This is a genomic window from Streptomyces sp. NPDC052020 (assembly GCF_040680575.1).
In the GTDB taxonomy this organism is placed as follows: Bacteria; Actinomycetota; Actinomycetes; order Streptomycetales; family Streptomycetaceae; genus Streptomyces.
Genome location: NZ_JBFAWY010000018.1, coordinates 57,672 through 113,271, shown reverse-complemented (window position 1 = coordinate 113,271; position 55,600 = coordinate 57,672). Strand labels below are relative to the sequence as shown.

Genomic DNA, 55,600 nt, shown 5'->3' with positions numbered 1-55,600 from the left:
CACGTACCCCGGCGGCGCCTTCTGGGCCGCCGACCTCGCCGAGCGCACGCGGAAGGAGCAGGCCGTATGAACGACTTCGAGGGGCTGAAGGCCCTGGTGACGGGCGGCGCCTCCGGCATCGGCCGGGCCACCGCCGAGCTGCTGGCCGAGCGCGGTGCCCGGGTCGCCGTACTCGACCTGGACCCCACCACGGTCGGGGAGCCGCTGCTCGCCTACCGCGCCGACGTCACCGACGACCCCTCCGTACGCCGGGCCGTGGCGGCCGCCGCGGACGACCTCGGCGGGCTGGACGTCCTGGTCAACAACGCGGGCATCGGCGCCCAGGGCACCGTCGAGGACAACGACGACGCCGAGTGGCACCGCGTCCTGGACGTCAACGTCCTCGGCATGGTCCGCACCGCCCGCGCCGCCCTGCCGCGGCTGCGCCGCTCGGCGCACGCCGCGATCGTCAACACCTGCTCCATCGCGGCCACCGCCGGCCTGCCGCGGCGCGCCCTCTACAGCGCGACCAAGGGCGCGGTGTACTCCCTGACTCTCGCCATGGCCGCCGATCACGTCCGCGAGGGCATCCGCGTGAACTGCGTCAACCCCGGGACGGCCGACACCCCGTGGGTCGGCCGTCTCCTCGACGCCGCCGACGACCCGGCCGCCGAGCGGGCCGCCCTGGAGGCCCGCCAGCCCACCGGTCGTCTGGTGACCGCCGCCGAAGTGGCGGGCGCCATCGCCTACTTGGCCAGCCCCCTGTCGGGCGCCACCACCGGCACCGCGCTCGCCGTCGACGGCGGCATGCAGGGGCTGCGCCCGCGCCCGGCGGCCCGGTGACCGCCCTCGCCTTCGGCGCCGCCGGCATCGGCAACCTCTACACCGAGGTGTCCGACGAGCAGGCGCACGCCGCCGTCACCGCCGCCTGGCGCCAGGGCATCCGCGCCTTCGACACCGCGCCGCACTACGGCCTCGGCCTGTCCGAGCGCCGCCTCGGCGCCGCCCTGCGCGAGCACCCGCGCGACACGTACACCGTCTCCACCAAGGTGGGCCGCCGCCTGGAGCCCGCCGACGGCACCGGTGACGACCTCGCGCACGGCTTCGCGGTCCAGGCCACCCACCGCCGCGTGTGGGACTTCACCGCCGACGGCATCCGCCGCACCCTCGACGCCAGCCTCGGCCGGCTCGGTCTCGACCGGGTCGACACCGTCTACCTCCACGACCCCGACGACCACGCCGGACAGGCCTTCCGCGAGGGCTACCCGGCGCTGGAGCGGCTGCGCGCGGAAGGCGTGGTCGGGCGGATCGGCGCGGGCATGAACCAGACCGCCCTGCTCACCCGGTTCGTCCGCGACACCGACGTGGACGTGGTGCTGTGCGCGGGCCGCTACACCCTGCTCGACCAGAGCGCCCTCACCGATCTCCTGCCCGCCGCCCGGGAACGCGGCACGAAGGTCGTCCTCGGCGGCGCCTTCAACTCCGGCCTGCTCGCCGACCCGCGACCGGCGGCCAGGTACGACTACCGGCGGGCACCGCGGGAGCTGGTCGGCCGCGCCCTGCGACTGAAGGCGGTCGCCGAACGCCACGGCACCACCCTGCGCGCCGCCGCCCTCGCCTTCTGCGCCGCGCACCCGGCCGTCACCGAAGTCCTCGTCGGGGCGCGCTCGGCGGCCGAGGTCGACGACTGCGCCGCACAGTTCCGCACCCCCGTACCGGAGGCGTTCTGGCGGGAGCTGCGGGAGACCGGCCTGCTGCCCGCCGGCGCCCCCCTGCCCGGCGAGGACCGGTCGTGATCGTCGACGCCCACCACCATGTCTGGGACCTGTCCGTACGCGACCAGGACTGGATCACCGGCCCCCACCTGGCGCCGCTGCGCCGCGACTTCACCCTCGGCGACCTGCGCCCCGAGGCCCGCGCCGCCGGAGTCGGCCGCACGGTGCTCGTCCAGACGGTCACCGTGCCCGAGGAGACCCCCGAGTTCCTGGCCCTCGCCGACCGTCACGAGCTGATCGGGGGCGTCGTCGGCTGGACCGACCTCACCCGGCCGGACGTCGCCGGTGAACTCGCCCGGCTGCGCGCCCTCCCCGGCGGCCGGCACCTCAAGGGCGTCCGCCACCAGGTGCAGGACGAACCCGACCCGGAGTGGCTGCTGCGTCCGGACGTACGGCGCGGTCTCGCCGCCGTCGCGGAGGCCGGGCTCGTCTACGACCTCGTGGTACGGCCCCGCCACCTGCCCGCCTGCGTCCGGGCCGCCGCGGAGCACCCGGGGCTCACCTTCGTCCTGGACCACCTCGGCAAACCGCCCGTCGCCTCCGGCGCGACCGAGCCGTGGGCGGGCGCCGTCCGCGCGCTCGCCGCGCTGCCCAACACGGTCTGCAAGCTGTCCGGGCTGGTCACCGAGGCCGACCCCGCCTCCTGGACGGTGCGCGACCTGCGGCCGTACGCCGACGTGGTCCTCGACGCGTTCGGGCCGCACCGGCTGATGTTCGGCTCCGACTGGCCGGTGTGCACCCTCGCGGCGCCCTACGGCGAGGTGGTGGCCGTGGCCGCCGAGCTGACCGCCGGCCTGAGCGAGTCCGAGCGCGCCGAGGTCTTCCGCGCGACCGCCACCCGCGTCTACGGCCTCTGACGGCTCGGGGCGGGTTTCCCCGGGCTGCCTCGCCGATCATGGTTGATAGCCTCCCGTGATGACCGCGACATTCGACGAAGCCGTCCGTGCCCGGCTGCGGGCCCCCAACATCTGGTACGTCGGCACCGTGTTCGCCGACGGAGCACCGCAGGTCAGCCCGATGTGGGTGGATCTGGAGGGGGAGGGAGAGCTGACGTTCAACACCTCGGTGGGCCGGGTGAAGGAGGAGAACCTGCGCCGCGATCCCCGCGTCTACCTCTCGCACGCGGACACCACCGACCCCTTCGACCGCGTGCAGATCAGCGGTGTGGTGGCCCGCTTCATCGAGGGCGAGGAGGCACACGAGCGGATGGACCGGCTGGCCCGCAAGTACCTGGGCAGCGAGCGCTTCGAGTGGCTCATGCCCGGGGAGCGGCGGGTCGCGGTGATCGTGCGCCCGGTCAAGGTGCGGCACATCGTCGGGGTGGAGCGGTTCCGTCCCGGCGGCCCGGTCCCGGCTGCCTGACCGGCACGCCCGCCACCGCGGGCCGCGCGGTGGCGGGCGCAAGCGATGGGCGATCCGTCGCCGTCGCGCGTCCGATCCGCGCACCGGCGCGGCTCCGCCCGGCGGTGCCGGCCGGCACCGCCGGGGGCGACGTGTTCCGGTCTCGCGGTCGCCAGGGACGCCGTGCGCGGACTGGTCGACCTGTACACCGGGCGGCCGCCCGGACCGTACGAAGGGGGGACGTCCGGCGGCGCCGTCCGCTGGGCCCGGCGCAACGTGGACCGGAAGACCGCGGCGCGCGACTGGTACGACAAGGAGTTGCGGTCCCCCCCGGGAACGCCTGGACCGGCTGAACGCCCTCCTGCGGTCCCCCGCGCTGACCGGGCAGGCCCCGGCGGAGACGGCCGGGCTGATCCTCGGCATGGTGGACGCCCTCGGCTTCACCGTCGTCGCAAGCACCCGGCGCCGCTTCACCCACCGCGACGTCCTCGGCCTCTACGCCTACAACACCCACTACACCAGGCTCGCCGGCGACCTGACCGCCTACCTGTCGGGCAACGAGGGGGAGATCCTCCTGCTCGAAGGAGAGGAGAACCTCAGCAGTCTCCACATCCTGAAGGAGGTGGTGCGCCGTGTCGTCCGCTACCCCACCACGCACTACGACGCGCTGGAGAACCTCCTGCACGTCTCCGACCCGGGGGCGACGGACTGGACGTACTTCGAAGGGACGCTGACGACGGCCGGGATCAGCGCGTCGCCCCCCGGCGGCGGTCACTCGGCGCGCTAGGACCCGTCGTCCCGCCGCGCAACGCGGCACCGGGACCGCGCCCGTGGCGGCGGGTCCGGCGCTCCCTCCCGCCGCCGCACGCGGCCTCCTCCCGCCGCGCCGAGAGAACCATCGACAGCAGGTCGGCCACCCCCTCCTCCTCGTTGCTGGGCAGGATCAGGTCGGCGCACCGGCGCACGGACGCGTGGGCGTTGGCGACGGCGGCGGCGAGACCGGCCGCGCTCAGCATCGGCAGGTCGTTGGGCATGTCGCCGACGGCGGCCACGGCGGTGACCCGCACCGCGTGATGGCCGGCCAGCCAGCGCAGGGCCGCGCCCTTGTCCACACCGGTCGGCGCGATTTCGAGGAAGTACGGGGTGGAGCGGGTCGCCCGGACTCCGTCGCCGGGGCGGACCAGCGCACGCGCGAGCGCCCGTACCGGCCGGTCCGGATGCACGGCCAGGATCTTGACCACGCCGTCGCCCGGGAGCAACGCCTCGGTGGCGTCCCGGACGCACACGTGCTGCCAGCAGTCCGGCACCAGCTCCTCGAACCCGCGTTCCAGGAACAGTCCGCGCAAGGTGTCCACGCCGAGCACCACCCCGGGCAGCCGAGCGCGCAGCCGGGCGAGGACCGCCGCGGTCCGGCCGCGGGAGAAGCCCCGGCACCGCAGCGCCTGCCCGGTCCCGACCTCCGCCACGACGGCCCCGTTGCTGCAGACCATCAGACCGTCCATACCGATGTCACGGCAGACGGACAGCGCGTCACGCAACGGGCGGCCGGTCACGCCCACCACGGGGACACCGCCGCGCGCCGCTTCGGTGAGCGCGGCGCGGGTCAGCGGCCCGATCTCACCACGTTCGTCGAGCAGGGTGCCGTCGAGGTCCGTGCAGACCAGACGGATGCGGTCGGGAGCGCTCACAGCGTGAACCGCCGGGCCGAGGCGGGTGGTCCGGCAACCGGTGCCCGTACCTTGAGCCGCACCGGCCGGTCCTGGTGCAGCCACACCTCGATCCAGCCGTGGCGAACGAGACGCTGCCTCGCGGGCACCGCCATCAGCTCGATCCACACCCAGTTGCTGTCCGTGTCGAGCAACCAGGGGATCGTGCCCGGCGGCGCGGCGCACGCGGCGTCCTCGCCGCGCCGGGTCGGCGGGATCACGCCCAGCAGTACCGCGGGGATGTCGAAGACGTCCAAGGCCACGGGGCGTCCGCTGGTGTCCAGGGAGATCCACAGGCGGGAGGCGAAGCCGATGTGCACCCCGCCGCCCCCCGAGGACGTCGCGTCGGGCGTGTCGCCGACGGCGGTGACCAGGCCCACTCCCAGGTCCCAGCTCACGTCGACGGTGGGCGCGGTGGTGACCGCGTCGGGCTCTTTCGTCTGCTCGGTCATGCCTCTTCTTCACCTTCCCGGTGTGCGGCGTCCTCGACGGGCGGTCCGTGCGCCTCGTGTCGGGTGCGGCTTCGTGAGGTGCTGCGCTGTGCGGTGCGGCGGGGTGAGGTGCGCCGTCAGACGGACTGGAGCCGATCCAGACCCGACACCGCGGGGCGGGCGGTGAGACGGGCGGGCCGGATCTCGAGCTCACCGACGACGGTGTCCTCCGGCGCCTCCAGCGTCCAGCGCACGGCCCGCGCCACCGAGGAGGTGGCCATCTTCATCGGCGAGTCGTCGCCGGGCAGATTGGCGATGGCCCCGGGGCTGAGCAGGGTGGTGCGGACCCCGTGCACTCGTTCCTCCAGCAGCAGGATCTCGGCGAGCGCCTTCAGGGACGCCTTGGTCATGCAGTAGGCGGCCCCGCCCTCGAAGAAGCGGCTGCCCGCATGGCTGCCCATCAGGACGATGCGGCCCCCGCGGCGGCGCAGGTGGGGCAGTGCCGACTGCACCAGTGCCAGTACGGAGGTGAGATTGACCTCGACCGCCTCCCGCCAGTCGTCGAGCGGGAGCGAGGCGACGTCGCCGAAGGCGCGTACGACTCCGCCGGTCACCACCGCGTCCAGGCCCCCGGCGGCCGCGGCGATCCGTTCGATCGCGGGACCGACCTGCTCGGGGTGGCGCAGGTCGCAGGGGACCTCGTGCAGCCACGGCAGTCGTGCCGGGGTCCGGGAGAGGGCGTGGACCCGCCAGCCGGCGGCGTGCAACTCCTCGGCCACCGCCCGGCCGGTGCCGCGGTTGGCCCCGGTCAGCACCACGACGGGGCCGTCGCCGGGGTGCGCGGAGGCGGCGCCGGGGGGCGGCGGGGCATCGCGGTGCGGCGGCGGGGCATCGCGGTGCGGCGGCGGGCCGTCGCTTCCCGTCGCGCCGGCGCCGGCCGCGGCCGCGCTCATCCCCGCACCCTTCGCACCAGGTCCGTCCAGGCGCGCACCACGGTGGCCTCGTCGGCTCCCCGCCGGAACAGGTCCTTGTCCAGGGGGTTGCCGGCCTCGTCGCGCAACCGCATGCAGTCCGGTGACACCTCGGAATTGATGACGGGCTCGCCGTCCGCGCCCACCCCCACGACCAGGCAGAAGTCCCACAGGTCCAGGGGCGCGAGCCAGGACCGCAGCGCGTCGTTGCACTGGAGCGCGCAGTCGCGGAAGGAGGTGACGTCCACGCCCGCCGCGCGAAGGTAGTCCTCGCCGATCGGCTGGTCCTCGGGATCGATCCGGTAGTCGAACTTCACCACCGGGGGATGGAACCGATGGCCCTCGGGGAAGAGTCCCGGGTACTTGCGCACGGTGGACCCGGTGGCGACGTTCTTCACGATCACCTCGAACGGCGGCGCCGGCACGAAGTCCGCCCGGTACGAGACGGCGTCGAGCCGTTCCCTGAAGACCGTGCGCACCCCCTTGCCGGCGAGGCGCTCGGCCGCCGCCTCGTAGAAGTCGAGCCGGAGCGCCGCGGTCTGCGGCATCAGGGCATCCCGGTCGTAAGTGAAGCTGCGCAGGCTCGGTATCAGTTCGATATCGCAGGTTCCGTCGTCGTTCATCCAGAGTTTCTTGCTCCTGCCCTCCACATCGGGTTTCCGGGTGCGCCTCGCCATCTCCGCATCTCCTTTCCGGGGAGTCTGCCGACTTTGGAATGCCCGGTCGAATCTACCTCACCGAGCTTCCCCGACCTCAGGATCTCCGCGCAAATGTACACGCTTTATACGTGGTTTATACATGGACTGGGCAATATGTCGGAGGCACATCACCCGGACGCCGTCTCCCAGGAGGGAAAGCCGAAATGACGCAAGGCGGCAGCGCACCGTCCAGCAGCGCGGAAATACCTGACGAGCTAAGGGGTAAGACGCCCGGCCGGCATTACGGCACGGCCGGGACGAAACTTCTCTTCGAAGACGAGAGCACCCGGGTCTGGCTGCTGGAACTCCAGCCGGGCGAGGCCAGCGAATGGCACGAGCATCCCTGGGATTACGTATTCGTGGTGGACCACCCCGGTCAGGTGCGACTGGAATACGAAGACGGAGAAATCGAGGACCAGGACGACTTCATCGGCCAGGTGGTGCACCGCCGGCGCGGAAAGCCGCACCGCCTGGTGAACCGGAGCGACCATTTCTACCGGAACGTGGTCATCGAGTTCCTCGGCCAGGCTCCGCCGAAGACATGGCCGCCCGCCGACAAGAAGTGACCGTGCCGCCGGCCGGCGCGTTCCCCGCCGGCCGCAGGAGCCAGCCACAAGAACCGACAGCGGAATCGATCTCAAGCGGGAGGCCAGCATGACCAGCATCGCCCAGTGGCTCGAAGAGAACGTGACGACGGACAAGCGGGCTCTGGACTGGTTCCAGGAGGAGGAGTGTGAGCCCCGCATCGTCCGCGCCTACCGCCAGCTGCTCAGCGGCTACGACATCGACACCTCGAAGATCCTCAAGACCACCGTCGAGGTCGACGGCGACCACGCCGGCGTGGTCCGGGTGCACGACATCAACTACTTCTCCATCTGCGCCCACCACTTCCTGCCGTTCTTCGGGAAGATCGCCATCTCGTACGTCCCCGGCGACCGCATCCTCGGCCTCGGCAAGTTCCCGCGCCTGGTGCAGGCGTACAGCAGGCGGTTCCAGATCCAGGAACACCTGGTGAAGGAGATCGCCGAGGAGATCATGAGCTCCGGGGGCGCCCGCGCCGCGCGGGTCGTCTCCAACGGGCGGCACATGTGCATGTGCAGCCGCGGCCCGTCCGACCAGACCGCGGTCACCGACACGTCCTACGTCACCGGTGAGACGGAACTGTTCTCCCGCTACGGCCTGGACGTCTGACGGCCCGTCCCCGGCATGGACGCCGCGCGGCCAGGTGTGACGCGGGCGTCCCGTTCCTACCGGCTACTGCGTCGGGAGAGGTTATGCGGCTCGATTTCGTCCCCCCTCGGGATCTGACCGACGGGGCCGTGCACCAGTACTGCCTCAGGTGCCGCGAGGACGCGGTGGAGTGGCGCACCGAGGGAGACCGGAGGCACTGCGTCTGCGGTGCCTGCGGAGCGGTGCGGGACCGGGCGCTGGTGCTCGATCCCGCGGTCACGTGGTGGACGGACGAGGACGGCGAGTACTGGCACGAGACGGCGGGCGTCTTCGTGCGGGACGCTCACGGACGCTTCCTCTTCTTCGACCGGACCGCGTTCCCCTTCGGTCTGACGGTCCCGGCCGGACACGTGGAACGGGACGAGGCACCGCACCTGGCCGCGGCGCGCGAACTGGAGGAGGAGACCCAACTGGCCCCGCGCGGCCTGACGTTCGTGGGCCGGACCCCCGTCCCGGGAGACGGGTGCCGCCGGGGCGCCGACGCCCATGTATGGCATGTCTACCGCTGCGAGGCGGGCGACGGCGGCGAGAGGGAGGTGCGCCTGGGCCCGGAGGGCGTCACCGCCGTCTGGCTCACCCCGGAGGAAGCGCTGCAGCGCCCACTCACTCACGCTGTGCAGGCCCTTCTGCGCACACACAGTCAGGAATTCGCCAATTACTGACGAGTCCGACCGGCGTCGGCCCCGCGACCTCGGACTTCCGCCGTGAGGGGTGCCGAACAGTGGCCGATCTTCCTCGGGTCCGGATGCACCGAACGGTTCGACGTGCCTAGGATCCCGGGAGCCAGAACAGGCCCGTGGCGTGCTGCGATGTCCGCGTGAGCGAGGAAAGGCTTCTTCCGTGCTTGTCGATCAACAGGTCCGAGCGGGCCGGCGGGAGTGGACGGGACTGGCCGTCCTGGCGCTGCCGACCATCCTGATCGGTCTCGACATGACCGTGCTGCACCTGGCCGCCCCTGAGCTCAGCGAGGGGCTGAACCCGAGTGCCGCGCAGTTGCTCTGGATCGTTGACATCTACGGGTTCCTGGTCGCGTCCTTCCTCGTCACCATGGGAACCCTCGGGGACCGTATCGGCCGGCGGAAGCTGCTCCTGATCGGCGCCGCCGCGTTCGCCGTCGCGTCGCTGCTGGCCGCCTACGCGACCGGGGTGGCGATGCTCATCGCGGCGCGCGCCCTGCTGGGCATCGCCGGCGCGACCCTCATGCCGTCCACCCTGTCGCTGATCAGCAACATGTTCCACGACCCGAACCAGCGCCGGTTCGCGATCGCGGTGTGGATGACCAACTTCAGCGTGGGCGGGATGATCGGCCCGCTGGTCGGCGGCGTGCTGCTGCAACACTTCTGGCCCGGTTCGGTGTTCCTGGTCGGCGTGCCGGTGGGAGTGGTCCTGCTGATTGTCGGCCCGCTGGTGCTGCCCGAGTGCCGCGACCCCCGGCCGGGCCGGCTGGACCCGCTCAGCGTCGTGCTGTCCATCGTCACGGTGCTGCCGGTGGTCTACGGCTTCAAACAGGTGGCGCAGGACGGCGTCCACCTGACGCCGCTGCTGGCCGTCGCCCTCGGGCTGGGCTTCGGGGTCGCCTTCGTACGCCGCCAGTTCCGGCTCACCGCCCCCATGCTCGACCTGCGGCTCTTCAGCCGTCCCGGGTTCTCGGTGGCACTGGGCGGCCAGACGATGGGACTCTTCGTCGTGACCGGGACGCAGTTCCTGGTCCTTCAGTACCTCCAGCTCGTCCTGGGACTCTCCCCGCTCACCGCCGGTCTGTGGGTGCTGCCCGCGATGGTGGCGGGAGTCGTCGGCACCCTCCTCGCACCGGCCGCCGCCGCCAGGCTTCATCCCGGCCGCGTCATGGCGGGCGGCTTCGCACTCGCCGTACCGGGACTCGTGCTGATCAGCCTGGCGGACTCCGCCTCCGGCCTCACGCTCATCACCACCGGCTTCGCCGTCCTTTCCTTCGGGGTCCAGGCCTCGCTCGCCCTCACCAACGACGTGATCATCACCAGCGCGCCGCCGGAGCGCGCGGGCAGCGCCTCGGGCGTCGGGGAGACCGGGGCCGAACTCGGCAACGCACTGGGGGTGGCGGCCTTCGGGTCGGTGGCGACGGCTTTCTACGGAGCCCGGATGGCCGGCGATGCCCTGCCCGAGGGCGTCCGGCCGGAGCTCGCGGATGCCGCCCGGTCCACACTCGCGGGCGCCGCCGACGCCGCCGGCCGCCTGCCCGGCACGGCCGGAGACGAGTTGCTCGCCGCCGCCCGTGCCGCCTTCACCGGCGGCATGCACGCCGCGGCTCTGTGCGGCGCCGGCATCCTGGTGCTGCTGACGCTGGCCAGCCTGCGCCTGGCGCGCCGGTCCCCCGATGATGCCGCGGGAAAGACGGAGAACGCCTCGGCGCCGGGGCGGGCGGGGACGGCGGAGCGGGACGGAGTGGAAATCGGCCCGGCGGCGGAGGGATGAGCGGCCGACGGCCCCCTTCGGCCGCCCCTCCCCCGGCCGGCCGTCGAACCGCGGCACGACCGTCGGTGCCCCGGCCGCCCGGCCACGCCGCCCCTCACTGCCGCGGCGTGACGTGAGGGGATCGCGCGATCCCCTCCCAGGGAGCTACTCGAAGAATCCTTCCCCTGCCAGACAGCCCCGGAATGACGGATGCTCTTTCCACCGTCTCTCGGCGCGAGATCGTGATCGTTCAAGCAGAGAGAACACAGCCGGCAGTCCCAGTGCCGCGGTAAAGGCGGCATGTCCTACAGAGGTTCATGAGGGAGACGGTGATGAGGTTCAGCATTCTCGGCCCCTTGGAAGTGTCTTCGGACTGCGGAACCGCTGTAAGACTCGGCGGTCCACGACAGCGCGTCGTACTTGCCACGCTCTTGATCCATGCGAACCGTATGGTGACGGTGCCTCACCTGCTGGAAGCCGTGTGGTGCGAGGAGCCTCCGCCCTCGGCGGCCGTCAATGTCCGAGGATATATCAGCGCGTTGCGCCGAACACTGGGCAAGGGCGAGAGCGACCGGAGCGATATACCGCCCGACGAACGGCTGACCACGCTCACCGGCGGATACCTCTTGCGCGTGGGCACGTCCGAACTTGATTTCGCCGTCTTCATGGAAAAACTACGGAAGGGCGAACAGGAGACGGCGGCAGGGCAGATCGAGCAGGCGGCCGGGAGCCTCCAGTCCGCCCTCGCCCTCTGGCGCGGCACCCCCCTCGACGGCCTCCCCGTCTCGATGCCCATCCGTGCCGAACTGGAACGCATGCAGGAACTGCGGCTGCTCGCCGTGGAACGCGCCGCCCAGGCACGGCTGGATTTGGGGCAGGCAGACGCCCTCATACCGGAGCTCGCCACTCTCACCAGGCAGCACCCGTTCCGCGAACGGCTGTGGGAGCTGCTGATAGTCGCCCTGCACCGGACGGGGCGCCAGGCGGACGCCCTCGCCACCTACGCGCGGGTGCGGCGGATGCTCGTCGAGGAGCTGGGGATCGACCCCACCGACCGGCTGCAACGGCTGGAGTGGCAGATACTGCGCGGCAATCCCACACTGGACAGCCGCGCGACGTCGGCCGCGCAACCCGGACCGCCTCATCTCGACGCCCGCCTCCGCGCGGTCCGCCGTGTCAAGGTGGCGTCCGGGGTCCCCACCGGCTCCGGATGAACGGACGGAGCGTCATCTGGGCGTCACCGTCTCCCGGAAGCCCCCGCCCGCGGGCACACCGCATCGCTTCCCGCGATGGAGAGCCCCAGGTCGAAGCCGGACCTGGGAGCTCGGTGGCACCCGCCGCGGAAGCGGGAGGAACCCCGGCCGCTGCACGGTCGGGGTTCCTCGAAGCGGTGTGCGCCGGTCAGCGGGTGGTGGCGCCCACGCCGTGAATCGTTCGCCTCCACGCCCGCGGACCGCGCCACATCACGGTCACCGCGAACCGGGAAGGTCAGCGCCGCAGGGTGAGGACACCCGGCCGCCACGGCAGCTGGTCGTAGGGGCCGCCCGCGGTGGGGGACTTGCCCTGGTAGAGGAACTGCAGGTTGCAGGGATCGATGGTCATCGTCTGGTCGGGATTGCTGCGGACCAGGTCACCGTGGCTGATGTCGTTGGTCCAGGTGGCACCGCTGTTGGCCTTGCCGGCGAAGGGGTTGCTCTCACTGGCGGCCTGCGGGGTCCACGAGCCGCTCAGGCTGGATGCCGTGAAGGAGCGGAAGTAGCGCCCGTTCGCGCCCATCGCCTCGACGATCATGAGGTACTGGTTCTGGCCCTGGACCTTGTAGACCTGCACCCCCTCGAAGAGGTTGGCCTTCGTGTCGCTCATGATCGTCGTGTACGACGAGCCGAAGTTGCCCGGGAAGTTCCCGATCGGCATGCTCGCCCGGTAGATCTTGCCGTTGTCACCGGCGAAGAACAGGTACATGTTCTGGCCGTCGGCGATCAGGGTCTGGTCGATCGGGCCGGTGTCGGAGCCGGAGATGCTCCCGGTGAACAGCGGCTGCGGAGCGGACCAGCCGTTGGGGTTGGTGGGATCGCTCGACGTGCGGTAGATGAACGGCCACGCACCCCACTGGTACGCCAGCACCCAGATGTTCTTGGGAGCGAAGTAGAACAGCGTGGGCGCCACCGCGGCCTGGTTCATCCCGGTCTGGCGGGCCGACGCCATGTCCGACCAGTTGGTGAAGGGGCTGAACATCATCGAGCCGTACGACGATCCCGACACGTTCGAGGCGTAGACCAGGTGCTTGCCGTTGTGCTTCACGGCGGTGAAGTCCTTCACGGCGGCCCATCCGTTCGCCGGCTGCGCCAGCACACCCGTCGACGACCACCGGTAGGTCGACGGCAGAGCACACGTGCCGTCCGTCGGCGGCGTCCCGGACAGACCGGTCCACTTCTGGCTGCTGCCGCCGTTGCACGTCCCGATCTGCACCGCCGTGCCGTTGGCCGTACCGGCTCCCGCGGCCTCCAGGCACAGCCCGGACTCCACACCGACGACCGTGCCGTCGGAGTTCACCCGCCACTGCTGATTGGCTCCGCCGGAACAGGTCCAGATCTGCACCCGGGTGCCGGCCGTGGTGGCGTGCCCCGGAACGTCCAGGCACTTGTTGCCGTACACGGTCAGCTGGTTGGCGTCCGTCAGCGTCCACTGCTGGTTGGTCCCGCTCCAGCAGTCGTAGATCTGCACGTACGTACCGTCGGTCTGGCTGGCGCCCACCACATCGAGACACCGGTTCGAACCGACCCCGCGCAACGCGCCGCTGGCAGCCGCCTGAGCCGGGGTGGCGACGAGCATCGCCGCCAACGCGGCCAGGACCGCGACCGCGGCGGCGAGCACCGCAGACGGATGCCTGCGGCTGAAACTTCCTCTGTGCATGGAGACTTCCCAACCTTGAGTAGGTGGTTCCGGTTGGCCTCGTCGGAGGTTGTCCGGACTGTCGGTGCGGTGCGGTGTGCCGCGGTCGGCGAGCACCACGGCAGACCGCGCTGACCGCTTGTGACTTCCCGGTTCTTCGCGACCTCCTGAAAGACCGGTGGCGCCCGGCGCCTTCGGGCCGCGTGGGTGCCGGGGGCGGAGGCTCGGACGGCGTCGGGTGGGCCCGTCGCCGTCCCGGGCGTCATCCGGACCGCCGCGGCCGACGGGCCCGACACCGAGGCTCGGCGACGTCCGAAGCGTTGGAGCGGGTTCATGCTTCTCCTCGTACGGCCGGATGCGGTGGACGGTTGGCCGGCGTCGGACTCGGTCCACGGCGTGGACAGCCCGCTCGCGAACTCGCGACCGGGGCCGATGGTGTTCCAGCTGCTTCGATGGCCGGCCCGCCGACCGTCACCACCCGTATGGCGCCGCCCTCGCGCGTGGACCGTGGCGGTGGAGGTGGAAGCCCTGGATGCGGCGGGTGAGGATGTCGCGGCCCCGTGGAGGCCGTTGGTGAGGGTCGCGGTGCGCAGGTTCGCGTACTCCCCGGCGACGACGAGGGGGCTTTGACGAGAGCATGACATACGCATGCGGCAAACTCCTTGCGGCTCGGAGTTCGGGGGTACGCCCCGGAGATGCCCTGCTGTGCGATGGAGCGACTCCGATACTTTCGTTCGCAATACCGAACAAAGGTCGGAGTGTCGAGCAACCTGAATGATAGGGAACCGTTGAACGGCGTCAACCCCTCTCGCATGTGTCGCTACAAACGGCGAAACCTTTCGCAGCGCGCGGCGCACAACGTCGCACGTCAGACCGCCAACGCTCGGTCACGGCGCCACCGTCCGCCAGGGCGGAGCGCCCTCGCGGACGGTTCCTGCACCCATACGGGCCGTGTCTTCGGACATCCGCGACCGGCCGCTTTTCCGAACGACAGCCAGAAATTTCGCCCTACTCTTCAGGGATCGGCGAACGGCTCCTCCGCCTCCTCGCGACCGCCGCGCCGACAGTCACCGCGTCCGCGGCCGCCCCTCCCACTCCGCCGCCACGCCCGCGCCGGGTCCTGGATGAGCTCGGCTCCAGAGGGGAACTGGACTGGTCGCGGCGCGCGATCGACTCGGTGAATACGCGCGCGACGAAAGGGTGGACCTGACGGGTCCGAATCCCGTAGATCGCGGCAAGAAGGGATCAAAGATCCACTTGATCGCCGAGCGGACCGGTCTGCCCCTCTCGATCGGTATCTCCACCGCGAACACGCACGACAGCCAGGGGCTTAAACCCCTGGTACGGGGCATACCTCCCATCCGTTCCCGGCGCGGGCCCCGTCGACGGCGGCCCGCCAAGCTCCATGGAGACAAGGGCTACGACTACGACCGCCTGCGGAAATGGCTCCGCTTGCGCGATATCATCCCGCGCCTCGCCCGCAGAGGCATCGAGTCCTCCCAGAAGCTGGGCCGCCACCGATGGACTGTGGAGCGAACGGTGGCGTGGCTGTCTGGGTGCCGTCGCCTGCACCGCCGCTACGAGCGTAAGGCCGAGCATTTCCTGGCCTTCGCCGGTATCGCGGCCACCCTGATCTGCTTCCGCCGACTCGGCGACTGAGCCGTCCCCTATGATCTCGATCATGGGCAACTTCTCCTGAGCCGCCGCGACGGTCCACAGACATTCGCCCGGCAGGTGCCGGGCTCCGTCAGCGTGCCCGCACGCTCACCTCAGGAGAAACCATCACACCATGTCCGTTCACTCTGCCCGTTCCGCCCTGGACGACCGCATCGCATGCCTGCGACAGCTCGCCCACGCCGACACCCGGCTGGAGGGCGTACTACTCTACGGCTCGTGGACCGTGGGCGAGGCCGACGCCCATTCCGACATCGAGGCATACCTCTACATCCAGGACGACCGCCTCGCCGACTTCGACGGCCCCGGTTTCCTGGCACAGCTCGCACCGCTCCAGCTCTCCTACACCAACATGTACGGCATCCTCTCCGTCGTCTTCGACGACCTGATGCGCGGCGAGTTCCACCTCGCCCCCGCCGGCCCCGGCATTGACGAAGTCCCCACCTGGCAAGGCATGGTGCACCTACCCCACCCCGACGACGCCGTCCTGCTCGACCGCACCGGCCGGCTCACCCAGGCCGCCCGACAGCTGGCCACCTTCCAGCCGCCCGAGCCGGTGACCACCGCCCAGCAGCTCACCAACGAGCTGACCAACTGGACCCTCATGCTCGCCCACGTCCTGGCCCGCGGCGAGATCGCCCGCGCCCACGCCCTGCTGCACACCGTCATCGCGCCCCAGCAACTGCAGCTCTGCCGCCTGTTGCGCAACAGCACAGCCCACTGGCTCACCCCCAGCCGCGCGCTCGAACAGGACCTGCCCGACACCGACCGCCATCGCTACGCCGCCACCACTGCTGCCGCCCGCGACCAGGACGTGCGCACGGCGGCACGCAACAGCTGGCGCTGGAGCCGTGACCTGGCCTCCGAGGCCGCCGACCGCTGGACCATCCACCTGCCGCACGAACTCCACGAACAAATCAGCAGCCGCCTGCACGACCCTCGCTGACCACATCCAGCTGGGGTCACCAGACTCACCCGGTGGCCCCAGCTTGGCGGCCCCGGCCACCACACAACGCCAATCGAGATCACCTCCAAGCCGGGCCGGTTTCACCGCACAGCCGTCGCACTCCCTCCCGCGGCCGACTCCGCTCGCCCCGAGCCCTGACGTCCGGCGGGTGACGGCCTCAACGTGCGACGGGTATCACGGATCCCGCACAACTCGACTGCCTCTCGCAACAGGGAGCCTGACACCGCATCAGAGCGAGCGTCACAGGAGCGTCGAGACGCCTCGGAGAGCGTCATCTCAGCGTCAGGACATCGCCCGCAACGCCCGCGCGACACATACCGCGCACCCACTGAACCCGCGGGTCAGGAGCCCTTCGCGGCCGGTTCGAGGATCGCCACGCACTCCACGTGGTGCGTCATCGGAAACAGATCGAACGCCCGCAGCGTCCGCACCCGGTACCCCCCGTCCCGGAAGTACGCCAGGTCCCGCGCCAGCGCCGCCGGGTCGCAGGCCACGTACGCGATCCGGCGCGCGCCCAGCGACGACAGGCGGGCCACTGTCTGGCGGCCCGCTCCCGCGCGCGGCGGGTCGAGGACGATGAGGTCGGCCTCCGTGATGCCGGTGCGCGGCAGGACGGACTCGACCTTGCCCTGCTCGACGCGGACGCGGGGGAAGTCGGCGAGGTTGTGCCGGGCGTCCTCGACCGCGCGCTTGCCGGACTCGATGCCGAGCACCGCGCCCTGCTCGCCGACGCGGTCGGCCAGCGCGCCCGCGAACAGCCCCACGCCGCAGTACAGGTCCAGCGCCGTGTCGCCCTTGCGCGGCAGCAGGCCCTGCATGACGGCCGTCACCAGGGTGTCGGCGGCCTTGGGGTGGACCTGCCAGAAGCCACCGCCGCCGACGCGGTGCGTGCGGCCGTCCGCGCGTTCGCGGACGAAGGGTCGGCCGTGGACGCGGTGGACGCCGCCGGACTTCTCGTCGACCCGCAGCACCGACACCGGGCGGTCCAGCTCGACGAGCGGCAGCCGGGCGCCCGGCTTCGGGGTGAGGACGACCTGGCGGTCCTGGGAGCCGGTCGCCGCGATCGCCTCGACGGACTCCATGCCGGTCCAGTCGCGCTTCTCGATGCCCAGCTCGGAGACGCCGGGAGCCGCGATCATGCAGTGGTCGATGCGCTCGACCTCGTGCGAGCGGTGCCGGCGCAGTCCCGCGTGCCCCTCGGCGTCCACGGCGTACTGCACGCGCGTGCGCCACGCGGGGACCTGGCCGGCGGGCACCTTGTCGCCCTCGGCCGGCACCACCGTGCCGTCCCAGCCGGCCTCCTCGGGCGTGAGGCCCGCGAGCCGCCGCAGCTGCTCGGTGATCACCTCGGCCTTGAGGCGGCGCTGGGCGCCCGGCTTGGCGTGCTGCCAGTCGCAGCCGCCGCAGCGGCCGGGACCGGCGAACGGGCAGGGCGCCTCGACCCGGTCCTTGGACGCCTCAAGGATGCGCACCGCGTCCGCGCGCAGGAAGCGCGCCCCCTCCTCGCCCTCGGTGACGCGGGCCACCACCCGCTCGCCGGGCAGCGCGTGCCGGACGAAGAGCACCTGGCCGGCGTCGGTACGGGCGATGCAGTGGCCGCCGTGGGCGACGGGGCCGATCTCGACCTCGTACTCCTCGCCCACCAGCGACTTCTTCTCTTCTGCCTGCATGGCGGGTGACTCCAGTACGAGATCCGGTACCGGCCGGCGCCGAACGGGGCGGCGGCCAGTACGAAAGCGATACAAGGGGATACGAAGGGGAACGGAAAGCGAACGGACGGGGGGCCGAACGGACAACAGCCCACCAGTCTACGTGGACTGCGACGACTCCTTCGCCCGCTCCTGGGCCGGCCCTCGCCGCACCGAACCGGGCGCGTTCCATTCCTGCTGCCTGCGGGCCCGCCGCTTGGCCGCCTCGGAGGACTGCAACTGGTAGGGCACCGAGGTCACCATGACGCCGGGCGTGAACAGCAGCCGTCCCTTGAGCCTGAGCGCGCTCTGGTTGTGCAGCAGATGCTCGTACCAGTGGCCGACCACGTACTCCGGGATGATCACGGAGACCGCGTCCCGCGGCGACTCGTTGCGCAGGCCCTTGACGTACTCGATGACCGGCCGCGTGATCTCGCGGTACGGCGAGTCCAGCACCTTCAGCGGTACGTCGATGCCGCGCCGTTCCCACTCCTCGCGCAGCGCCTTGGTCTCCGCCGGGTCGACGTTGACGCTGAGCGCCTCCAGGGTGTCCGAGCGCAGCAGCTTGGCGTAGGCGAGGGCGCGCAGCGTCGGACGGTGGATCTTGGAGATGAGCACGACCGAGTGGACGCGGGACGGGCGGACGATGTCGTCGCTCGGCGGGCCCTCGGGGGCCGCGATCTCGTCGGCGACGCGGTCGTAGTGCTTACGGATCGCCGTCATCGTCGCGTAGAAGATGCACATCCCGAGCAGGGCGACCCACGCGCCGTGCGAGAACTTCGTGACGAGGACGACGACCAGCACCAGGCCGGTGAAGAAGGCGCCGAAGGCGTTGATCGCCCGGGAGCGGACCATGTGGCGGCGCTTGGCCGGGTCCCGCTCGGTGCTCAGATGGCGGTTCCAGTGGCGGACCATGCCGATCTGGCTGAGCGTGAAGGAGACGAACACGCCGACGATGTAGAGCTGGATCAGGCGGGTGGAGTCGGCGCCGTAGATCCACACCAAAAGCATGGCGGCGCCGGCCAGGAGCACGATGCCGTTGGAGAAGGCGAGGCGGTCGCCGCGGGTGTGCAGCTGGCGCGGCAGGTAGCGGTCCTGGGCGAGGATCGAGCCGAGCAGCGGGAAGCCGTTGTAGGCGGTGTTCGCGGCCAGGAACAGCACCAGCGCGGTGGCCGCGGCCAGCACGATGAACAGGAAGCTGCCTTCGCCGAAGACGGCCTCGGCGACCTGGGAGATCACCGGGTGCTGGACGTAGTCCGGGCCGACCGGGACGCCGTCGCGGAACAGGTCGGCGCCGGGGTTCTCGGCCATGCGGACCTTGGTGGCCATGGCCAGGCCGATGATGCCGCAGAACATGGTGACGGCGAGCAGGCCCATCAGCGCCAGGGTGGTCGCCGCGTTCCTCGACTTGGGCTTGCGGAAGGCCGGGACGCCGTTGGAGATGGCCTCGACGCCGGTGAGCGCGGCGCAGCCGGAGGAGAACGCGCGCAGCAGGAGGAAGAGCAGGGCGAAGCCCGCCAGCCCCTGGTGCTCGGGCTTGATCACGTACTCGGCGGTCGGCGCCCGCATGGTGTCGTCGAGGACCAGCGCGCGGAACGCGCCCCAGGCGATCATGGTGAAGACGCCCGCGACGAAGACGTACGTCGGGATCGCGAAGAGCGTGCCGGACTCCTTGACGCCGCGCAGGTTCATCAGGGTCAGCAGCAGGATCACGGCGATCGCGCAGAAGACCTTGTGCTCGACCACGAACGGGATCGCCGAGCCGAGGTTCTCGATGCCGGAGGAGATCGAGACGGCGACGGTCAGGACGTAGTCGACCAGCAGCGCGCTCGCCACCGTCAGGCCCGCCTTGGGCCCGAGGTTGGTGTTGGCCACCTCGTAGTCGCCGCCGCCGCTGGGGTAGGCGTGCACGTTCTGGCGGTAGGAGGCGACCACGGTGAACATCAGCACGACGACCGCGACCGCGATCCAGGGGCTGAAGTGGTACGCCGACACGCCCGCGATCGAGAGGACCAGCAGCACCTCGCCGGGTGCGTACGCCACGGAGGACAGCGGGTCGGAGGCGAAGACGGGGAGTGCGATGCGCTTGGGCAGGAGTGTTTCACCCAGCCGGTCACTGCGCAGTGCGCGCCCGATCAGGATCCGTTTGGGCACGTCGGTCAGTTTGGACACAACAGAGGATCGTAAGCGTTCGAACGGGGGGGCGCCCACCCGCCACCCCCGTTCCTCCCGCCGTCTGCTCTCCGAGTGAACTCAGGGGCGGTACGGCTGCGGATTCCGCAGGCACTGGGACCGGCATGTCTATATGACAAATCCCTGCCCGTCTCGGGCTCGTGCGGCCCCCTGGAGGTCTCATGCACGCCACCGCGGAGCTGATCGGCGCCGTGGCCGCCCTCGTCGGCCTCGGATTCCTGACACTCGCCAGTGTCCGCAGCATCGGGCGGCGCCGGTCGTCCGCCGACGGGTGACGGGGCGCGTCGCGTTCCCTGTCATTCCCGTTGCATTCCGTACGCCCCTTCCCGCACGCTTCTCGGACGCCCCGCACTCCTCTCCGGGCGGCGAGGGCCGGCCGCTCCGCCCGGCACGCGTCACGGGCCCTCGACGGGCGCCCGGGGCGGGCCGATACGTTGGACCCCGGCAGGGGAACCCGGCGTCCCGGGCGCCCCGGAGGGCGTCACCGTCGGTGTCCCCCGGCATGATGTTGCCTGGCGGCCCGCACCCAACGGCCGCGACGTGTCGCCCGGCGAGCCGAGAAGAGAGACATGAGCACGAGATCGACGAAGGTCACAGGGCCTGTGGGAAGCGCGGTGTGACGCGATGCATATTGTCATCATGGGCTGTGGAAGAGTGGGTTCCGCTCTGGCCCAGACCCTGGAGCAGCAGGGGCACACGGTCGCCGTGATCGACCAGGACCCCACGGCCTTCCGCCGCCTGGGCTCCTCCTTCGGCGGCCGGCGGGTCACCGGGATCGGATTCGACCAGGACACTCTGCGCGAGGCGGGCATCGAGGAGGCCGGTGCCTTCGCCGCCGTCTCCAGCGGTGACAACTCCAACATCATCGCCGCCCGGGTGGCCCGCGAGATGTTCGGCGTCGAGAACGTCGCCGCCCGCATCTACGACCCGCGCCGGGCCGAGGTCTACCAGCGCCTGGGCATCCCCACCGTCGCCACCGTCCGCTGGACGGCCGACCAGATGCTGCGCCGCCTGCTCCCGTCGGGCGCCGAGCCGCTGTGGCGCGACCCCACCGGGGGAGTCCAGCTCGCCGAGGTGCACGCCGCCACCTCCTGGGTCGGCCACAAGATCAGCCGGCTCCAGGAGGAGACCGGGGTGCGCGTGGCGTTCCTCACCCGGCTCGGCGAGGCGATCCTGCCCACCTCGCAGACGGTGCTGCAAGAAGGCGACCTGGTGCACGTGATGATGCGCACCGACGAGGTCGACAAGGTCGAGGCGGCGTTCGCCCAGGGTCCCGAAGAGGAGGGCGGTCACTGATGAGGGTCGCCATTGCCGGAGCCGGCGCGGTCGGCCGCTCGATCGCGGGCGAACTGCTGGAGAACGGGCACGAGGTCCTGCTCATCGACAAGGCGCCGACCGCCATCTCGGTCGAGCGCGTCCCGCAGGCGGAGTGGCTGCTCGCCGACGCGTGCGAGATCACGTCCCTGGACGAGGCCGCGCTCCAGCGCTGCAACGTCGTCATCGCCGCGACGGGCGACGACAAGGTGAACCTCGTCGTCTCGCTCCTCGCGAAGACGGAGTACGGCGTTCCGCGCGTCGTCGCCCGCGTGAACAACCCGAAGAACGAGTGGCTGTTCAACGAGGCCTGGGGGGTGGACGTCGCCGTTTCCACGCCGCGCCTGATGTCGGCGCTGGTCGAGGAGGCGGTGAGCGTGGGCGATCTGGTCCGGCTGCTCCGCTTCAGCCACGGCGACGCCAACCTGGTGGAGCTGACCCTCCCGGAGGAGTCGGCGCTGGCCGGCACCCAGGTCGGCGATGTGGAGTGGCCGCAGGACACCTCCCTGGTCACGATCATCCGCGGCACCCGCGTGCTGACGCCCACCCAGGAGGACTCCCTGGAGGCGGGCGACGAGCTGCTGTTCGTGGCCGCGCAGGCCCGCGAGGAGCAGTTGGAGAACCTGCTGTCGGTGCGGCGCCGGGACACGGCGGACTGACCCGCCCTCCCCCGATACGGCGATGGGGGCGCCCGGAGATCTCTCTCCGGGCGCCCCCATCGCCATACGCCCGGGTCCCCACCATCGGCGGCGCCGTACGGTGTCCGCGGCTCTGAGGGACGTCTCGGTGTTCTGCGGGACGTTTCGGCCCGGCGGCACGGGCGCGCGGCGCGTCAGGCCTTCCGGTGCCTGCCCCGCGAGTCGGCGGACCGGTCCTCGTCGTGCGCGAGCCGCTGGAGCGTCTCGTCGGCCAGCGGCTCCACCGCCTCCTCGAACGACCGGGCCGTCCGCCGGCGCTCCTCCGCCTCCTTCTCGGCCTTCTCTGCGGCATCCATCTCCGCGAACACGTCGATCGGAGCCGGCGCCTTCGCCAGGAAGACCCAGGTGAGCCACACCGCGAGCAGGAAGGGGGGGATCTTCAGAGCGACGAGGACCCAGCCGAGCTGGGTGGTGTCCGCCCACCAGTACAGGGGGAAGAGGATCGCGCACTTGCCGAGCAGGATCAGGCCCCAGGCCCAGCTGGCCTTGGCGTACGCCTTCTTGCGGCCCGGGTTGCGGGTGCGCCAGGAGAGGTTCTCCTTGAAGACCGGGCCGAGGACGAGACCGATCAGCGGGACGCCGGCCAGGGTGGTGATGATGTACGCCAGCCCCAGGCCCAGCGTGTAGAGCATGCCCGGCAGGTAGAAGTCCCTGGCCTCGCCGGTCATCATCGCGAAGACGACACCGAAGGCGACGCCGAAGACGCCGCTGAAGGCGTGCTTGACGGTGTCCTTCCTCGCCAGCCGGACCACGACCAGCAGCAGCGACACGGCCACGGCCGCGATCGCCGACAGGTTCAGATCCTTGTTGATCGTGTAGATGGTGACGAAGAGAAGGCCGGGCAGCACCGTCTCGATCATGCCCCGGACTCCGCCGAACGCCTCGAACAGCGCGGCCTCCGTCACCGCGCGGGCCTTGTCCGCTTCCGTTTCTCCGCTGTTCTCGGTGTCTTCGGTCGGCTTGTCGAGGGACGTCACCGGCTACTCCCGTCCGAGGGGTCGCAGTTCGTATTTCGGGTTGAACAGCACCCGGCGGCCCCGGCTCATCGAGATCCGGCCCGATGCGATGAGCTTGCGCCCCGGCTCTATGCCCACGATGGAACGCCTGCCCAGCCACACCACATCCAGGGCGGCGGAGCCGTCGAACAACTCGGCCTCCAGAGCGGGAACGCCCGCGCGTGGTCGCAGGGTCACCGTGCGCAAGGTACCAGTAACCGTGACTATCTGCCGGTCCCGGCAGTCACCGATCGGCGTACAGCCGGCGGTGTCGGCGTCCTCCCGCAGTTCCTCGGACTCCAGGTCCTCCTGCGACGAGGAGAGCCGGTCGAACATGCGCCGGAACCGGCCCACCGGCTTGTCGGAACGAGGAACAGCACTCATACCTGAAGCGTACCGGGGCGCACCGACAGGTCTGTAGCCCCGTCCCGGCGCCCGGACCTCGCCGGTGCCGCCCTTCCCGGACGCGGCCCGAGCGTGCCGGCCGGCGCCCCCGGAGGCGACCCGGAACCGGTGGCGCCGCACCCCGGCGATCCGTCCCGGGCCGAGCGCGCTCATGCGCACTGCCGCGTACGCCCGCCGGCGCGCCGTCCGCGCGTGGCCGGTCCCCGGCGCCTGCCCAGGCCGCCTGGCCCGGGGAGCCCGCACGGGTCCGGACATGACAAAGGGCCGCACCCCGGTCGGGGGCACGGCCCTCCTCGCTCGGGCGCACGGGTCCGTTACCGGACCTCGGTGATCTCCGGTCCGCGCTGGAGCTGGCCCATGCCGCCGGAGAAGCGGGACCCGCCCTCCTCCTGCTGCACGCCTTCGGGGACCATCTGCGCGTCGTTCGGCAGCTTCAGGACGATCGGGTCGCGGGGCGCCATCGGGCCCTCGCCGCGGACCACGACCGTATCCCGGAAGATCTGCTCCAGCAGCCCGGCGGCCTGCGGCTGCACCGCGCCCTGGCCCGAGATCACGCCGCGCAGGAACCAGCGGGGGCCGTCCACCCCGACGAACCGCACGACCTGGAAGCCGCCGGTGCCGTCGGGCAGTTGGACGGGCACCTGGGCCCGCAGCTCCCACCCGAGCGGGCCCTCGACCTCGTCGACGATGCCACCCTGCTGGGTGATGCCGGCCGCGATCTCCTCGCGTACCTCGGTCCAGATGCCCTCGCGCTTGGGCGCGGCGAAGGCCTGGAGCTGGATGGCGCTGTCGCGCAGGACGACCGTCGCCGCGACGATGGCGTCGCCCGCGACCTCGACCCGCAGCTCCATGCCGTCGACGCCCGGCACGAACAGGCCCCCGAGGTCCACCCGGCCCTCGGCCGGGTCGCGCACCTCGGAGCTGTCCCAGGGCCCGTCGGGCCGCGGTCCCGGTTCGAGCCGCAGCCGTTCGCGCTCGCCCTCGCCCTCGTCGTCCGCCTCGGTGTCGACGCTGTCGACGACCTGCTCGGCCTCGCCGGCCGCGTCCTCGGCGGCACCCTTCTTCTTGCGACGTCCGAACACGTCACTGTCCTTCCCGGTCGGATACGACCGAAGCGTATCGATTCCCACCCGTCGTGCCGCCCTCGGCGGCCTGACCGCTGGTGCCGCTCGCGCCGTCTGCCCGGTCCACCGCCGCGTGCCCGCCGGTGGACCCGAAGCCCCCCTCGGCCCGCGCCGAGTCGGGAAGCTCCGCGACCTGGCGGAAGCGGACCCTCTCGACCTGCTGGACGACCAGTTGGGCAATCCGGTCGAAGCGCTCGAACCGCACCGGCTCGCGCGGGTCGAGATTCACCACGATCACCTTGATCTCCCCACGGTACCCGGCATCAATCGTCCCCGGGGCATTCACGAGGGCGACACCGCAACGGGCGGCGAGACCGGATCGCGGGTGCACGAAGGCCGCGTACCCCTCGGGGAGCGCCACAGACACGCCCGTGGGCAGCACGGCCCGCTCGCCGGGAGCGAGTTCGCAGGCGACGGTGGTGCGCAGATCGGCTCCCGCGTCGCCGGGGTGCTCATATGCCGGAAGCGGTACGTCCGGATCGACGCGCCGGATCAGCACCTCCAGGGGCGCGCGGCCGGCGGCGGTCACGGGTTCACCTCGAAGGCGCGCGCACGCCGCACCTGGTCCGGGTCGTCCATGGCGGCGCGGATCTCCTCCTCGCGGCCGTGCTCGACGAAGTGGTCGACCTTGACCTCGACGAAGAGGGCGTCGGCGCGGACGGCGACGGGGCCGTCCGGACCGCCGATCCGGCCGGTGGCGGTCGAGTAGATCTTCCGTCCGGCCACGGCCGTCACCTCGGCCTCCAGGTGCAGCGTGGTGCCGACGGGCACGGGTTGCAGGAAGTCGGTCTCCAGCCGCCCGGTCACGGCGATCGTGCGCAGCAGCCAGTTGAGGGAGCCGAGCGTCTCGTCCAGGGCGCTGGCGAGCACCCCGCCGTGGGCGAGGCCGGGGGCGCCCTGGTGGGCGGGCCGCACGGTGAACTCGGCGGTGATCGACACGCCCTCGCCGGCCCGCGCCTGGAGGTGCAGTCCGTGGGGCTGCTCGCCGCCGCAGCCGAAGCACTGGCCGTAGTGCGCGCCGAGGAGCTCGCCGGGCGCGGGCGCGTCGGGATGGCGCACGGGGCGCACCGCGCCGGCGGGGGGCTGAAGAGCCGCGGAAGTACCACTCACAGGCGCAGACCTTACCCGCGCGCGGGTGATACCCGGATACCGTGCCAAGCTTGACGGCATGCAGCTTGCCGCCACCCCGTACGAAGAACGTCTGACCGCGCCCCGCTCCTGGTGGCTGATCTCTTTCCTGGTGGGGGTTTCGGCCGCCCTGATCCTGCTGCCGTTCGGCACGCTGCCGATGCTCGGCGGCCTCGCCGGCGGCACGGCGGCGGCGGCGGTGGCGGCCAGTGCCTACGGCTCCGTCCGCATCCGCGTGGTGGGCGACGCGCTGATCGCGGGCGACGCCCGGATCCCGGTCGCGGCGCTGGGCGAGGCGGAGATCCTGGACGCCGAGGAGGCCCGGGCCTGGCGTACGTACAAGGCCGACACCCGCGCCTTCCTGCTGCTGCGCGCCTACATCCCGACGGCGGTGCGCGTGCCGGTCACGGATCCGCAGGACCCGACCCCGTACCTGTACCTGTCGACGCGCGAGCCGGAGCGTCTGACGCAGGCCCTGCGCGCGGCGAAGGCCAAGGCGGACTCGGAGGCGTAGGCGCAGGGACCGCCGAGGGCGCTTTCCGGGCCGGACCCGGGGGGCGCGGCGGACTGCGATGTCCCGCGATGTCGCCGGGCCGACGCCATCGGGCCGATGTCATCGGTCCGGTCACCGGTCCCGGCCGGTCTCCGTCACCGTCCCGTCACCGCCGCGCCCGTCGCCGAGGCAGGGGGCAAGGCGGCGCCGCGGTTGAGTCCGTCGCCGGGGGCGGCCGAGTCGAGCCGTTCGGGCGGCGGCGCAGCGGGCGCGGGGGTCAGTGGCCGTCCTCGCGGGAGCGGCGCCCGGGTTCCTTCCCGTGGTCGCCCATCTCCAGGGCGTCCGCCGGACGCTCCAGGGCGGGGAGTTCCTGCAACGCGTCCCAGGGCACCTGGACCTTGCGCAGGTCCGCCCGGACCCGGTCGGCCAGCTTCCTGGTCTCCCGGCGGTTCATGGCGGCGCCGACGGCCGCTCCGACCAGGAACGGCGTGAGGTTGGGCAGACTGCGGACCATCCGCTTCATGATCCGCTGGCGCAGCTCGCGTTTGGCGTGGCCGTTCAGCGCGGCGCTCAGCGTCGACGGTCTGCTCACGTCGACCCGGCGCTCCGACGACCAGGCGTTCAGATAGGCGGTGCTGCGCTGTCTGAGGTCGCCGGGCGGGCGTATGCCGTACACCTCGTGGAGTTCGGCGATCAGCTTCAGCTCGATCGCCGCGACGCCGGTGACCTCGGCGGCCAGCTCCGTGGGCATCGCGGGCGGCACCGGCAGCATCGCCGCCGCGCCGATGCCCGCTCCGACCGTGGCCGTGCCTCTCATGGCACCCGCCACCAGTTTGTCGGCGAGTTCCTCGGGGCCGAGGCCCGGGAACTGCCGGCGAAGTGTCGCCAGGTCCCGTACGGGGACGCGCGGGGCGACCTCGATGATCCGGTCGGCGAGGTGACCCAGGACGGCCCGGACGCGGTCGCCGCTCGTGCGGGCGGCCTGCCGGGCCTTGTCCCCGATCACCCCCGCCCGGTGTCGAGCGGCCGGCGCGGGGACCTCCACGGGTGCCGGGAGGTCACTGCGTTCGGCCGCCGGTTCGAGCGAGGCCCCTGCCGTGTCGGTCGGGCCTCGCTCTGCGTCACGCGCGCGGTGCGGGCCGTGGAACGGCCCTCGGTCCGCTCCCCGCGGGGAGAAGCGGCGCTTCCAAGGAGGGGTCGAGCCAGTCACGGCCGACCGGTCCTCAGTCGCAGTCGCGGCAGATCGGCTGGCCGTTCTTCTCCCGGGCCAGCTGGCTGCGGTGGTGCACCAGGAAGCAGCTCATGCAGGTGAACTCGTCCTGCTGCTTCGGGAGCACCCGGACGGCCAGCTCCTCGTTGGAAAGGTCGGCGCCGGGAAGCTCAAGGCCCTCGGCGGCCTCGAACTCGTCGACGTCCACCGCGGAGGCCGACTTGTCGTTCCTCCGGGCCTTCAGCTCTTCGAGACTGTCCGAGTCGACATCGTCGTCGGTCTTGCGTGGAGTGTCGTAGTCGGTTGCCATATCGCTCTCCCCCTCTGGGTGTCTGCGGTGTCTTCCGCGCACGTAACGCGTGAGAGGCCGGACTTGTGCCCGACCTGAGGCGGAGATTTTGCCTCACATCAAGGTCTGTTACTCAATCGACACCCAACCGGACTCCGCACGAGTGATCGGCTTGGATGGCGATGGGGACCGTACACGGTCGCATAGCCGCACTTCAAAGCCGCCTCCCCGTGTACTTCCCGTGATCAAGACCCCCGAAAACCCGGATTTTCCGGGCGTTCCGGCGGGTTGCTGGTTCACACTGGGTGAATGGCTGGAAAAGTACCGCTGTGATCGATCACACACGTGATCTCCGGCGTGCCGGGGATTCGCGCCCTCGAAAATTCAGCGCAAAGCGAACATCTCCGGGGGGTGCCACGGGGACACCACGGTGTTCCGGCCCCATGGTCTCAGACCGGCAGGGTGACTCGCATCACGAGCCCCCCTCCCTCCCGCGGCCGCGCGGAGATGTAGCCGCCGTGCGCCCGGGCCACGGACCGGACGATGGACAGGCCGAGGCCCACCCCCTTGTCACTGCCCGTGCGCTCGGTACGCAACCGCCGGAACGGCTCGAAGATGTTGTCGATCTCGTACGCCGGCACGACCGGCCCCGTGTTGCTCACCACCAGGACCGCCTGGCCGTGCTCGACGCCGGTGGTGACCTCCACCCAGCCGTTCTCGGCCACGTTGTAGCGCACGGCGTTCTGCACCAGGTTCAGGGCGATCCGCTCCAGCAGCACGCCGTTGCCCTGGACCACCGCGGGCCTGCGCTCGCCGCGGATCACCACGCCCTTGGCCTCCGCCTCGGCGTGCACCTGGTCGATGGCCTGCGAGGCCACCTCGGCGATGTCCACCGGCTTGCGCTCGATGATCTGGTTGTCGCTGCGGGCCAGCAGCAGCAGGCCCTCCACCAGCTGCTCGCTGCGCTCGTTGGTGGCCAGCAGGGTCTTGCCGAGCTGCTGGAGCTCCACCGGGGCGTTCGGGTCGGACAGGTGCACTTCCAGGAGGGTGCGGTTGATCGCGAGCGGGGTGCGCAGTTCGTGCGAGGCGTTGCCGACGAAGCGCTGCTGGGCGGTGAAGGCCCGCTGCAGCCGCTCCAGCATGTCGTCGAAGGTATCCGCCAGCTCCTTCAGCTCGTCGTCCGGGCCGTCCAGCTCGATCCGGCGGGAGAGGTCGGAGCCGGCCACCGCGCGCGCGGTGCGGGTGATCCGCCCCAGCGGCGACAGCACCCGGCCGGCCATGGCGTAGCCGAAGGCGAAGGCGATCACGGCCAGGCCCAGCAGCGCCAGCAGCGAGCGGCTCAGCAGGCTGTCCAATGCGTGCTGGCGCTGCTCGTTGACGCAATCGTTCATGGCGCTGTTGAACGTGCTCGGCGAGGCTTGATCGGGCAGGTTGCAGACATCGCTGGTGACCTTGCCCTCGACGATCTTGAACGGAAGCTCGCTGCCCACGTTCAGCGCCTGCGCCGCCAGCAGGTAGATGATCGACAGCAGCAGAATGCCGGCGATCAGGAACATCCCGCCGTACAGCAGCGTGAGCCTTATGCGGATGGTGGGGCGCAGCCATGGAAAGGGCGCGGCCGACCGGGGGTCCCAGGTGGGCTTCGGGGGTGCCTGGGGAGGCGCGGGTGTCGTGGCCACGGGTGATCAGATCCGGTAGCCGGAGCCGGGGACGGTGACGATGACGGGCGGCTCGCCCAGCTTGCGGCGCAGGGTCATGACGGTGACCCGGACCACGTTGGTGAACGGGTCGGTGTTCTCGTCCCACGCCTTCTCCAGGAGCTGCTCCGCGGAGACGACCGCGCCCTCGCTGCGCATCAGGACCTCCAGGACGGCGAATTCCTTGGGCGCGAGCTGGATCTCCCGGCCGTCGCGGAAGACCTCGCGGCGGTTGGGGTCGAGCTTGATCCCGGCCCGTTCCAGGACCGGCGGCAGCGGCACGCTGGTGCGCCGCCCCAGGGCCCGCACCCGGGCGATGAGCTCGCTGAACGCGAACGGCTTGGGCAGATAGTCGTCGGCGCCGATCTCCAGGCCCTCCACCCGGTCGCTGACGTCGCCGGAGGCCGTCAGCATCAGCACGCGCGTGGGCATGCCGAGCTCGACGATCTTCCGGCACACGTCGTCACCGTGGACCAGCGGGAGGTCGCGGTCGAGGACGACCACGTCGTAGTCGTTGACGCCGATGCGCTCCAGAGCGGCCGCACCGTCGTACACGACGTCGACGGCCATGGCCTCCCGGCGAAGTCCGGTCGCCACCGCATCGGCGAGCAGCTGCTCGTCCTCGACGACGAGTACGCGCACGTCCTTGTCCTTCCTCAGGGAACGCCCGTGCGCCCCGGTGGGGGCGTGAGCGGGCAGGGGTCTTCGTGAGTGGTGTTGCCTCCATCCTGCCCTTTTCGGCCATAAGTCGGCGGTAAGGCGGATCGGCACGGGCCCGGCCGCCGGGTGGAGGCGGGGTGCCGGAGACGGGTGAGGGGCCGGTGCCGCGAGATTTTCTCGCGCTGTCGAGGTTTCCGCGGAACGGCGTGTGGGGAGGACGGGTTTACACCCCGATCACGCTCTGGCGTCACCGCACGACCACTCGGTACGCAGCGACCCGCTTCCCTCAGGGCGGCGCGGGCGTCCGGCACCGCCGCCGCCCGGCCGAGCGGCGCTGGGCACCCATGGGAGACGTGATCGTCCTTTCCCGCACAACGGCACACCCCCGTGCCACCGACCCACGACCCAGGACGAGGGGGCGCAGCATGGACGCTTTCACCGCAGGACTTCTGCAGCGCATAAGGGCGACCGAGTCCGACCTGTCGCGGGCCCGTGACGAGGGCGACGACTTTCTCGTCGAGGTCGAGCTGAGCGAGCTCGACGACCTCCGCCGCCTCGCCGCCGAGCACGGTGTGGAGGTCGGCGCGTCCGGCGTCTGACCGGCCCGCGTACGGCGGAGCCCCGGCGTGATCCAGCGCCGGGGCTCCGCCGTTTCCCGCCGCCCCCGGTGGCCCCGCGGCCGGCCGGGGGTCAGTCGTGCCAGGCGCCGAAGTCCTCCAGGAGGACCTGGAGGGGCTCGAAGACGCCCGGGGCGGCCGCGATGGTCAGTTCGCGTGACGGCCGCCGGGAGGGGCGTCCACCGGTCAGCGCGCCCGCTTCCCGGGCGATCAGGTCACCCGCGGCGTAGTCCCACGGATTGAGCCCGCGCTCGTAGTAGCCGTCGAGGCGGCCGGCGGCCACGTCGCACAGGTCGATCGCGGCCGAGCCGCCGCGCCGGATGTCCCGCACCAGCGGGATCACCTTCCCGGCGACCTCCGCCTGGTGGGCGCGGACCCCGGCGACATAGGCGAAGCCCGTCGAGATCAGCGCCTGCTCCAGGGGCGGCGCGGGCCGGCAGGCGAGCCCGCGCTCGCCGTCCCAGGCCCCCGTCGCCCAGGCGCCGCCGCGGACCGCGTAGTACGTCTCCCCGCGCATCGGGGCGGCGACCACGCCGACGACCGTCTCGCCGTCCTGCTCGGCGGCGATGGAGACGGCCCAGCTCGGCAGGCCGTAGAGGTAGTTCACCGTGCCGTCGAGGGGGTCGATGACCCAGCGGACGCCGCTCGTGCCGGCCGTGGCGGAGCCCTCCTCGCCGAGGACACCGTCGTCCGGGCGGCGCTCGGCGATCAGCGCGGTGATCAGCTTCTCGGCCGCGATGTCCATCTCGGTGACCACGTCGACCGGGCTGGACTTGGTGGCGGCGACCGCGAGGTCGGCGGGGCGGCCGTCGCGCAGCAGCTCGCCCGCGCGGCGCGCGGCCTGCCGGGCCAGGTCGAGCAGGTCCGAGTGCAGGGGGTCGGTCACGGCGCTCCTCACGCGTAGGGGCTGTCCGCGCCCGCGGCGGCGGGCCGGGGGGCGCGAGCCGGGCAGCAGCCCACCGGGCACAGGTGGTGGCTGGCGCCGAGCGCGCCCAGGGCGCACGGCGCGACCTCCTGGCCGCGTTCGGCCGCGGCCCGCTCCAGGACGAGGTCGCGGACGGCGGCGGCGAACCGGGGGTCGGCGCCGACGGTGGCCGAGCGGCGCACCGGCAGCCCGAGCTCCTCGGCCTTGGCCTTGGCCTCCGTGTCGAGGTCGTACAGGACCTCCATGTGGTCGGAGACGAAGCCGATGGGGGCCATGACCACGGCCGGGACACCGGCGGCGTGCCGCTCCTGAAGGTGGTCGCAGATGTCGGGCTCCAGCCACGGGATGTGCGGGGCGCCTGAACGGGACTGGTAGACGAGCTGCCAGGGGTGGTCGACGCCGGTGCGCTCGCGGACGGCCTCGGCGATCAGCCGCGCGACGTCCAGGTGCTGCCTGACGTACGCGCCGCCGTCGCCGTGCTCCTCGACCGGGCCGGAGGTGTCCGCGGCCGAGTTCGGGATGGAGTGGGTGGTGAAGGCGATGTGCGCCCCGTCCCGGACCTCCTCGGGGAGGTCGGCGAGGGACTCCACCACCCCGTCGATCATGGGCTCGACGAAGCCGGGGTGGTTGAAGTAGTGCCGCAGCTTGTCGATCCTCGGGAGCTCCAGGCCCTCCGACTTCAGGGCCGCGAGGGCGTCGGCGAGGTTCTCGCGGTACTGGCGGCAGCCCGAGTAGGAGGCGTAGGCGCTGGTCGCGAGGACCAGGATGCGGCGGTGGCCGTCGCGGACCATGTCACGCAGGGTGTCCGTCAGGTACGGCGCCCAGTTGCGGTTGCCCCAGTAGACCGGCAGGTTCAGGCCGTGCTCGGCGAAGTCCTTGCGCAGGGCCTGAAGCAGGGCGCGGTTCTGGTCGTTGATGGGGCTGACCCCGCCGAAGAGGAAGTAGTGCTGTCCGACTTCCTTCAGGCGTTCCTTGGGGATGCCGCGCCCGCGCGTCACGTTCTCCAGGAACGGGACCACGTCGTCCGGCCCTTCGGGGCCGCCGAACGAGAGCAGGAGCAGGGCGTCGTAGGGGGTGGCATCGAGCACGTCTGGCATGACTCGATCCTGCCACCCGGCACTGACAGCCGGGAAACGGCCGGGGTGACACGTGTCGCCCGCCCGTCCCCCGGGTGTATAAGGGTGACCTGACCCGTAAGCTGTATGAGCCGCATTCGCACCTTACGAACGTGTCGTCCGCATGTCCTGCCGCCCCGCCGGCCGGCCGTGCCGGAAACGTCCCGCCCGAGCCCTAGCGGACCACCGGAGATCCCGTTGCCCAGCCCCTACCGCGCCCTGTTCGCCGCCCCCGGCTCCAAGGGTTTCTCCGCCGCGGGCCTCCTCGGCCGTATGCCCCTGTCGATGATGGGCGTCGGCGTGGTCACCATGGTCTCGCAGCTGACCGGCCGGTACGGGCTGGCCGGGGCCCTGTCGGCCACCATCGCGCTCGCCGCGGCGGTGGCGGGCCCGCAGATCTCGCGGCTGGTCGACCGGCACGGGCAGCGGCGGGTGCTGCGCCCGGCGACCCTGGTGTCGCTCGTCGCGGCGGCCGGGCTGCTGGCGGCCGCGCACTGGCGGTGGCCGGACTGGGTGCTGTTCGTGTGCTGTGCCGGCGTCGGCTGCGTGCCCAGTGTCGGCGCGATGGTCCGGGCCCGCTGGGCGGCCCTGTACCGGGGCACCCCGCAGCTCCACACCGCCTACTCCTTCGAGTCCGTGATGGACGAGGTGTGCTTCATCTTCGGGCCGATCATCTCCATCGGGCTGTCCACGGCGTGGTTCCCGGAGGCCGGGCCGCTGCTGGCCGCCTGCTTCCTCGCCGTCGGCGTCTTCTGGCTGACCGCCCAGCGGGCCACCGAACCGGCGCCGCACCCGCGCGAGCACCGCGGCGGCGGCAGCGCGCTGCGCTCCCGCGGCCTTCAGGTCCTGGTGGCCACGTTCGTGGCGACGGGGGCGATCTTCGGCGCGGTCGACGTGGTCACCGTGGCCTTCGCCGAGGAGGAGGGGCACCAGGCCGCGGCCAGCCTGGTGCTCGCCCTGTACGCGGCGGGTTCCTGCGTGGCGGGCATGGTCTTCGGGCTGCTGCACTTCGCCGGGGCGCCAGAACGCCGCTGGCTGCTGGGCGTGTGTGCGATGGCCGTGAGTATGATCCCCCTCCTACTGGTCGGGAACCTGCCGTTTCTGGCCGTGGCGCTGTTCGTTGCGGGCCTGTCCATAGCGCCCACGATGATCACGACGATGTCCCTCATCGAACAGCACGTACCACGCGCGCAGCTCACCGAGGGCATGACCTGGGTGAGCACCGGGCTCGCGGTCGGGGTGGCGCTCGGCTCCTCGGCGGCCGGCTGGGTGATCGACACGGCCGGGGCGCGCGCCGGATACGGGGTCCCGGCGGTGGCCGGGGCCGTCGCGGTCGTGGTCGGTTTCCTCGGGTACCGCCGGCTCACGCGGCCGGCTCCGGGTCGGGGAGGGACCGTTGAGCAGTACAGCGAGCGAAAAGACGGGCGGGAAGAACGCCACCTGGCATAACTGGGGAGGCACCGTCGCCGCCCGCCCCGCGCGGGAGGTCGCCCCGGCGTCCGCCGGGGAACTGGCCGAGGCCGTGCGCCGGGCGGCCGAGGACGGGCTCAGGGTGAAGGCGGTCGGCCGCGGCCACTCCTTCACCTCCATAGCCGCCACGGACGGTGTGCTGATCCGTCCTCACCTGCTGACGGGCATACGGAACGTCGACCGTGCCGCCATGACGGTCACGGTGGAGGCGGGCACCCCGCTCAGGAGGCTCAACGCCGCCCTCGCGCGCGAGGGGCTGTCGCTGGCCAACATGGGCGACATCATGGAGCAGACGGTCGCCGGCGCCACCGCCACCGGCACCCACGGCACCGGCCGCGATTCGGCCTCGATCGCCGCCCAGATCAAGGGGCTGGAACTGGTCACGGCCGACGGCTCGGTCCTCACCTGCTCCGAGAAGGAGAACCCGGACGTCTTCGCCGCCGCCCGCGTCGGCCTCGGCGCCCTCGGGATCGTCACCGCCATCACGTTCGCCGTCGAGCCGCTGTTCCTGCTCAGGGCCCGCGAGGAGCCCATGCCGCTCGACCGGATCCTCGCCGACTTCGACGAACTGTGGGCCGAGAACGAGCATTTCGAGTTCTACTGGTTCCCCCACACCGGGAACACCATCACCAAGCGCAACAACCGCAGCGCGGGCCCGGAGCAGCCGGTGGGGCCGCTGAAGGGCTGGTTCGAGGACGAGTTCCTGTCCAACGGCGTCTTCCAGGTGGCCAACTGGGTGGGCCGCGCGGTGCCCGCCGCCGTCCCGGCGATCGCGCGGGTCTCCAGCAAGGCGCTGTCCGCGCGGTCCTACACCGACATCCCCTACAAGGTGTTCACCTCACCGCGCCGGGTGCGGTTCGTGGAGATGGAGTACGCCGTTCCGCGCGAGGCCGTCGTCGAGACGCTGCGCGAGCTCAGGGCGATGGTCGGCCGTTCACGGCTGCGGATCAGCTTCCCCGTCGAGGTGCGCACCGCCCCGGCCGACGACATCGCGCTCTCCACCGCCTCCGGCCGGGACACGGCCTACATCGCCGTCCACATGTTCAAGGGCACGCCCTATCGGGGGTATTTCACCGCGGCCGAGCGCGTCTTCACCGCGCACGAGGGGCGACCGCACTGGGGGAAGCTGCACACCAGGGACGCCGCGTACCTGTCCCGGGCGTATCCCCGCTTCGAGGAGTTCACGACGCTGCGGAACCGCCTGGACCCGGATCGCCGGTTCCAGAACGACTACTTGCGGAGGGTTCTGGGGCCGTAGCCGGGCCGCTGGGCACGGGACTCCGGGCATCGCCGGAATCCTGGCTTCCGGAGGGGCTCGGCTCCGGCGTGGCACCGTCCTCGCCAGCCCCGCTCCGTGAAGGCGAGGCACCCGGCGACGCTCCGGCGCCGGTCCCGCCGTCCGCGGTTTTGGACGGGCCGTCCGTCGGTGTCCGGCCCGTGCCCGGGGTGTTTGAGCCCTCGGGCTCCGGGGAGTTCCGCGCGTCTCCGGAGCCGCCGGAATCGCCCCGCTCTCCCGGGTTGTCGGCGTCTCCCGACCCCGCGGCCGACTTGTCGCGGCCCGACAGGGCGTCGCCGACGGTCGTGCTGGACCCGCCGCTCAGGTTATGGCCGGAGGCGACTTCGTACACGGTGATTCCGGCCATCGTGACGCCGAAGACGAGGGCCGCCGCGATCACCGGCCGCTTCCAGCCCCTGACGCGGGCGCGGTAGACGGTGCCCTCCGTGAACTCACCGGGCGCGGGGGGCGTGTGCCGCCGGGAGCGCTCCTGGTGCCGCGCGGTCACCCCCGTGCTCCGCAGCTGTTCGCCGGTCCGTTTGAAGAAGTGCTGGAAGAGCGTGCCGCCGCAGGTGGCGATGGCACTGACCACACCGGCGCCGACGATCGTCCCGTAGACGCCGAAGGAGGAGGCGAGCTTGGCGGCCACCACCGCCGCGAGCGCGCTGCCCGCGACCTGGGGCACGCTCAGGTCGATCCGCTTCTTGTCCGCTTGGCCCCGGACGTCCCTCCCCTCCTCCCCCTGAAGCTCCGTCACGGCTGCGGCCTCGGGCCTTTCACGCATCCTCGTACCTTGCCTGCCTTCCCCGGACATGATCGACTTTTCCCACTTGATCAGCCAACTGCACGAGAAGGGGACGTACGGACGAAACCTTTTAGTTCCGTTTCTGGTGATTGCGTGAAGTTCCCCACGCCGATTCCCTTGCCGCAGCACGGAAATCGCCCCAGGGCCGACCAAGCCCCGCCTCTTGCCAGAAGTTGGACGGCGCGCCGGTCCACCGCAGGTGGCCCGAATGGAGTACTGTTGCGAGCCCTGGGTCCGGTCTTCCGACATGGGAGCACGGGGCCTCGAAGGACCGCCGGGAGGGGGCTAGTTGCACAGGGTGACAGATTCGGTCACTTAGCGTTGTGAAGTAGGTTACCGTGCCATAACGGCGATCCAGGGCCCGCGCCCGACACGCCGGGCAACTCGGCAAGGTTGTGGCAGGCTGCACCCGGGCAGGCCACACTCGACAGAGCGGAAGCAGCGACGCACGTGACGTCGGCAGGCACCACCCGGGAGGTCCCCATGCCCGAACTGCGTGTCGTGGCCGTCTCGAATGACGGCACACGGCTGGTGCTGAAGGCTGCGGACTCAACGGAGTACACGCTTCCGATTGACGAACGGCTCCGCGCCGCCGTGCGCGGCGACCGTCCCCGCCTCGGCCAGATCGAGATCGAGGTGGAGAGCCATCTCCGCCCCCGCGACATCCAGGCGCGTATACGCGCGGGGGCGACCGCCGAGGAAGTCGCCCAGCTGGCCGGCATCCCGGTGGAGCGCGTACGCCGCTTCGAGGGCCCCGTGCTGGCCGAGCGCGCCTTCATGGCCGAGCGCGCCCGCAAGACCCCCGTGCGCCGCCCCGGGGAGAACTCCGGACCGCCCCTCGGCGAGGCCGTGCAGGAGCGGCTGCTGCTGCGCGGCGCGGAGAAGGACACCGTCCAGTGGGACTCCTGGCGCCGCGACGACGGCACCTGGGAGGTGCTCCTGGTCTACCGGGTGGCGGGCGAACCGCACTCGGCGAGCTGGACGTACGACCCGCCCCGCCGGCTCGTCCAGGCGGTCGACGACGAGGCCCGCGCGCTGATCGGCGAGTCCGACGACCTCGCCGCGCCCGAGCCCAGCTTCCCGTTCGTCCCGCGCATCGCGCGCCTGCCGCGCGACCGGCCGCTGGACCGCACCGCCGACCGCGAGCGCCCGAGCCTGCCCGCACAGACCTCCGAACCCGGCGAGGAGGGCGCGGGTGAACGGGACTCGCTGACGAGCCTGCTGGAGGCGGTGCCGAGCTTCCGGGGCGATCTGGTCGTCCCCGAACGCCCGTCGGAGTCCGGCGAGGAGCCGGAGGACGAACCCGTGGCGGAGGAACCGCCGGCCCCCGCGGCCTCGGCCGGTTCCGCCTACGCCGACGTGCTGATGCCCCGCTCGGTCGGGAGCCACCGCGACCGCCTCATCGGCGCCACCGACCGCCAGGCCGAGGCCGACGGGGTCCGCCCGGGGCGCCGGGCCGCGGTGCCCAGCTGGGACGAGATCGTCTTCGGGACACGCCGCAAGAAGCAGGAGTAGGCCGCCGTACGTCCGTACGAGGCCCCATGGGGGGCGCCGGGCCCGCTGCCCTTGGCGGCGGGCCCTCCCGCGTGACGGCCCGGGGGCCCGCCCCCGCCGACGGCGGCGGCGCCCGGCCTGACTACCGGGGATCCGGTCCGGCGGCGACCGGACGGGCGGGGTCCGACGACCACTCCGACCACGACCCGACGTACAGCGCCGCCGGGATGCCCGCCACCGCCAGCGCCAGCACCTCGTGGGCCGCGGAGACACCCGAGCCGCAGTACACCCCGACCTCGGTGCCCTCGGCCGCGCCCAGCGCCTCGAACCGGGCGCGCAGCTCCCCGGCGGGCAGGAACCGGCCGTCCGGTGCCACGTTCTCGGTCGTCGGCGCGGACACGGCGCCCGGGATGTGCCCGCCGACCCGGTCGATCGGCTCGACCTCGCCCCGGTACCGCTCCCCCGCCCGCGCGTCGAACAGCACCCCGGACCGGGCCAGCGCCGCCGCCCCGTCCGCGTCGAGGAGCCCGCTCGCTCCCGTCACCGGTTCGAAGTCGCCCGGCTCCGGGTCGGGCGTGTCCGTCGAGAGCGGCCCCGGCCAGGCCGGCAGCCCGCCGTCGAGGACCCTCACGTCCGGGTGGCCCGTCCAGCGCAGCAGCCACCAGGCGCGGGCCGCCGCCCAGCCCTGCCCGCCGTCGTACACGACGACCGGCCGGCCGGAGGACACACCCGCCCGGCGCATGGCGGCACCGAATTCCGCGAGATCGGGCAGCGGGTGACGGCCCCGGTGTCCGGGGGCGGCGGCGAGGTCCCGGTCCAGGTCGACGAAGACCGCGCCGGGGATGTGCCCGGCCGCGTACTCGGCGCGGCCGTCGAAGGCCGGCGCACCGGCCGCCTGGGCCAGGCTGAGCTGCCAGCGGATGTCCAGAAGGACCGGCGGCCGGTCGCCCGCCAGGTCGCCGGCGAGTTCGGAGGCGGAGATGATGGCGTTCATGGCCCCATCCTGGCGCACGGGGCGGCCGGCACGCCCCGGCGGGCTGCCCTGCCCGCCGGACAGCTTCGATCACCATGCGTACGGATCCGGGCGCGGGCGTACAGGTGATCGGCACCCGTCGGCCTCGCGCGGAGACGGGCGGCGACGGCGCGCCCGGCCCGCTTCCGGGCGGGGGCCGCCGTGCGGGGGACGTCCGGGGCGCGCGGCGGCCGGGCGGGTGGGAGCATCGGCACAGGGTGCGTCGAAGCGGAAGCGACCCGGCCACCGCTGGTGCCGGGCACCGCGACGGGGCGAACGTTGCCTGGTGCGGCACTAGCGGCCGAGAGAAGAGTGACGATGACCGAGGCACGGGGGCCGGCCGGCCCGCGCGGCGGGAGGAACGCCCGGCCCGCGCCCGGCACGCCCTGCTGGGTGAGCCTGATGGCACGCGGGCCGGACGCGGCCCAGGAGTTCTACGCGGCGCTGTTCGGCTGGGAGTTCCGGCCGGGGCCCCAGCAGCTCGGCCCCTATGTGCGGGCCCTGCTCGACGGGCGGGAGGTGGCGGGCATCGGCCAGCTGCCCCCGGACCGGCACCTGCCCGTCGCGTGGACGCCCTACCTCGCCTCGGACGACGTGGACCGGACGGCGGAGGCGGTACGGCACCGCGGTGGCACGATCGGGGTCGGTCCGCTGGACGCGGCCGAGGCCGGACGGCTGGCGATCGGCTCCGATCCCGCGGGCGCCGTCTTCGGCCTCTGGCAGGCCGCGGCGCACCTGGGCACCGCCGTCACGGGCGTACCGGGCACACCCGCCTGGAACGAGCTGATGACCTTCGAATCGGCGAGCGTCGCCAAGTTCTACGAATCGGTGTTCGGCTACCGGCAGGAGGCGGTGGTCTCCGCGGACTTCGACTACGTCACCCTGCACCTCGACGGGCGTCCCGTCGCCGGCATCCACGGTGTGGGCGGCGCGCTGCCCCGGGACCGGGGGCCGCACTGGATGACGTTCTTCGAGGTGGCCGACCTGGAGGAGGCGCTGGAGCGTCTGGCCGACCTCGGCGGGCATGTCCTGAAACCGGCGCGGGACGGCGTACGCGGCCGTACGGCCATGGTGGCGGATCCGGAGGGGGCGCGTTTCTCGCTGCTGCAGAGTGCGCGCTGAGCCCGCGGGTCCCTCAGGCGGACGACACCGGCAGCACGTCCGGCGACAGCGCCGCCGCGTGGGCCGTGGCGGCCGTCATACGGCGGCGGTGGTGGCGGCGGCACAGCACCTCGTAGCCCACCTCGTCGGCGGACTGGTTGACGTCGCCGACGACGACCTGGGCGCCCTCGACGACCATGACGCCGCCAATGGTGCGGGCGTTGTGGGTGGCGCGCGCGCCGCACCAGCACAGGGCCTCGACCTGGAGCACCTCGACCCGGTCGGCGAGTTCCACCAGCCGCTGGGAGCCGGGGAACAGCTTGGAGCGGAAGTCGGTGGTGATGCCGAAGGCGTAGACGTCGACGCCCAGGTCGTCGACGACGCGCGCGAGCTGGTCGATCTGCTCGGGAGCCAGGAACTGGGCCTCGTCGGCGATCACGTAGTCCGCGCGGCCGCCGTGCGAGAGGTGGTCGACGAGGTGGGCGTACAGATCCATGCCGTCCGTCGCCTCGACCGCGTCCGTGACCAGGCCGAGGCGGGAGGACAGCTTGCCCTCGCCGGCCCGGTCGTTGCGCGTGAAGATCATGCCGACGAGACCGCGCGCCGAGCGGTTGTGCTCGATCTGGAGAGCCAGCGTCGACTTCCCGCAGTCCATCGTTCCGGAGAAGAACACCAGCTCGGGCATGGGGGGAGGAGCACCTTTCGAAAGGGCGGGCGGCGGGGACGGGGCAGGCGTACGCCGCCACGAGCGGGCGGGGCGTACGGGCGTGCGCGGTGTCAGGTGCGCACTTCGAGCAGGGGGACGAGTTGCTCGGCGGGGGTCATCGAGCCGTGGTTGCCGGCCATCGCCGACTCGTTCGGCTCCCGCTCGGAGGCGATCAGCAGGACGTCGTCGTGCGCGGCGGCGATCACGTCGCCGATGCGGTCGTACACCCGCGCCTCGACGTGCGGGCCGAACCAGCCGGCCGCGATCGCCTCGTCCCGGGAGGCCACCCAGAACCGGTCGCCGAGGACCTCGCGCCAGCAGGTCAGGACGTCGTTCTGGGCGCCGGGGAGGGCGTAGACGTGGCGGGCGCGGCCCTCGCCGCCGAGCAGGGCGACGCCGGCGCGCAGCTCCCAGTCCTCGTCGAAGTCGATCCGGTGCTCCTCGTCGAAGGGCACGTCGATCATGCCGTGGTCGGCGGTGACGTAGAGCGCGCTGCGCGGCGGCAGCTGCTCGGCCAGGCGCTGGACCAGCCGGTCGACATGGCCGAGCTGGCCGCGCCAGGCGTCGGAGTCGACGCCGAAGCGGTGGCCGGCGCCGTCCACCTCGGCGTAGTACGTGTAGACCAGGGAGCGGTCGCCGGCGGCCAGTTGCTCCGCCGCCAGGTCCATGCGCTCCTCGCCGGTCAGCCGTCCGTGGAACGTGCCGCCGCTGAGCGCGACCTTGGTCAGGGGGGTGTCGGCGAAGGTGGGCGAGGTCACCTGGGCGGCGTGGACGCCGGCCTCCTGCGCGAGCCGGAAGACCGTGGGCCGGGGCTGCCACGCGTGCGGGTCCGTCCACGGCTTCCAGCGCAGCTGGTTCATCAGCTCGCCGGTCTCGGGGTTGCGCACCGTGTAGCCGGGCATGCCGTGGGCGCCGGGGGGCAGGCCGGTGCCGACGGAGGCGAGGGAGGTCGCGGTGGTCGCCGGATAACCGGCGGTCAGGGGGCGTCCCGTGCCGCCGCGCGAGGTGGCCAGCAGGGAGCTCAGGAAGGGGGCGTCCTGCGGATGCGCCTTCAGCTGCTCCCAGCCGAGGCCGTCGATCAGGAAGACGCAGTTGCGGTCGGCGGGGGCCAGCTCCGGGATCGCGGCGGTCAGGCCGGGGACGCCCATCCCCGCGGCGAGCGTGGGCAGCAGGTCGGCGAGGGAGCCGGTGCCGTACTCGGGGACGGGGGCCGAGGCGACGGGAAGCGGCTCCGGCTCGGTGTCCCAGGCGGCGGGGACGGGCGCGGGGCGTCCTCGGCCGTGGGCGGCGGAGAGGGACGGGTGCGACATCAGCGGCCGGTGTCCGCGGTCGCCTCGGAGAGGGCCTGGGCGAAGGCCAGCGCCTGGCGCACCGTTTCCGGGCCGTCGCCGGCCTCGCTGACGCGCAGGCTGAGGTCGTCGGCGGTCGAGCTGCCCGTGTAGCCGTGGTCGGCCTCGCAGTTGGGGTCGCCGCAGGCGGCCGGCTCCAGGTCGATGCGGGAGACGGCGCCCCAGCCGATGGTCAGCACGACCTCGCGGGGCAGCCGGCCCGGCGTGTACTGCTCCGGGTTGGCGACCACGCGGCTGACCACGATCGACGAGATCCGGCCGAGCTTGACGGACTCCGTGGACGTGGTGGCGTACGGCGTCGGGGAGGTGTCGTCGGCGGCCTGCTCGTCGGTGTGGCTGACGATGAAGCGGTGGTCGGTGAGGACCAGCACGGTCACGTGCCGGCGGACCTCGTTCTGGTCGAAGGTGGTCTCCTGGTGGACCAGGTACGACCGGACGGGCTCGCCGCCCACAGCGGCCTCCACCGCCTCGGCCACGAGGGCCGGGTAGTAGCCGCTGCGCTCGATCGCCGCACGCAGCCCCTGGGTCGTCGTACTGGTCTTGGCCATGCCGTCCATCCTACGGGGGCGCGCTGACTGCGAGGCACCGCTCGGTGCCGTCCGGCCGCCCGGGGCGGGGTTCAGTAGGCGGGGAGCGTCCGGGGGCCGAGGTCGTCCCGGGCGGGCGGGGGCGCGAGGCGGACCGAGGCGCCGAGCACGCTCAGGCCGCGCGGGGCGACGACGACCGGTTCCAGGGTGACCGCGACGACCTCGGGGTGGTCGTCGACCAGCCGCGAGACGCGCAGCAGCAGCTCCTCCAGAGCCGGTGTGTCGGCCGGGGCCGAGCCGCGCCAGCCGAACAGCAGCGGTGCCGTGCGGACCGAGCGCACCAGGGAGGCCGCCTCCCGGTCGGTGACCGGGATCAGCCGGTGCGCGGTGTCGCCGAGCAACTGGGTGGCGGCGCCGGCGAGCCCGAAGGAGAGCACCGCTCCGGCCGCCGGGTCGATGACGGCCCGGACGACGGTGTCGACCCCGCGCGGGGCCATGCCCTGCACCACCGGACGCAGTTCCCGGGGGGTGCCGAACAGGTCGGTCAGCTCGTCGTACGCCCGCCGCAGCTGGTCCTCGTCCGCGAGGTCGAGGCGTACGCCGCCCAGGTCGGCGCGGTGGCGCAGGTGCGGGGCGGTGGCCTTGAGGGCCACGGGGTAGCCGAGGCCGCGCGCGGCGGCGGCGGCCGCGTCGGGGGTGGGCGCGGGCAGGGCGCGGTGGACGCGGATGCCGTACCTGCCGAGGAGGTCGCAGGTCTCCTCCGTGCCGAGCGTGAGTCCTTGGCCGCGCGCGAGCAGCCGGTCGATCAGGCCGGCGGCGCCCTTCTCGTCGATGTCCTCGTACTCCGGCACCTTGCCGGGGTCGGCGGCCTCCCGGCGCCACTGGGCGTACCGGACGGCTTCGGCGAGGGCGCGCACGGCCCGTTCGGCGGCGGGGTAGGCGGGGATCAGGTGGGCTCCGTCGGGTGCCTCGTGGGCTCCGTCGGGCGCCTCGGCGGCGGGGGGCGACAAGACGGTGACGTCGGAGGACCTGCCGGGGCCGGCGGAGGCCGCGGGGCCGGGCTGCGGGGCCGTGCTCGCCGCCGCGGACAGGGCCTGGGCGAGCCCGCCGAGCTCGACGTGCACGACGAGGACCGGCTTGGCGGGGGTCCGGGCCGCCGCGGACCTCAGGGCCTCGGCGAGCGCCGCGTCGCCGGCCGGCCCCTCCCTCACCGTCGGTATCGCCGTCACGACGACGGCGTCGCAGGTGTCGTCCGCCAGCGCGCGGGACAGCGCCGCGTGGAAGTCCCGCGCCGAGGCCGCCGTGGTCAGGTCCAGCGGCGGGTGCGGGCGCAGCCCCTCGGCCAGGCACGCGTCGTAGGTCAGCAGACCCAGCGACTCGGAGTTGCCGAGGATCGCCACGCGGGGTCCGCCCGGCAGCGGCTGCCGGGCGAGCAGCAGCCCCGCGTCGACCAGCTCGGTGATGGTGTCGACGCGGATCACGCCGGCCTGCCGCAGCAGCGCGGACACGGTCGCGTGGGGCAGCCGGGTGGCCCGCACGGCGTGCCCCTGCGGCGCCGCGGCCCGGTGGCGGGCGCCCTGGACGACGACCACGGGCTTGGCCGCGGCCGTGCGCCGGGCCAGGCGCGTGAACTTGCGCGGGTTGCCGATGGACTCCAGGTACATCAGGACGACGTCGGTGTCCGGGTCGTCGTACCAGTACTGGAGGAGGTCGTTGCCCGAGACGTCGGCGCGGTTGCCGCAGGAGACGAAGGTCGACACGCCGGTGACGCCGGTGACCCCGCCGCCGCGCCGGTGCAGCCGGGACAGCAGGGCGATGCCGATGGCGCCGGACTGCGCGAACAGCCCGATGCGGCCGGGGCGGGGCGGCTCGGGGGCGAGGGAGGCGTTGAGCCGTACCCCGGCGGAGGTGTTGATGATCCCGAAGGCGTTGGGCCCGATGACGCGCATGCCGTACGCGCGGGCCTGCCGCACGAGGGCGCGCTGGCGCTCGCGTCCCTCGGGGCCGCTCTCGGCGTATCCGGCGGAGATCACGACCAGGCCCTGCACGCCGTGCTCGCCGCATTCGGCGACGGCCTCGGGGACCTGCTCGGCGGGCACGGCGACCACCGCGAGGTCGACGGGCCCGTCGATGTCGCGCACCGAGCGGTGGGCGGGCACCCCGTCGAGTTCCTTCTGCCCGTCGGGGAGCGCCTTGTTCACGGCGTGGAGGCGGCCGGTGAAACCGGCGTCGCGGATGTTGCCCAGGATGTTGCGGCCGACGCCCGCGGGGGCGCGGCCGGCGCCGACGACGGCGACGGAGCCGGGTGCGAGCAGCCGCCGCACCGAGCGGGCCTCGGCGCGCTGTTCGCGCGCGTACTGCACGGCGAGCGAGCGGTCGGTGGGTTCGAGGTCGAGCTCCAGGCGGACGACGCCGTCCTCGAAGCTGCGCTTCTGGGTGTAGCCGGCGTCCGTGAACACCTTGATCATCTTGGTGTTGGCGGGCAGCACCTCGGCGGCGAAGCGGCGGATGCCGCGCTCGCGGGCGACGGCGGCGATGTGCTCCAGCAGGGCGGAGGCGACGCCGCGGCCCTGGTGGGCGTCCTGCACGAGGAAGGCGACCTCGGCCTCGTCGGCCGGGGCGGAGGCGGGCGTTCCGTCGGCGCCGATGCGGTCGTACCGTACGGTGGCGATGAACTCGCCGCCCACCGTGGCCGCGAGTCCCACCCGGTCCACGAAGTCGTGGTGCGTGAAGCGGTGGACGTCCTTGGCGGACAGGCGAGGGTAGGGCGCGAAGAAGCGGTAGTACTTCGACTCGTCCGAGACCTGCTCGTAGAAGCTGACCAGGCGCTCGGCGTCGTCCACGGTGATGGGGCGGACGCGCGCGGTGCCGCCGTCGCGCAGCACCACGTCGGCCTCCCAGTGGGCGGGATACTCGTGCCGGTCCGACGAGGTCTGCATGGGCCCCAGAGTACGGCTCGCGCAGGACAACGGCGCGGGGCAGGCTGTGGGGGACGACGCCGGGCCGAGGCCGCGGTCCGGCGCCCCGCGGGGGCGGTCGCACGACCGCCCCGGGCATGCTTCACGATGTGGGAAACTGGTCTAGACAACCCTGAACACCTGAAGGGCAGCATCACATGGCTGAGCGCCGCGTCAACGTCGGCTGGGCCGAGGGTCTCCACGCCCGCCCCGCCTCCATCTTCGTCCGAGCCGCCACGGCCACAGGCGTCCCGGTGACGATCGCCAAGGTCGACGGCAACCCCGTCAACGCGGCCTCCATGCTGGCCGTCCTCAGCCTGGGCGCGCAGGGCGGCGAGGAGATCGTCCTGGCGTCCGACGCCGAGGGTGCGGATGCCGCCCTGGACCGCCTGGCGAAGCTGGTCGCGGAGGGGCTGGAGGAGCTCCCCGAGACCGTCTGAGTCGCCTTGCCGGGCACCCTGGTGCCCGGCGACGGAGCCGCGCCCTCTCTCTCGGGGCGCGGCTCTTTCGTTTGGCCCCTGCGGGCGCTTTTTTCGCGCGTGGATGACTCTTCCTCCGACCGCGGGTGTTCGCTCCCCGCGGCAGACGTCCGCTCCCTTGGGGAAATTCCCCTGATTTCCCGCACCGGGGCGCGAAAAAGGGCACCCACACGGAAACGGCAACGAAAAAGAGGCCCGCGGCCGAATATCTCTTCTTTGTATACGGCGCCTGTGTTAATTCCGTGGGCCAGCCGTGTTTACGTGGTGTTGCGAGGTCCTCACAGGCTCGGTCCGTTCGCGCGCGGCGGGCAGGCGCAGCCGGTGCGCGGCCGTCGACCGCTCGGTGTGCTGGGCCGTGAGCACCCGCGCGCGCTCGCTGTCACCGCGCGCCACCGCGTCCACGATCGCGCCGTGCTCGGCCCACAGCTCCACCGGGCCGGACGGCGCCTCCACCACGTACATCCAGGCGATCTTGTGGCGCAGCTGGGCCAGCATCGCGATCAGCGGGGGGCTGCCGGAGGCCTGGGAGAGCGTCTCGTGGAACCAGCCGCCCAGGGAGCGCAGGTCCTCGCTCGCGCCCCGCCTGGCGCGCTCCTGCCCCAGTCTGACCAGGCCCCGCAGCACCTTCAGATGTGCCTCGGTGCGGCGCTGGGCGGCCCGGGCGGCGCCGAGCGGTTCCAGCAGCAGGCGGATCTCCAGCAGGTCGGCGGCCTCCCGCTCGGTCGGTTCCGCGACGCACGCGCCCGCGTGCCGCCGGGTCACCACGAACCCCTCGGCCTCCAGGGTGCGCAGGGCCTCGCGGACGGGAACCCGGGAGACTCCGTAGCGGCGCGCGAGGAGTTCCTCGGTGAGCCGGCTGCCGCGCTCGTGGACGCCGGCGACGATGTCGTCCCGGATCGCCGTGCATACCGAATGCGCCGGAACACGCATGACCGACCTCCGTCTTAATCCCCGTGAAACGTCGACGATGGACGCGTGATGATTGACTGTATGACAGCGGGCCGGAAATTCCGATGGCGGGCCGTAATTCATGGGTATTTTTTGGTCAGCGGGGCCGGGCAATGGGATCGGCGGCGGGGCCGCCGGGTCCCGGAACGCGGAAAAGCCCCGGCCGGGAAGCGGCCGGGGCTCGGGGACGCGGAGGCGTCCGGTGCGTCAGAGGGACACGCCGTGCGCGCGGAGGTAGGCGACCGGGTCGACGTCCGAGCCGTACTCGGGCGACATACGCGCCTCGAAGTGCAGGTGCGGTCCGGTCACGTTGCCGGTGGCGCCGGACAGGCCGATCTGCTGGCCCGCGGTGACGGTCTGGCCCACCGAGACCCCGATGGAGGACAGGTGACCGTACTGGGTGTAGGTGCCGTCGTGCATCTTGAGGACGACCTGGTTGCCGTACGCGCCGCCCCAGCCGGCCTCGACGACCGTGCCGGCGCCGACGGCGTGGACGGGGGTGCCGCTCGCGGCGTGGAAGTCGACGCCGGTGTGGCTGCCGGAGGACCACAGGGAGCTGCCGGCCTGGTAGCCGGTGGAGACGTAGGAGCCGGTGATCGGCATCACGAAGGTGTTCAGGCGCTCGCGCTCGGCCTCGCGGGCGGCGCGCTCCTTGGCCTCGCGGGCCTTCTCGGCGGCCTCCTTCGCCTCCTCGGCGGCCTCCGCGGCCCGCTCGCGCGCGGCCTCCTCGGCCATCTTGCGCAGGGCGGCCTCCTCGGCGGCGTGCCGCTGCGCGGCGGCCTGGGCGTCGATCTGGTCGGCGATGGAGTCACCGATGGTGACGACCGGGGTGAGGCCGGTCTGCTCGGGAGCCGGCTCGGCGGCGAACGCCGGAGCCGCCACGGTGCCGATGACGCCGGTGGTGGTGAGGGCCGCGACCCCCGCCGCGCGGGCGGTGGTGCGCTGCATCCGGCTGGGACGGCGGTGCTTCCCGGCGGCGCGCGTGAACGCCATGTACAGACTGGTCCTTTCCTTCCCTCTCGCCTACCGGGTTAGCTGACGGGTTCGGAGCAGGAAGGTCTCCTACGGACCCCCTCGCTGCGCGCGCGGGCGTCCGATTCACCCCAGGGACTGCGGTTGGGTCCCCGGCTCCCCTGGCTCGCGCCGTACGGGGACTCGGCGATGACTGTCCGGTGCCGCGGATGCGGCGCACTGCCTGACGGACAGCCGGGAAGACGCTAAGGGGGGCGGCTTTCGAATCCCAAACGAAAGACCGTTTTTGTAGCGCATCCCACAGGGCAGACAGGCAACCTCCGCCTCAATTCGGGCATAAGAGGGCCCTGGTGACTTCTCCTCACCAGGGCCCCACGCGCGCGGCGCCGCCGGGCGGGCCCGGCGGGCGGTCTACTCGGCCGCGACGACGCTGACGTCACCGATGCCGAGGGCCTCGACGGGCGCCTTGATCTGCGCGGCGTCACCGACGAGGACGGTCACCAGGCGGCCCACCGGGAAGGCGTTGACGACCGCCGCGGTGGCCTCCACGGTGCCGGTCGCGGCGAGCTGCCGGTACAACTCGGCCTGGTAGTCGTCGGGGAGGTGCTGCTCGACCTGGTCGGCCAGCGTGCTGGCCACGGCCGCGGCGGTCTCGTACTTCAGCGGCGCCACACCGACCAGGTTCCGCACGGCGACGTCGCGCTCGGCGTCGGTGAGCCCCTCCGCGGCGAGCGTGCGCAGCACCGTCCACAGGTCCTCCAGCGCGGGGCCGGTGTTGGGGGTGTCGACGGAGCCGCTGATGGCGAGCATCGCGGCGCCCGTGCCGTCCGGCGCCGACCTCAGGACCTGGCCGAAGGCCCGCACGCCGTAGGTGTAGCCCTTCTCCTCGCGCAGCACGCGGTCCAGGCGCGAGGTGAGGGTGCCGCCGAGGCAGTACGTGCCGAGCACCTGCGCCGGCCACACGCGGTCGTGCCGGTCCGGCCCGGTGCGGCCGATCAGCAGCTGCGTCTGGACGGCCCCGGGGCGGTCCACGATGACGACCCGGCCGGTGTCGTCCGCGACCACCGGGGGCACCGGCCGCGGCTCGGCCGGCGAGCCCGTCCACGCGCCCAGGGTGTCGCCGAGCAGCGCGTCGAGGTCGACGCCGGTCAGGTCGCCGACGACCACGGCGGTGGCCGTGGCGGGGCGGACGTGCCGCTCGTAGAAGGCGCGTACGGCCGCGGAGTCGATGTTCGCGACCGTCTCCTCCGTGCCCTGGCGGGGGCGCGACATGCGCGAGTCGGCCGGGAAGAGCTCCTTGGAGAGCTCCTTGGCGGCCCGGCGGGAGGGGTTGGCCAGCTCGTGCGGGATCTCGTCGAGGCGGTTGCGGACCAGCCGCTCCACCTCGCTGTCGGCGAAGGCGGGCGCCCTGAGGGCGTCGGCGACCAGGCCGAGCGCCTTGGCCAGGCGGGAGGCGGGCACCTCCAGGCTCAGGCGGACGCCCGGGTGGTCGGCGTGCGCGTCGAGGGTGGCGCCGCAGCGCTCCAGCTCGGCGGCGAACTCCTCGGCGGAGTGCTTGTCGGTGCCCTCGGAGAAGGCCCGCGCCATGATGGTGGCGACACCGTCGAGACCGGTCGGCTCTGCCTCCAGGGGCGCGTTCAGCAGCACCTCCACGGCCACGACCTGCTGGCCGGGGCGGTGGCAGCGCAGGACCGTCAGGCCGTTGTCCAGCGTCCCGCGCTCCGGGGCCGGGAACGCCCACGGCTTGGGCTCGCCGGCCTGCGGCTGGGGGTGGAAGTCCATCGTGGCGAGCTCGGTCACTTGGCCGCCTCCTCGTTCTCGTCGGTGGCCTCGGTCTCGGCTTCCGGGGCGATGGGCTCGTAGACGAGCACCGCGCGGTTGTCGGGGCGCAGGCGGGCCTGGGCGATCTCCTGGACCTCCTCGGCCGTCACCTCCAGGACGCGCCGCACGGCGGTCAGGGCGAGCTGCGGGTCGCCGAAGAGGACGGCGAAACGGCACAGTTCGTCGGCGCGGCCGGCGACCGTGCCGAGCCGGTCCAGCCACTCGCGCTCCAACTGGGCCTGAGCGCGCTCCATTTCCTCCGCCGTCGGTCCCCGCTCGGCGAAGCGGGCGAGCTCCTCGTCGATGGCGGCCTCGATGACCGGCACCTCGACGTCGCCGGACGTCTTCACGTCCAGCCAGCCCAGCGAGGGCGCCCCGGCGAGCCGCAGCAGGCCGAAGCCGGCCGCGACGGCCGTGCGGTCGCGGCGCACGAGGCGGTTGTAGAGGCGGGACGACTCGCCGCCGCCCAGGATGGTGAGCGCCAGGTCGGCGGCGTCGCACGCGCGCGTGCCGTCGTGCGGGAGGCGGTAGGCGGCCATCAGCGCCCGGGCCGGGACCTCCTCCTCGACGACCTCGCGCAGCTGCTCGCCGATGACGTCGGGCAGCGAGCCGTCGCGCGGGGCGGGCTTGCCGTCGTGCGACGGGATGGAGCCGAAGTACTTTTCGATCCAGGCGAGCGTCTGCTCGGGGTCGATGTCGCCGACGACCGACAGCACCGCGTTGTTCGGCGCGTAGTACGTGCGGAAGAACTGGCGGGCGTCCTCCAGGGTCGCCGCGTCCAGGTCGGCCATCGAGCCGATCGGGGTGTGGTGGTAGGGGTGGCCCTCCGGGTAGGCGAGGGCGGTCAGCTTCTCGAACGCGGTGCCGTAGGGCACGTTGTCGTAGCGCTGGCGGCGCTCGTTCTTGACCACGTCCCGCTGGTTCTCCATCGACTCGTCGTCGAGGGCGGTCAGCAGGGAGCCCATGCGGTCGGCCTCCAGCCAGAGGGCGAGCTCCAGCTGGTGGGCGGGCATGGTCTCGAAGTAGTTGGTGCGCTCGAAGCTGGTGGTGCCGTTGAGCGAGCCGCCGGCGCCCTGCACCAGCTCGAAGTGGCCGTTGCCCTTCACCTGGGCGGAGCCCTGGAACATGAGGTGCTCGAAAAGGTGAGCCAGGCCGGTGCGCCCCTTGACCTCGTGCCGGGAGCCGACGTCGTACCAGAGGCACACCGCCGCGACCGGGGTCAGGTGGTCCTCGGAGAGCACCACGCGCAGGCCGTTGGCCAGGCGGTGCTCGGTCGCTGTCAGGCCGCCGGAGCCTGCCTGGGCTGTGGCCGTGTGACCCATGGGCATGTACGTCCCTTCGATCGCGGAATCATCGGGTGAACCGCAGCGTTCCTGCCGGTCCTGCCACTGTATGCAAGCGTGCGGACCAGCGGTGAAGTTCCCGGCCGCCGTACGCCGAGAGCGAGCACGCGGTTACGGGCGCGCCCGGGGTGAGGGCGTACCCTGCGGGCAGCACCGGACCGGGCGGCCCGTGACGGGTCCTCGTCGGCCGCTGTCAGTACCCCGGTCCACAATGGTCCGCGTCAGATCCCCGTCCACGCTTCAGCAAGGAGCCGGCAGCGATGGCCCGCCGTAGTACGAAGACCCCGCCGCCCGACGACTCGTACGAGGAGAAGATCCTCGACATCGACGTCGTCGACGAGATGCAGGGCTCCTTCCTCGAGTACGCGTACTCGGTGATCTACTCCCGCGCTCTGCCGGACGCCCGCGACGGCCTGAAGCCGGTGCACCGCCGCATCGTCTACCAGATGAACGAGATGGGCCTGCGTCCCGACCGCGGCTATGTGAAGTGCGCCCGCGTCGTCGGCGAGGTGATGGGCAAGCTGCACCCGCACGGCGACACGTCGATCTACGACGCCCTGGTGCGCATGGCCCAGCCGTTCTCCATGCGCGTGCCGCTCGTCGACGGCCACGGCAACTTCGGTTCGCTGGGCAACGACGACCCGCCGGCGGCCATGCGGTACACCGAGTGCCGGATGGCCGAGGCGACGAGCCTGATGACGGAGTCCATCGACGAGGACACCGTCGACTTCGCCCCCAACTACGACGGCCAGGAGCAGGAGCCGGTGGCCCTGCCCGCCGCCTTCCCGAACCTGCTGGTCAACGGCGCCTCCGGCATCGCGGTCGGCATGGCCACCAACATGCCGCCGCACAACCTGCGCGAGGTCATCGCCGCCGCCCGGCACCTGATCCGGCATCCGAACGCCGATCTCGACGCCCTGATGAAGCACGTCCCGGGCCCCGACCTGCCCACCGGCGGCCGGATCGTCGGCCTGTCCGGCATCCGGGACGCCTACGAGTCGGGCCGCGGCACCTTCAAGATCCGCGCGACGGTCACCGTGGAGAACGTGACCGCGCGCCGCAAGGGCCTGGTCGTCACCGAGCTCCCGTTCATGGTCGGCCCGGAGAAGGTCATCGCCAAGATCAAGGATCTCGTGGGCGCCAAGAAGCTCCAGGGCATCGCCGACGTCAAGGACCTCACCGACCGCGAGCACGGCCTGCGCCTGGTCATCGAGATCAAGAACGGCTTCGTGCCGGAGGCGGTCCTGGAGCAGCTCTACAAGCTCACGCCGATGGAGGAGTCCTTCGGCATCAACAACGTGGCACTCGTCGACGGCCAGCCGCTCACGCTGGGCCTGAAGGAGCTGCTGGAGGTCTACCTCGACCACCGGTTCGACGTCGTGCGGCGCCGCAGCGAGTTCCGCCGCGGCAAGCGGCGCGACCGCCTGCACCTGGTCGAGGGCCTGCTCACCGCGCTGGTCGACATCGACGAGGTCATCCGCCTCATCCGCTCCAGCGAGAACTCCGCGCAGGCCAAGCAGCGCCTGATCGAGCGGTTCGCGCTGAGCGAGGTCCAGACCCAGTACATCCTGGACACGCCGCTGCGCCGCCTGACCAAGTACGACCGCGTCGAGCTGGAGGCCGAGAAGGACCGGCTCAACGCGGAGATCGAGGAGCTGACCCGGATCCTGGACTCGGACGCGGAGCTGCGCAAGCTGGTCTCCACCGAACTCGCCGCGGTCGCCAAGAAGTTCGGCACCGACCGCCGTACGGTGCTGCTGGAGTCGGCGGGCACTGCGGCGGCCACCGTGCCGCTCCAGGTGGCGGACGACCCGTGCCGGGTGCTGCTGTCCTCGACGGGGCTGCTGGCCCGCACGGCCAACGCGGAGCCCTTCCCGGCGGACGCCGGCGCCCGGCGCGCCAAGCACGACGTGATCGTCTCGGCGGTCCCGGCCACCGCCCGCGGCGAGATCGGTGTCGTCACGTCGGCGGGCCGGCTGCTGCGCCTGAACGTCGTCGACCTCCCCCAGCTCCCGGAGACGGCGGCGGCGCCGAACGTGTCGGGCGGCGCCCCGCTCGCGGAGTTCGTCTCCCTGGAGGACGACGAGGCGGTGGTCTGCCTCACCACGCTCGACGAGTCCTCCCCCGGTCTGGCGCTCGGCACGGAGCAGGGCATCGTCAAGCGGGTGGTGCCCGACTACCCGGCCAACAAGGAGGAGCTGGAGGTCATCACGCTCAAGGAGGGCGACCGGATCGCCGGCGCGGTCGAGCTGCGCACCGGCGAGGAGGACCTCGTCTTCATCACGGACGACGCCCAGCTGCTGCGCTTCCAGGCGTCGCAGGTGCGTCCGCAGGGCCGCCCGGCGGGCGGTGTGGCGGGCATCAAGCTCGCCGAGGGGGCGAAGGTCATCTCCTTCACGGCGGTCGACCCCGCGGCGGACGCGGTGGTCTTCACGGCCGCGGGCTCGCGCGGCACCCTGGACGACTCCGTGCAGACCACGGCCAAGCTGACCCCGTTCGACCAGTTCCCGCGCAAGGGCCGCGCCACGGGCGGCGTGCGCTGCCAGCGGTTCCTGAAGGGCGAGGACTGCCTGTCGCTGGCCTGGGCGGGCGCCACGCCGGCGCTGGCCGCCCAGAAGAACGGCTCCCCGGCCGAACTGCCGGAGATCGACCCGCGCCGCGACGGTTCGGGTGTCTCCCTGACGAAGACGGTCGCGGTGGTGGCGGGCCCGGTCTAGGGTCTTTCGTTCGGATCAGGCCGGACCAGGGAGCGGGGTCTGGTGCCGTGCATCGCACGGCGGAGGAGTGCGCCATGGCGGAGCCATGGCAACCGACGACAACGCGGCGAGGCGCGGCACCAGACCCCGCGAGCCCGGTGTGGTCCAAACGCGAGACGCTAGACGGAGGGGTCCTCGACGGAGGGGTCCTCCGGGCCCGCGTCCGCTTCCGGGTCCTGGACGTACCGCAGGACGCCCCACATGCCGTGCTCGTCGGCGTGTGGGGCGTCGCTCTCGCACGCCCGCAGTTCCTTGCCGAGGGTCGGGGTGTCGATGCCGGTGCCGATGAGCACCAGCTGGGTCCGGCGGGGCTCGCCCGGGGGCCAGGGCTCCGGGTAGAAGCGCAGGAAGCGCCCGACGGCGTGGACGGCGTACCGGTTGCGCACGTCGTTGGGGCCGAGGTCGACGTACCCCTTGATCCGGTACAGCCCCTCGGGCCGGCTGTCGAGGAACGCCATCAGCCGGCGCGGGTCGAGCGGGACGCCGGAGACGAAGGACAGGCTGTCGTAGGCGGTGTGCGGATGCCCGGTGTGCTCCTCACCGGTCCCGCTCCCTTCGGCGGAGTGGTCGTGCAGGTCGTCGAAGGACAGCTGCCCGACGCGCTCCTCGCTCGGCCGGCAGTCGAAGAGGAACTGCGGGTCGATCCGGCCGTAGGTGGCCGGGACGACGGCGGCCTGGCCGGTGAGGGAGCGGACGAGGCCGAGCACCCGGTCGCCGCCGGCCGTCCGGTCGAGCTTGTTGACCACGACCAGATCGGCCAGCGCGAGATGCCGGTCGATCTCGGGATGCTTCGCGCGCGTCTGGTCGAACTCGGCGGCGTCGACGACCTCGACCAGCCCCCCGTAGACGACCCTGGGGTGTTCGCTGGCGAGGACCATGCGCACCAGTTCCCGCGGCTCGGCGAGGCCGCTGGCCTCGATGACGATGACGTCGATGCCGGCGGCCGGAGCGGCGAGCCGTTCCAGATAGGTGTCCAGTTCGCTGGTGTCGACCGCGCAGCACAGGCATCCGTTGCCCAGCGAGACGGTGGAGTCGCCGAGCGCGCCGGCCACCGCCATCGCGTCGATCTCGATGGCGCCGAAGTCGTTGACGATGGCACCGATGCGGCTGCCTCCGCTGCGATGGAGGAGATGGTTGAGCAGGGTCGTCTTACCGGAGCCGAGGAATCCGGCGAGGACGACGACCGGGATCTGCGGACTCGGGCTCTGCCCCACGTGTACGACCTCTCTCGCGCCGCCGCGCGCACCGGCACGCGGCGGCGGTGCGGGAACGAAAACGGAATGCCGCCCCAGGATACGAGCGGCGGGAATCGCGCCGGGAAGCCTGCCTGCCGGGGGTCCGCACCCACCGCCGGCCGGTCCGGATCCCCGGCGAGGTTCCTGTGCCCTACGGGCGGCCCGGGGTGCCTGGGGCATGCCTGGACAGGGGCGGGGAACTCCTGTGCCGCAGGGTCACGGCGCCCGGGACGGCCCCCGATGCCACGCCCGGGCGCGGCTGAAAGTCGCCGCCACTGAAGTCAGGTTAGGCTCACCTCTGTGAGTACGTGCTCAACCGTCTCCCGGGACCTTCGGGAACCCCTCGCGGGAACCGCGGCCACCGCGAGAACCTGGCTGCTGGTCGAACAGCCCGGCCCGTGGGGTGCCAAAGCGCTCACCTCCAGCCACCTGGACCCGGCACTCGGCTTCGCTCTGGAGAAGGCCGCCAAGGGCACGGGAGTGCGCATCGCGCTCATCCGCCGCCCCGGCCGCCACGCGGACTGCGGCTCGCCCGCCGAGCGGCGGGTGTACGCGGCGCACACCGTTCCGGGGAATCCCTGGCTGCACACGGCCACGATCACCGACCCGCGCCGGCTGCTCGGCCTCGACTTCGCCGCCCTCGGCCGGGGTGACCACCGCACCTTCGCCGCCACGCTCGACGGCCGCCCCCACAGGGGCGAACC

52 protein-coding genes, 1 pseudogene and 1 riboswitch (2 of these 54 only partly in view) are annotated in these 55,600 nt (G+C 72.4%); of the genes and pseudogenes, 24 read left to right on the top strand and 29 right to left on the bottom strand.

What is annotated here, in order from left to right:
- From AB0L74_RS20210 to AB0L74_RS20185, 6 genes are all read left to right on the top strand, one after another.
- Positions 1 to 70: the final stretch of an enolase C-terminal domain-like protein gene (locus AB0L74_RS20210; RefSeq protein WP_365653804.1), read on the top strand. It extends 1,277 nt beyond the left edge of the window; only the last 70 of its 1,347 coding nucleotides appear in the window; its start codon lies beyond the left edge, outside the window; it ends in the stop codon at positions 68 to 70.
- Positions 67 to 822: an SDR family oxidoreductase gene (locus AB0L74_RS20205; protein WP_365653801.1), complete on the top strand. Its 756-nt coding sequence runs from the start codon at positions 67 to 69 to the stop codon at positions 820 to 822. Before AB0L74_RS20210 ends, AB0L74_RS20205 begins: the two co-directional genes overlap by 4 nt.
- Positions 819 to 1,775: an aldo/keto reductase gene (locus AB0L74_RS20200; protein WP_365653798.1), complete on the top strand. Its 957-nt coding sequence runs from the start codon at positions 819 to 821 to the stop codon at positions 1,773 to 1,775. Before AB0L74_RS20205 ends, AB0L74_RS20200 begins: the two co-directional genes overlap by 4 nt.
- Positions 1,772 to 2,611: an amidohydrolase family protein gene (locus AB0L74_RS20195; protein ID WP_365653795.1), complete on the top strand. Its 840-nt coding sequence runs from the start codon at positions 1,772 to 1,774 to the stop codon at positions 2,609 to 2,611. The genes AB0L74_RS20200 and AB0L74_RS20195 overlap by 4 nt, the downstream gene beginning before the upstream one ends.
- A 58-nt stretch (positions 2,612 to 2,669) precedes the next feature.
- Positions 2,670 to 3,116, top strand: a complete 447-nt coding sequence (locus AB0L74_RS20190; RefSeq protein ID WP_365653792.1) for a TIGR03618 family F420-dependent PPOX class oxidoreductase — start codon at positions 2,670 to 2,672, stop codon at positions 3,114 to 3,116.
- Positions 3,117 to 3,516: 400 nt separating this feature from the next.
- Positions 3,517 to 3,882 (top strand): hypothetical protein, encoded by a 366-nt coding sequence (locus AB0L74_RS20185; protein WP_365653789.1) that lies wholly within the window; start codon positions 3,517 to 3,519, stop codon positions 3,880 to 3,882.
- On the opposite strand, the gene AB0L74_RS20180 is transcribed toward AB0L74_RS20185, so the two are convergent.
- From AB0L74_RS20180 to AB0L74_RS20165, 4 genes are all read right to left on the bottom strand, one after another.
- Positions 3,842 to 4,783 (bottom strand): HAD family hydrolase, encoded by a 942-nt coding sequence (locus AB0L74_RS20180; protein WP_365653786.1) that lies wholly within the window; start codon positions 4,781 to 4,783, stop codon positions 3,842 to 3,844. The two genes, AB0L74_RS20185 and AB0L74_RS20180, sit on opposite strands and share 41 nt — an antisense overlap.
- A complete protein-coding gene (locus tag AB0L74_RS20175) occupies positions 4,780 to 5,253 on the bottom strand; it encodes a hypothetical protein (protein ID WP_365653783.1) in 474 nt (157 codons plus the stop codon). The genes AB0L74_RS20180 and AB0L74_RS20175 overlap by 4 nt, the downstream gene beginning before the upstream one ends.
- A gap of 116 nt (positions 5,254 to 5,369) precedes the next feature.
- Positions 5,370 to 6,185, bottom strand: coding sequence for an SDR family NAD(P)-dependent oxidoreductase (locus AB0L74_RS20170; protein ID WP_365653780.1), 816 nt, complete (start codon positions 6,183 to 6,185; stop codon positions 5,370 to 5,372).
- Entirely contained in the window at positions 6,182 to 6,880 is a 699-nt protein-coding gene (locus tag AB0L74_RS20165; RefSeq protein WP_365653777.1) for a phosphoribosylaminoimidazolesuccinocarboxamide synthase, read from the bottom strand. Before AB0L74_RS20165 ends, AB0L74_RS20170 begins: the two co-directional genes overlap by 4 nt.
- A 185-nt stretch (positions 6,881 to 7,065) precedes the next feature.
- Here AB0L74_RS20165 and AB0L74_RS20160 point away from each other — a divergent pair, with 185 nt between their 5' ends.
- The 5 genes from AB0L74_RS20160 to AB0L74_RS20140 all read left to right on the top strand — a co-directional run bounded on the left by AB0L74_RS20160 (position 7,066) and on the right by AB0L74_RS20140 (position 11,775).
- Positions 7,066 to 7,467: a hypothetical protein gene (locus AB0L74_RS20160; protein WP_365653774.1), complete on the top strand. Its 402-nt coding sequence runs from the start codon at positions 7,066 to 7,068 to the stop codon at positions 7,465 to 7,467.
- Positions 7,468 to 7,555: 88 nt separating this feature from the next.
- Entirely contained in the window at positions 7,556 to 8,092 is a 537-nt protein-coding gene (locus AB0L74_RS20155; RefSeq protein ID WP_365653771.1) for a GTP cyclohydrolase I, read from the top strand.
- An 83-nt stretch (positions 8,093 to 8,175) separates the two neighbouring features.
- A complete protein-coding gene (locus AB0L74_RS20150; protein ID WP_365653768.1) occupies positions 8,176 to 8,793 on the top strand; it encodes an NUDIX hydrolase in 618 nt (205 codons plus the stop codon).
- 178 nt (positions 8,794 to 8,971) lie between these two features.
- Entirely contained in the window at positions 8,972 to 10,582 is a 1,611-nt protein-coding gene (locus tag AB0L74_RS20145; RefSeq protein ID WP_365653765.1) for an MFS transporter, read from the top strand.
- 296 nt (positions 10,583 to 10,878) lie between these two features.
- Positions 10,879 to 11,775 (top strand): AfsR/SARP family transcriptional regulator, encoded by an 897-nt coding sequence (locus AB0L74_RS20140; RefSeq protein WP_365653762.1) that lies wholly within the window; start codon positions 10,879 to 10,881, stop codon positions 11,773 to 11,775.
- Between the two features lie 274 nt (positions 11,776 to 12,049).
- Here AB0L74_RS20140 and AB0L74_RS20135 read toward each other — a convergent pair whose 3' ends face one another.
- Positions 12,050 to 13,474 carry a non-reducing end alpha-L-arabinofuranosidase family hydrolase gene (locus AB0L74_RS20135; RefSeq protein WP_365653759.1) on the bottom strand — a complete coding sequence of 475 codons (1,425 nt, stop codon included), beginning with the start codon at positions 13,472 to 13,474 and terminating at the stop codon, positions 12,050 to 12,052.
- 1,090 nt (positions 13,475 to 14,564) lie between these two features.
- Here AB0L74_RS20135 and AB0L74_RS20130 point away from each other — a divergent pair.
- Together AB0L74_RS20130 and AB0L74_RS20125 are read left to right on the top strand one after the other, a co-directional pair.
- Positions 14,565 to 15,112, top strand: a pseudogene (locus tag AB0L74_RS20130) (IS5 family transposase); the annotation flags it as partial.
- A gap of 130 nt (positions 15,113 to 15,242) precedes the next feature.
- Positions 15,243 to 16,073, top strand: a complete 831-nt coding sequence (locus AB0L74_RS20125; RefSeq protein WP_365653756.1) for a nucleotidyltransferase domain-containing protein — start codon at positions 15,243 to 15,245, stop codon at positions 16,071 to 16,073.
- 362 nt (positions 16,074 to 16,435) lie between these two features.
- On the opposite strand, the gene AB0L74_RS20120 is transcribed toward AB0L74_RS20125, so the two are convergent.
- Together AB0L74_RS20120 and AB0L74_RS20115 are read right to left on the bottom strand one after the other, a co-directional pair.
- On the bottom strand, positions 16,436 to 17,764 hold the full coding sequence (locus tag AB0L74_RS20120) for a TRAM domain-containing protein (protein ID WP_365653753.1): 1,329 nt from the start codon (positions 17,762 to 17,764) through the stop codon (positions 16,436 to 16,438).
- 138 nt (positions 17,765 to 17,902) lie between these two features.
- Positions 17,903 to 19,954 (bottom strand): APC family permease, encoded by a 2,052-nt coding sequence (locus AB0L74_RS20115; protein WP_365653750.1) that lies wholly within the window; start codon positions 19,952 to 19,954, stop codon positions 17,903 to 17,905.
- Between the two features lie 645 nt (positions 19,955 to 20,599).
- Here AB0L74_RS20115 and AB0L74_RS20110 point away from each other — a divergent pair.
- Positions 20,600 to 21,271, top strand: a complete 672-nt coding sequence (locus tag AB0L74_RS20110) for a TrkA family potassium uptake protein (RefSeq protein WP_029382386.1) — start codon at positions 20,600 to 20,602, stop codon at positions 21,269 to 21,271.
- Positions 21,271 to 21,948 (top strand): TrkA family potassium uptake protein, encoded by a 678-nt coding sequence (locus AB0L74_RS20105; protein ID WP_365653746.1) that lies wholly within the window; start codon positions 21,271 to 21,273, stop codon positions 21,946 to 21,948. The genes AB0L74_RS20110 and AB0L74_RS20105 overlap by 1 nt, the downstream gene beginning before the upstream one ends.
- Positions 21,949 to 22,121: 173 nt before the next feature.
- On the opposite strand, the gene AB0L74_RS20100 is transcribed toward AB0L74_RS20105, so the two are convergent.
- The 5 genes from AB0L74_RS20100 to AB0L74_RS20080 all read right to left on the bottom strand — a co-directional run bounded on the left by AB0L74_RS20100 (position 22,122) and on the right by AB0L74_RS20080 (position 25,621).
- Positions 22,122 to 22,964: a DUF3159 domain-containing protein gene (locus AB0L74_RS20100; RefSeq protein ID WP_365653743.1), complete on the bottom strand. Its 843-nt coding sequence runs from the start codon at positions 22,962 to 22,964 to the stop codon at positions 22,122 to 22,124.
- Positions 22,965 to 22,967: 3 nt separating this feature from the next.
- Entirely contained in the window at positions 22,968 to 23,366 is a 399-nt protein-coding gene (locus tag AB0L74_RS20095; RefSeq protein ID WP_365653739.1) for an OB-fold nucleic acid binding domain-containing protein, read from the bottom strand.
- A gap of 335 nt (positions 23,367 to 23,701) precedes the next feature.
- Complete coding sequence (locus AB0L74_RS20090) at positions 23,702 to 24,469, bottom strand: DUF3710 domain-containing protein (RefSeq protein ID WP_365653736.1); 768 nt, start codon at positions 24,467 to 24,469, stop codon at positions 23,702 to 23,704.
- Between the two features lies 1 nt (position 24,470).
- On the bottom strand, positions 24,471 to 25,040 hold the full coding sequence (gene dut, locus AB0L74_RS20085) for a dUTP diphosphatase (protein ID WP_365653734.1): 570 nt from the start codon (positions 25,038 to 25,040) through the stop codon (positions 24,471 to 24,473).
- Positions 25,037 to 25,621: a hotdog fold domain-containing protein gene (locus tag AB0L74_RS20080; protein WP_365653731.1), complete on the bottom strand. Its 585-nt coding sequence runs from the start codon at positions 25,619 to 25,621 to the stop codon at positions 25,037 to 25,039. Before AB0L74_RS20080 ends, dut begins: the two co-directional genes overlap by 4 nt.
- Before the next feature lie 58 nt (positions 25,622 to 25,679).
- On the opposite strand from AB0L74_RS20080, the gene AB0L74_RS20075 reads away from it, so the two are divergent.
- On the top strand, positions 25,680 to 26,153 hold the full coding sequence (locus AB0L74_RS20075) for a DUF3093 domain-containing protein (protein WP_365653728.1): 474 nt from the start codon (positions 25,680 to 25,682) through the stop codon (positions 26,151 to 26,153).
- Positions 26,154 to 26,409: 256 nt separating this feature from the next.
- Here the strand turns inward: AB0L74_RS20075 and AB0L74_RS20070 are convergent, their stop codons facing one another.
- The 4 genes from AB0L74_RS20070 to AB0L74_RS20055 form a co-directional block, all read right to left on the bottom strand.
- Entirely contained in the window at positions 26,410 to 27,342 is a 933-nt protein-coding gene (locus AB0L74_RS20070; RefSeq protein ID WP_365653725.1) for a hypothetical protein, read from the bottom strand.
- Between the two features lie 13 nt (positions 27,343 to 27,355).
- Positions 27,356 to 27,652, bottom strand: coding sequence for a DUF4193 domain-containing protein (locus tag AB0L74_RS20065; protein WP_003993510.1), 297 nt, complete (start codon positions 27,650 to 27,652; stop codon positions 27,356 to 27,358).
- Between the two features lie 428 nt (positions 27,653 to 28,080).
- A complete protein-coding gene (locus tag AB0L74_RS20060; RefSeq protein ID WP_365653722.1) occupies positions 28,081 to 29,310 on the bottom strand; it encodes a HAMP domain-containing sensor histidine kinase in 1,230 nt (409 codons plus the stop codon).
- Positions 29,311 to 29,316: 6 nt separating this feature from the next.
- On the bottom strand, positions 29,317 to 29,970 hold the full coding sequence (locus AB0L74_RS20055; RefSeq protein ID WP_069778299.1) for a response regulator transcription factor: 654 nt from the start codon (positions 29,968 to 29,970) through the stop codon (positions 29,317 to 29,319).
- A gap of 443 nt (positions 29,971 to 30,413) precedes the next feature.
- On the opposite strand from AB0L74_RS20055, the gene AB0L74_RS20050 reads away from it, so the two are divergent.
- Positions 30,414 to 30,587 (top strand): hypothetical protein, encoded by a 174-nt coding sequence (locus AB0L74_RS20050; protein ID WP_365653718.1) that lies wholly within the window; start codon positions 30,414 to 30,416, stop codon positions 30,585 to 30,587.
- Between the two features lie 91 nt (positions 30,588 to 30,678).
- Here AB0L74_RS20050 and AB0L74_RS20045 read toward each other — a convergent pair whose 3' ends face one another.
- Complete coding sequence (locus AB0L74_RS20045) at positions 30,679 to 31,491, bottom strand: inositol monophosphatase family protein (protein WP_365653715.1); 813 nt, start codon at positions 31,489 to 31,491, stop codon at positions 30,679 to 30,681.
- Positions 31,492 to 31,499: 8 nt separating this feature from the next.
- Positions 31,500 to 32,627, bottom strand: a complete 1,128-nt coding sequence (locus AB0L74_RS20040; RefSeq protein WP_365653712.1) for a ferrochelatase — start codon at positions 32,625 to 32,627, stop codon at positions 31,500 to 31,502.
- Between the two features lie 216 nt (positions 32,628 to 32,843).
- Here AB0L74_RS20040 and AB0L74_RS20035 point away from each other — a divergent pair, with 216 nt between their 5' ends.
- Together AB0L74_RS20035 and AB0L74_RS20030 are read left to right on the top strand one after the other, a co-directional pair.
- Positions 32,844 to 34,094: an MFS transporter gene (locus AB0L74_RS20035; RefSeq protein WP_365653709.1), complete on the top strand. Its 1,251-nt coding sequence runs from the start codon at positions 32,844 to 32,846 to the stop codon at positions 34,092 to 34,094.
- Positions 34,042 to 35,373 (top strand): D-arabinono-1,4-lactone oxidase, encoded by a 1,332-nt coding sequence (locus AB0L74_RS20030; protein WP_365653705.1) that lies wholly within the window; start codon positions 34,042 to 34,044, stop codon positions 35,371 to 35,373. Before AB0L74_RS20035 ends, AB0L74_RS20030 begins: the two co-directional genes overlap by 53 nt.
- Here AB0L74_RS20030 and AB0L74_RS20025 read toward each other — a convergent pair.
- Positions 35,297 to 36,175: a hypothetical protein gene (locus AB0L74_RS20025; RefSeq protein WP_365653702.1), complete on the bottom strand. Its 879-nt coding sequence runs from the start codon at positions 36,173 to 36,175 to the stop codon at positions 35,297 to 35,299. The two genes, AB0L74_RS20030 and AB0L74_RS20025, sit on opposite strands and share 77 nt — an antisense overlap.
- Positions 36,176 to 36,679: 504 nt before the next feature.
- Here AB0L74_RS20025 and sepH point away from each other — a divergent pair.
- Positions 36,680 to 37,711, top strand: coding sequence for a septation protein SepH (sepH, locus tag AB0L74_RS20020; RefSeq protein WP_365653698.1), 1,032 nt, complete (start codon positions 36,680 to 36,682; stop codon positions 37,709 to 37,711).
- 121 nt (positions 37,712 to 37,832) lie between these two features.
- Here the strand turns inward: sepH and AB0L74_RS20015 are convergent, their stop codons facing one another.
- Positions 37,833 to 38,684, bottom strand: coding sequence for a sulfurtransferase (locus AB0L74_RS20015; RefSeq protein WP_365653695.1), 852 nt, complete (start codon positions 38,682 to 38,684; stop codon positions 37,833 to 37,835).
- Between the two features lie 336 nt (positions 38,685 to 39,020).
- Here AB0L74_RS20015 and AB0L74_RS20010 point away from each other — a divergent pair, with 336 nt between their 5' ends.
- Positions 39,021 to 39,824 (top strand): VOC family protein, encoded by an 804-nt coding sequence (locus AB0L74_RS20010; protein ID WP_365653692.1) that lies wholly within the window; start codon positions 39,021 to 39,023, stop codon positions 39,822 to 39,824.
- 13 nt (positions 39,825 to 39,837) lie between these two features.
- Here AB0L74_RS20010 and AB0L74_RS20005 read toward each other — a convergent pair whose 3' ends face one another.
- The 4 genes from AB0L74_RS20005 to AB0L74_RS19990 form a co-directional block, all read right to left on the bottom strand.
- Positions 39,838 to 40,488 (bottom strand): thymidine kinase, encoded by a 651-nt coding sequence (locus AB0L74_RS20005; RefSeq protein ID WP_365653690.1) that lies wholly within the window; start codon positions 40,486 to 40,488, stop codon positions 39,838 to 39,840.
- Positions 40,489 to 40,580: 92 nt separating this feature from the next.
- Positions 40,581 to 41,819, bottom strand: a complete 1,239-nt coding sequence (locus AB0L74_RS20000) for a nucleotide pyrophosphatase/phosphodiesterase family protein (protein ID WP_365653687.1) — start codon at positions 41,817 to 41,819, stop codon at positions 40,581 to 40,583.
- Positions 41,819 to 42,415 (bottom strand): DUF5998 family protein, encoded by a 597-nt coding sequence (locus AB0L74_RS19995; RefSeq protein ID WP_365653684.1) that lies wholly within the window; start codon positions 42,413 to 42,415, stop codon positions 41,819 to 41,821. Before AB0L74_RS19995 ends, AB0L74_RS20000 begins: the two co-directional genes overlap by 1 nt.
- A gap of 62 nt (positions 42,416 to 42,477) precedes the next feature.
- Positions 42,478 to 45,324 (bottom strand): GNAT family N-acetyltransferase, encoded by a 2,847-nt coding sequence (locus tag AB0L74_RS19990; RefSeq protein WP_365653681.1) that lies wholly within the window; start codon positions 45,322 to 45,324, stop codon positions 42,478 to 42,480.
- Positions 45,325 to 45,500: 176 nt separating this feature from the next.
- Here AB0L74_RS19990 and AB0L74_RS19985 point away from each other — a divergent pair, with 176 nt between their 5' ends.
- Positions 45,501 to 45,782 (top strand): HPr family phosphocarrier protein, encoded by a 282-nt coding sequence (locus AB0L74_RS19985; RefSeq protein WP_365653678.1) that lies wholly within the window; start codon positions 45,501 to 45,503, stop codon positions 45,780 to 45,782.
- Positions 45,783 to 46,055: 273 nt separating this feature from the next.
- Here AB0L74_RS19985 and AB0L74_RS19980 read toward each other — a convergent pair whose 3' ends face one another.
- From AB0L74_RS19980 to AB0L74_RS19965, 4 genes are all read right to left on the bottom strand, one after another.
- Complete coding sequence (locus tag AB0L74_RS19980; RefSeq protein ID WP_365653675.1) at positions 46,056 to 46,751, bottom strand: GntR family transcriptional regulator; 696 nt, start codon at positions 46,749 to 46,751, stop codon at positions 46,056 to 46,058.
- Positions 46,752 to 46,976: 225 nt separating this feature from the next.
- Complete coding sequence (locus tag AB0L74_RS19975; RefSeq protein WP_365653672.1) at positions 46,977 to 47,762, bottom strand: M23 family metallopeptidase; 786 nt, start codon at positions 47,760 to 47,762, stop codon at positions 46,977 to 46,979.
- Between the two features lie 12 nt (positions 47,763 to 47,774).
- A riboswitch (cyclic di-AMP (ydaO/yuaA leader) is annotated at positions 47,775 to 47,940 on the bottom strand.
- A 212-nt stretch (positions 47,941 to 48,152) separates the two neighbouring features.
- Positions 48,153 to 49,541: a pitrilysin family protein gene (locus tag AB0L74_RS19970; protein WP_365653669.1), complete on the bottom strand. Its 1,389-nt coding sequence runs from the start codon at positions 49,539 to 49,541 to the stop codon at positions 48,153 to 48,155.
- The gene (locus AB0L74_RS19965; protein ID WP_365653666.1) at positions 49,538 to 50,890 is read right to left on the bottom strand and encodes a pitrilysin family protein; all 1,353 of its coding nucleotides are present in this window, start codon (positions 50,888 to 50,890) and stop codon (positions 49,538 to 49,540) included. Before AB0L74_RS19965 ends, AB0L74_RS19970 begins: the two co-directional genes overlap by 4 nt.
- Positions 50,891 to 51,165: 275 nt before the next feature.
- Here AB0L74_RS19965 and AB0L74_RS19960 point away from each other — a divergent pair, with 275 nt between their 5' ends.
- The gene (locus AB0L74_RS19960; protein WP_365653663.1) at positions 51,166 to 53,622 is read left to right on the top strand and encodes a DNA topoisomerase IV subunit A; all 2,457 of its coding nucleotides are present in this window, start codon (positions 51,166 to 51,168) and stop codon (positions 53,620 to 53,622) included.
- A gap of 158 nt (positions 53,623 to 53,780) precedes the next feature.
- Here AB0L74_RS19960 and AB0L74_RS19955 read toward each other — a convergent pair whose 3' ends face one another.
- Entirely contained in the window at positions 53,781 to 54,875 is a 1,095-nt protein-coding gene (locus tag AB0L74_RS19955; protein WP_365653660.1) for a GTP-binding protein, read from the bottom strand.
- 321 nt (positions 54,876 to 55,196) lie between these two features.
- Here AB0L74_RS19955 and AB0L74_RS19950 point away from each other — a divergent pair, with 321 nt between their 5' ends.
- Positions 55,197 to 55,600: the 5' end (the start) of a sucrase ferredoxin gene (locus AB0L74_RS19950; protein ID WP_365653657.1), read on the top strand. 541 nt of this gene lie beyond the right edge of the window; the window shows 404 of its 945 coding nt (coding positions 1-404); the start codon lies at positions 55,197 to 55,199; its stop codon lies beyond the right edge, outside the window.

What these genes read in the sequence shown, in the direction of transcription:
- AB0L74_RS20205 (WP_365653801.1), top strand. Translation starts at nt 67, where the DNA reads ATGAACGACTTCGAGGGGCTGAAGGCCCTGGTGACGGGCGGCGCCTCC.
- AB0L74_RS20190 (WP_365653792.1), top strand. Translation starts at nt 2,670, where the DNA reads ATGACCGCGACATTCGACGAAGCCGTCCGTGCCCGGCTGCGGGCCCCC.
- AB0L74_RS20185 (WP_365653789.1), top strand. Translation starts at nt 3,517, where the DNA reads ATGGTGGACGCCCTCGGCTTCACCGTCGTCGCAAGCACCCGGCGCCGC.
- AB0L74_RS20175 (WP_365653783.1), bottom strand. Translation starts at nt 5,253, where the DNA reads ATGACCGAGCAGACGAAAGAGCCCGACGCGGTCACCACCGCGCCCACC.
- AB0L74_RS20170 (WP_365653780.1), bottom strand. Translation starts at nt 6,185, where the DNA reads ATGAGCGCGGCCGCGGCCGGCGCCGGCGCGACGGGAAGCGACGGCCCG.
- AB0L74_RS20165 (WP_365653777.1), bottom strand. Translation starts at nt 6,880, where the DNA reads ATGGCGAGGCGCACCCGGAAACCCGATGTGGAGGGCAGGAGCAAGAAA.
- AB0L74_RS20160 (WP_365653774.1), top strand. Translation starts at nt 7,066, where the DNA reads ATGACGCAAGGCGGCAGCGCACCGTCCAGCAGCGCGGAAATACCTGAC.
- AB0L74_RS20155 (WP_365653771.1), top strand. Translation starts at nt 7,556, where the DNA reads ATGACCAGCATCGCCCAGTGGCTCGAAGAGAACGTGACGACGGACAAG.
- AB0L74_RS20150 (WP_365653768.1), top strand. Translation starts at nt 8,176, where the DNA reads ATGCGGCTCGATTTCGTCCCCCCTCGGGATCTGACCGACGGGGCCGTG.
- AB0L74_RS20140 (WP_365653762.1), top strand. Translation starts at nt 10,879, where the DNA reads ATGAGGGAGACGGTGATGAGGTTCAGCATTCTCGGCCCCTTGGAAGTG.
- AB0L74_RS20135 (WP_365653759.1), bottom strand. Translation starts at nt 13,474, where the DNA reads ATGCACAGAGGAAGTTTCAGCCGCAGGCATCCGTCTGCGGTGCTCGCC.
- AB0L74_RS20125 (WP_365653756.1), top strand. Translation starts at nt 15,243, where the DNA reads ATGTCCGTTCACTCTGCCCGTTCCGCCCTGGACGACCGCATCGCATGC.
- AB0L74_RS20120 (WP_365653753.1), bottom strand. Translation starts at nt 17,764, where the DNA reads ATGCAGGCAGAAGAGAAGAAGTCGCTGGTGGGCGAGGAGTACGAGGTC.
- AB0L74_RS20110 (WP_029382386.1), top strand. Translation starts at nt 20,600, where the DNA reads ATGCATATTGTCATCATGGGCTGTGGAAGAGTGGGTTCCGCTCTGGCC.
- AB0L74_RS20105 (WP_365653746.1), top strand. Translation starts at nt 21,271, where the DNA reads ATGAGGGTCGCCATTGCCGGAGCCGGCGCGGTCGGCCGCTCGATCGCG.
- AB0L74_RS20095 (WP_365653739.1), bottom strand. Translation starts at nt 23,366, where the DNA reads ATGAGTGCTGTTCCTCGTTCCGACAAGCCGGTGGGCCGGTTCCGGCGC.
- AB0L74_RS20075 (WP_365653728.1), top strand. Translation starts at nt 25,680, where the DNA reads ATGCAGCTTGCCGCCACCCCGTACGAAGAACGTCTGACCGCGCCCCGC.
- AB0L74_RS20065 (WP_003993510.1), bottom strand. Translation starts at nt 27,652, where the DNA reads ATGGCAACCGACTACGACACTCCACGCAAGACCGACGACGATGTCGAC.
- AB0L74_RS20050 (WP_365653718.1), top strand. Translation starts at nt 30,414, where the DNA reads ATGGACGCTTTCACCGCAGGACTTCTGCAGCGCATAAGGGCGACCGAG.
- AB0L74_RS20040 (WP_365653712.1), bottom strand. Translation starts at nt 32,627, where the DNA reads ATGCCAGACGTGCTCGATGCCACCCCCTACGACGCCCTGCTCCTGCTC.
- AB0L74_RS20025 (WP_365653702.1), bottom strand. Translation starts at nt 36,175, where the DNA reads ATGCGTGAAAGGCCCGAGGCCGCAGCCGTGACGGAGCTTCAGGGGGAG.
- sepH (WP_365653698.1), top strand. Translation starts at nt 36,680, where the DNA reads ATGCCCGAACTGCGTGTCGTGGCCGTCTCGAATGACGGCACACGGCTG.
- AB0L74_RS20015 (WP_365653695.1), bottom strand. Translation starts at nt 38,684, where the DNA reads ATGAACGCCATCATCTCCGCCTCCGAACTCGCCGGCGACCTGGCGGGC.
- AB0L74_RS20010 (WP_365653692.1), top strand. Translation starts at nt 39,021, where the DNA reads ATGACCGAGGCACGGGGGCCGGCCGGCCCGCGCGGCGGGAGGAACGCC.
- AB0L74_RS20005 (WP_365653690.1), bottom strand. Translation starts at nt 40,488, where the DNA reads ATGCCCGAGCTGGTGTTCTTCTCCGGAACGATGGACTGCGGGAAGTCG.
- AB0L74_RS20000 (WP_365653687.1), bottom strand. Translation starts at nt 41,819, where the DNA reads ATGTCGCACCCGTCCCTCTCCGCCGCCCACGGCCGAGGACGCCCCGCG.
- AB0L74_RS19995 (WP_365653684.1), bottom strand. Translation starts at nt 42,415, where the DNA reads ATGGACGGCATGGCCAAGACCAGTACGACGACCCAGGGGCTGCGTGCG.
- AB0L74_RS19990 (WP_365653681.1), bottom strand. Translation starts at nt 45,324, where the DNA reads ATGCAGACCTCGTCGGACCGGCACGAGTATCCCGCCCACTGGGAGGCC.
- AB0L74_RS19985 (WP_365653678.1), top strand. Translation starts at nt 45,501, where the DNA reads ATGGCTGAGCGCCGCGTCAACGTCGGCTGGGCCGAGGGTCTCCACGCC.
- AB0L74_RS19980 (WP_365653675.1), bottom strand. Translation starts at nt 46,751, where the DNA reads ATGCGTGTTCCGGCGCATTCGGTATGCACGGCGATCCGGGACGACATC.
- AB0L74_RS19975 (WP_365653672.1), bottom strand. Translation starts at nt 47,762, where the DNA reads ATGGCGTTCACGCGCGCCGCCGGGAAGCACCGCCGTCCCAGCCGGATG.
- AB0L74_RS19965 (WP_365653666.1), bottom strand. Translation starts at nt 50,890, where the DNA reads ATGCCCATGGGTCACACGGCCACAGCCCAGGCAGGCTCCGGCGGCCTG.
- AB0L74_RS19960 (WP_365653663.1), top strand. Translation starts at nt 51,166, where the DNA reads ATGGCCCGCCGTAGTACGAAGACCCCGCCGCCCGACGACTCGTACGAG.